The sequence below is a fragment of the Rhodococcus ruber NBRC 15591 genome, assembly GCF_001894945.1.
Lineage (GTDB): Bacteria > Actinomycetota > Actinomycetes > Mycobacteriales > Mycobacteriaceae > Rhodococcus > Rhodococcus ruber.
The window spans coordinates 57,066-114,736 of the sequence record NZ_BCXE01000021.1; the positions used below are offsets into that span (position 1 = coordinate 57,066).

Sequence of the window (57,671 nt, forward strand, 5' to 3'; positions counted from 1 at the left end):
AGGACCTGGTCGATACCACGGAGATGTACCTCCGGACGATCTACGACTTGGAGGAAGAGGGCGTCGTGCCGCTGCGTGCGCGCATCGCCGAACGCCTGGAGCAGAGCGGCCCGACTGTGAGTCAGACCGTCGCCCGGATGGAGCGGGACGGGCTGCTGCGGGTGGCGGGCGACCGGCACCTCGAGCTGACCGAGAAGGGCCGCGATCTGGCGGTGTCGGTCATGCGCAAGCATCGGCTCGCCGAGCGGCTGCTCGTGGACGTGATCGGCCTCGACTGGGAGAACGTGCACGCCGAGGCCTGCCGCTGGGAACACGTGATGAGCGAGGAGGTCGAGCGCCGCCTCGTCGAGGTGCTGCACAACCCCACGACGTCGCCGTACGGCAACCCCATCCCCGGACTGGACCAGCTCGGCCTGGACCGGCCGGTGGCGGCGGACGAGCCGCTGGTCCGGCTCACCGAGATTCCGCCGGGTAAGCCGACCGCCGTGGTCGTGCGACGGCTCGCCGAATACGTGCAGTCCGATCACGAGGTGATCGGCCGGCTGCGGGAGGCGGGGATCGTGCCCGACGCACGCGTTACAGTCGAGACGAAGCCTGGGTCGGTGGTCATCAACGTGCCCGGCCACGACGGCTTCGAACTTTCCGACGAAATGGCCCACGCGGTGCAGGTGAAGCAGGTCTGAGGCAGGCCCGTTCGCCGGCCCTGCGCGGGCCGGCGAAGAAGGGGCGCACAGCGTGAGGCTTCTGGTGACCGGCGGCGCCGGGTATGTGGGCAGCGTCTGCAGCACGGTGCTGCTCGAGCAGGGACACGAGGTGGTGGTCCTCGACGATCTGTCCACCGGCAACGCCGACGCCGTGCCGGCCGGCGCGGAGTTCGTCGAGGGCGACATCGCCACCGCCGCCGCGACGGTGCTCGGCGACGGCGCTCGGCCCCGATTCGACGGTGTGCTGCATTTCGCGGCGCAGTCGCTGGTCGGCGAGTCCGTCGAACAGCCGGACAAGTACTGGCACGGCAACGTCGTCGCGACCCTCGCCCTGCTCGACGCGATCCGGCGATCGGGAACTCCGCGGCTGGTGTTCTCGTCGACGGCGGCGACGTACGGCGAACCGGAGCAGGTCCCGATCACCGAGGACGCCCCCGCCCGTCCCACCAACCCGTACGGCGCCACGAAACTCGCCATCGACCATGCGATCTCGTCCTACACGCGGGCCTACGGGCTGGCCGCGACGAGCCTGCGTTACTTCAACGTCGCGGGTGCGTACCACGGCGCCGGGGAGAACCGCGTGGTCGAGACCCACCTGATTCCGCTCGTGCTGCAGGTGGCCCTCGGCCAGCGCGAGCACATCTCGGTGTTCGGCACCGACTGGCCGACCAAGGACGGTACGGCGGTGCGGGACTACATCCATGTCAAGGACCTCGCCGACGCCCATCTTCTGGCACTGGAGTCCGCCCGTCCCGGCGAACACGCCGTCTACAACCTCGGCAGCGGTGAGGGTTTCACCGTCCGGGAGGTCATCGAGGCGTGTCGCCGGGTGACGGGGCTGCCTATCACGGTCGTCGACGCCGCCCGGCGTGCCGGGGACCCGGCCGTGCTGATCGCCTCGAGCCGCCGCGCCGTCGAGGAACTGGGCTGGAAGCCGCAGCACACGAGCCTCGACGAGATCGTCACCGACGCGTGGGCCTACCTGCAGGGGCTCGGCGACCGGTCGCACGCGGCACGGCGCTGAGCGGCCGAGGTCACGCCGCCGGCTCCGGCGGGGGCATTCGCACCCCGAGCCGCGCGGCGATCTCGTAGCCGGTGTCGGCGAGACCGCGCACGGTGTGCGGCCGCAACCCGGCCTGCAGGGCCTGGTCGAGAAGGTCGGCCAGCCGGTGCCGCGGATTCGATTCGAGTGCGACACCCAAAGCGACCCCGGCGAGCGGCCCGTCGCCACGTACGTATGCGCTGTAGCCGACGAGAGCGGCGGCCTCGGCTCGTTCCGGGTCCGGGAGACGCCGGGTGAGCGCGATCCACAATCGTTCGGCAGTGTCGGACTCGGCACCCGTCGCGAGGGCCATCACCGCGTCCCGCACGGTCGAGTTCGACAGCAGGACTGCGAGTTCGGCGAGTTCGGGGGCGAGCAGTTCGGCGCCGTCGCCGTGCCGGGCGATGTGACTCAGGACGGCCTCGAGTTCCTGACGGTCGGCGCGCTCGCGGCCGCCGGCACGGACGGCGAGTTCGTAGGCGAGGTCGCGGGTGTCGATCGCCTCGTCGATGTGGTCGGCGACCTGCAGCCGTCCGGGCATCGGCACGGGGGCCAGCAGGTCGGCGAGTTCGGCGCGCGACCGTCGGATGGCTCCGCCCTCGAAGACCCGAGCGGCGGCGACGGGTGAGGCCTGCGGGTCCGGCACCGTCCCGTGCACGCCGCCGACGAGCGCGAACCATATCTTGCCACAGGCGACTTCGGAGACGGCGTGGGCGCCGGCGATGCGGATCCCGTGACGATCGAGACGGACGGCGAAGTCGTCGAGCAAGCGGCAGGCTGCGGCGACGGCGGGGGCGTCCGGATGGTCGAGGCGGTCGTCGACGAGGACGACGAGCACGGCGTCGGCGCCCTCCCGGTCGCAGAGCGCACCGAACCGCTCGAAGACGTCACGCATCGCGGCCGGTACCGGATCGTCCTCGCCGGGAGGCAGCATCAGGTCGTGGCGCATGACGGCGCCGACGGCCGCGGACCGGGCGCCGTCGCGTCCGCCACCCGCGTCGGACGCGAGACTCAGCACGATCAGCGACCGCGCGGGAAGGAAGCCGAGCATGGCCGGCACGGCGGCGATCAGTTCACCCGGATCGGTGAGTCGCAGCGGGCGGGGCGAGGAAGTCGATGTGGTCATGGCCCGACTGTCCCCGACGGTCCGCGCCCCCGGAGACCGTGCGACCCGGATTCGCCGAATCTGGGGACGAACGCCCCGGTTGTGGACAACTACGGCGGTTGCGGGAGTCCGGACCGCCCGTTGTCGGCGGGCGCTGGTAGCGTGCCGCGCTCGAGCGACTGCACTCAGGCGGCGCGAACACGCTCCACGCTCGCGTCGAAGACCCGGGTGAGGCCGCCGGTGTCGGCGGGCCCGGCACCGAAGGACATGTAGGTCACCAGCACCCGCACGTCGCCGAGCTGGGCGATGCGGCTGGTCATCGACTGGGTGACCACCTCCCGGCCCTCCCCCGACCGGACGGTCCGGGTGAAGGCGAGGGTCTCGACCCCCGGGGGCGCCGGGGGCGCCGACGGGTCGAGCGTGGTGGTCACGGTGGCGGTGACGCCCCGGCGGGTCGCCGCGACGACGGGGCATTCGACGAGATGCTCGCGGTAGGCGGCCAGCTCGTCGGTGACGGCGACGAGTTCCACCGAGATGGTGGCCCGGCTGTCGTTGTCCGTGCCGACCACCATCGCGGTCCCGTCCGGGCCGAAATTCTGCGGCGGTGGCAGGCAGCCGGGTGGATCCACCTTGGCACCCTCGGGCACGCCCGTGAGATCGGGAGCGGCCTGGGCGACCGCCTGCGGCGGGAGTACCACCGCGTCGTACGGCTCGGGGAACTCCTCGGGGGGCAGCAGCAGTTCGGCGAGGGGGCGGCTCGCGGTCGCGGCGTCGCCCGTGGTGGCCAGCGCGGCCGGCTCGGGCTGGGGTGTCCCGCCGACGGTCGACGAGCACCCGGCGGCGAGCAGCAGCACCGCGCCGAACGCGGTGGCGCCCAGCCGGCGGCCGGGGGCCGGGGGGCGGCGCGGCGGCCGGACGTCGTCTCCTGCGCTGTGGGGTGCCACCGGACCTCCGCTGTCGCGTTCCGCCGGGTCACGCCCCGGCGGAAGCTGATCATCAGTTCAACTAGACTCGAACTCCACCATGCCACGCCGGGGACCCGGCGGTATCACGGCGCCCCGGATCGAACGGAGGATGTTCGCATGGACGACCAGTCCCGCATGTACGAGCTCGAGTTCCCTGCGCCCCGGTTGACGTCCGCGGACGGCGAGGGCCCCGTCCTGGTGCACGGCCTCGAAGGGTTCGCCGACGCGGGGCATGCGGTACGGCTCGCCACCACACACCTGCGGGAGAGCCTCGAAAGCGAGCTCGTCGCGTCGTTCGCCGTGGACGAGCTGATCGACTACCGGTCCCGGCGCCCGACCATGACGTTCAAGGCCGATCACTTCTCGGATTACGCCGCCCCGGAACTCAACCTGTACGCCCTGATCGACACCGCCGGTACTCCCTTCCTGCTTCTCGCCGGCGCGGAGCCCGACCTGAAATGGGAGCGGTTCATCACCGCGGTGCGCCTGCTGGCCGAGCAGTTCGGCGTCCGGCGCACGATCGGGATCAGCGCGATCCCGATGGCGATTCCCCACACCCGCCCACTGGGCGTGACCGCGCACTCGACGAACAAGGACCTGATCGCCGATCACCATCGCTGGACGGGCGAACTGCAGGTGCCGGCGGGGGTGTCGTCACTGCTCGAGCTGCGGATGGCGCAGCACGGTCACGAGTCGGTGGGGTTCTCGGTCCACGTGCCGCACTACCTGGCACAGACCGACTATCCGGGTGCCGCCGAGACGCTGCTCGAGAACGTCGCCGAAGCCGGGGGCCTCGGGCTGCCCCTGGCCGCGCTCGGCGAAGCCGCCGCGCGCGTGCGCGAGCAGATCGACGAGCACATCGCCCAGAACGAGGAAGTGCAGGCGGTGGTCCGGGGACTCGAGCGGCAGTACGACAGCTATGTCGCCGCGCAGGAGCAGCAGGCTGCCCAGCTGCCGACGGACGAGAATCTGCCGACCGGCGAGGAGATCGGCGCCGAGTTCGAACGTTTCCTCGCCGAGTACGAGGATCGCGGCGGAAACGGGCCGGGTGAGGCGGAACCGCCCGCCTGACCGGGTTCGAATCGCCGCCGGTCCGACCCCTGATCATTACTCTCTCGTTACCTTTGACGTTGTGCAGGTCACATACAGTCAGTACGCTCGGTTCGACGAGTTGAGCGGAAGGGTCGGGCCGGCGACGGTCCGGCGCCTCGGACGACACAGGTCGACGAGGATCCGGCGGTCAGGAGACGCACATGGGTTCATCACGCACACGCACGCTCCGGCCGGTACCGGATGCGGAGACTCGGGTGGTCTTCCGGACCATCCACGGTTACCGCCGCGCGTTCCGGCTCGCCGGCGACGGGCCCGCGCTGCTGCTGATCCACGGGATCGGCGACAACTCCTCGACCTGGCAGGAAGTCATCCCGCACCTGGCCCGTAAGTACACCGTCATCGCCCCGGACCTGCTCGGCCACGGCCGCTCCGACAAGCCCCGCGCCGACTATTCGGTCGCCGCGTACGCCAACGGGGTCCGAGATCTGCTGTCGGTCCTGGGCATCGAGCACGTCACGGTGGTCGGGCATTCCCTCGGCGGCGGCGTCGCGATGCAGTTCGCGTACCAGTTCCCGCAGATGGTCGACCGGCTCATCCTGGTCTCGGCAGGCGGCGTCACCAAGGACGTCCATCCCGCCCTGCGCCTGCTGTCCATGCCGGGCCTGAGCGAGGTCCTCAAGCTGCTCCGGCTGCCGGGCGCGATGCCCGCGGTACGCGTCGCCGGCGGCCTGCTGGGGCAGTTGCACGACACGCCGCTGCGGCCGGGGGTCTTCCTGCACGACACGTCGGATCTGATCCGCGTCCTGAGCGGATTGCCCGATCCCACCGCCTACGAGGCGTTCCTGCGCACACTGCGGGCCGTCGTGGACTGGCGCGGGCAGGTGGTGACGATGCTCGACCGCTGTTACCTGACCGAGAACCTGCCCGTGCAGCTGATCTGGGGAGATCACGACAGCGTGATCCCGGTGAGCCACGGTTACCTGGCGCATTCGGCGATGCCGAATTCCCGGCTCGACGTCTTCCGCGGCGCCGGTCACTTCCCGTTCCGCGACGACCCCATCCGGTTCCTGCGGGTGGTCGAGGAGTTCCTCGACTCGACCGCGCCTCTCGTGTTCGACGAGGAGCGCTGGCGTGAGTTGCTGATCAACGGCGTCAGCGAGAGCCAGATCACCGGCGGCCCGGCCACCCGGCAGGCCGTGCTCGGTGCGATGGGCGCCGACGAGCGCAGCGCCACCTGAGCGCCCCGCCCACCGTGGCGAGCGGCGGACTCGACGGGGACGGGCGCCGCGGTCCGCGGCCGGCCGGCGCGTCGGCGCGGTCCCGCCGGCAACAACTAGCCTGGAGCGGTGCTGCTTCCGGAACTGATCCCCGACATCGTCGACGAGGACTCGTTGTTCGACGCCTTCACCGCCTTCACGACCGGGCGCGGCCTCTCGCTGTATCCGGCGCAGGAGGAGGCGCTGCTCGAACTGGTCTCCGGGTCGAACGTCATCCTCGCGACGCCCACCGGGTCGGGCAAGTCGATGGTCGCACTCGGTGCGCACTTCTTCGCCCTGGCCACCGGTAAGCGCACGTTCTACACGGCCCCGATCAAGGCCCTGGTCAGTGAGAAGTTCTTCGCGCTGTGCGAGGTGTTCGGCGCCGATCGGGTCGGGATGATGACCGGTGACGCCTCGGTGAACCCCGGTGCCCCGATCGTCTGCGCCACCGCCGAGATCGTCGCCAATCTGGCGCTGCGCGAGGGCGCCGACTCGGACATCGGCCAGGTGGTGATGGACGAGTTCCACTTCTACTCCGAGCCGGACCGTGGCTGGGCCTGGCAGGTGCCCCTCGTCGAGCTGCCCCGTGCGCAGTTCCTGTTGATGTCGGCGACCCTCGGCGACGTCACGTTCCTGCAGAAGGACCTGACCCGTCGCACCGGCCGCCCCACCACCGAGGTCTCCGGCTCCGAGCGGCCGGTGCCGCTGTCGTTCACCTATTCCCAGAAGCCGATCGGCGAAGAGATCGAGGAACTGGTCACCACCCATCAGGCCCCCGTCTACGTCGTCCACTTCACCCAGGCCGCCGCCCTGGAACGAGCGCAGGCCCTGACCAGCGTCAGCATGTGCTCCCGCGAGGAGAAGGAGGCGATCGCCGAGGCGATCGGCGCGTTCCGGTTCTCCACCGGTTTCGGCAGGACGCTCTCGCGGTTGGTGCGGCACGGTATCGGCGTGCACCACGCCGGGATGTTGCCGAAGTACCGGCGACTCGTCGAGCGGCTGGCCCAAGACGGCCTGCTCAAGGTCATCTGCGGCACCGACACGCTGGGCGTGGGCATCAACGTGCCCATCCGGACGGTGCTGCTGACCGGCCTGACGAAATTCGACGGCACCCGGACCCGGCAGCTCAAGGCCCGCGAGTTCCATCAGATCGCCGGCCGCGCCGGCCGCGCCGGGTTCGACACGATGGGCACCGTCGTGGTGCAGGCACCCGAGCACGAGATCGAGAACGTGCGGGCCCTCGCCAAGGCCGGTGACGACCCGAAGAAGCGCCGCAAGGTGCAGCGTAAGAAGGCTCCCGAAGGGTTCGTCTCGTGGGGCGAGGGCACGTTCGACAAGCTCGTCGCCGCCTCCCCCGAGCCCCTCACCTCGCGCTTCTCCGTGAGCAATTCCATGTTGCTGAACGTGATCGCCCGTCCGGGCAGCTGCTTCGAGGCGATGCGTCACCTGCTCGAGGACAACCACGAGACGCGCCCGGCCCAGCGCCGGCACATCCTCAAGGCGATCTCGCTGTATCGGGGGCTCGTGCAGGCCGGCGTGGTGCAGCAGCTCGACGAGCCCGACGAGTTCGGCCGGACGGCGCGACTGACGGTGGACCTGCAACGCGACTTCGCGCTGAACCAGCCCCTGTCGCCGTTCGCGCTCGCCGCGATCGAGCTGCTCGACATCGACTCCCCCACCTACGCGCTGGACGTGGTGTCCGTGATCGAGTCGACGCTCGACGATCCGCGGCAGATCCTCATGGCCCAGCAGCACGCCGCCCGTGGTGAGGCCGTGCAGCAGATGAAGGCCGACGGCATCGAATACGAGGAGCGGATGGAGCTCCTCGAGGAGATCACCTGGCCGAAGCCGCTCGCGGACCTGCTCGAGCCGGCCTTCGAGACGTACCGCACGGGGCACCCGTGGGTCTCGGAGTTCCCCCTGTCCCCCAAGTCGGTCGTGCGGGACATGGTCGAGCACACCATGACGTTCGCCGAACTGGTCGGCCACTACGGGCTGGCCCGCTCGGAGGGGCTGGTGCTGCGCTACCTCGCGGACGCCTACCGGGCCCTGCGCCAGACGGTTCCCGACGCGGCCCGCACCGAGGAACTCGAAGACCTCACCGAGTGGCTGGGCGAGCTGATCCGCCAGGTCGATTCGAGCCTGCTCGACGAGTGGGAGTCGCTGACCAATCCCGGCATCGAATCCGACGATCAGCAGGTGGCCTTCGGTGCGGACGTGCCCAAACCGATCTCGGCGAACCCACGGGCGTTCAAGGTGATGGTGCGCAACGCGATGTTCAAGCGGGTGGAACTGGCGTCGCGACGACGCTGGGACGCACTCGCCGGCCTCGGCGACGGACTCGAAGCGCAGGACTGGGCCGATCTCCTCGAACTGTACTTCGAGGAGTACGACGAGATCGGCACCGGTCCCGACGCGCGGGGCCCGCAACTGTTCACCGTCGTCGAGGAGAAGGACCTGTGGCGCGTCCGGCAGACCCTGGCCGACCCCGAAGGCGACCACGGCTGGGCGCTGCTCGGCGAGGTGAACCTCGCCGAATCCGACGCGGCCGGCGAGGTCGTGTTCGACGAGTTCGAGATCGTCGAAGGCTGAGCCGTGCCGCCGCACCTCGTCCTGCGCAATGCCCGCACCGCTCCCGGCGCCGACCCGGTCGACCTGCCGATCACCGGCGACCGCGTCGTCTCCGATCCCGCGGGCGGCGCCGAGGTCGTCGACGTCGGGGGGCGACTGGTACTGCCGGGACTGTGGGACGCGCACGTGCACTTCGACCAGTGGGCCCTCGCGCACGCCGCGCTCGACCTGTCGGGCGCGACGTCGGCCGCGCACGCGGTCGCGCTGGTGGCCGCCCGCCTGGTCGTCGACCCCGCTCCCGTCGTGGTCGCGCGCGGCTTTCGCGACGGGCTGTGGCCGGACGCACCCACCGCAGCGGTGCTCGATGCGATCGCCCCCGCCCGGCCGGTCGTCGCGCTCAGCGCGGACCTGCACTGCGCCTGGTTCAATACCTCCGCGCTACAACACTTCTCGCTGCATCCACATCCCACGGGATTGCTGCGCGAGAGCGAGTTCATGCCGCTGATGAACGACATCCAGCGCGTGGACGCCGAGGTGCGCGACCGGCTCGTGGACGCCGCGGCCCGAGCGGCCGCGGCCCGGGGTGTCGTCGGGGTCGTCGACTTCGAGATCGCCGACAATCTGGCCGCCTGGTCACGCCGCATCGGCGCCGGGACGCGGTACCTGCGTGTCCGGTGCGGCATCTGGCCCCGGTGGCTCGGTGCCGCGATCGCGGCGGGAATGCGGACCGGCGACCCGGTGCCCGGCACGGCGGGTCTGGCGACGGTCGGTCCCGTGAAGGTGATCGTCGACGGGTCGCTCGGTACCCGCACCGCCTACTGCCACGAGCCGTATCCCGACGGCGAGCACGGGGTGCTGACTGTGCCTCCGGAACAACTCGAGCCGCTGATGCGCCACGCCCACGACCACGGGTTCGAGAGCGCAGTCCACGCGATCGGCGACCACGCGTGTGCGCACGTGCTCGACGCGTTCGCCGCCACCGGGGCACACGGCAGCGTGGAACACGCTCAGCTCGTGGCCGAGCGCGACGTCCCACGCTTCGCGCGGTCCGGTATCGCGGCGAGCATCCAGCCGGCGCACGTGTACGACGACGTGGACCTGGCCGAGCGGTACTGGCCCGGCCGGACGCACCGCTCGTTTCCGTACGCGACGCTCCACGCGGCGGGCGCGCGCCTCGTCCTCGGCTCCGACGCACCGGTCGCACCCCTCGATCCGTGGCGGACCCTGGCCGCCGCGATCGACCGCACCCTGCCCGACGGCCGCGTCTGGCACCGCGAGCAGGAACTGGATCTGCAGGTGGCGCTCGCAGCGTCCACCGGCGGCCGGACCCGCGTCACCGCCGGTGACGTCGCCGACCTCGTGGTGCTCGACGCGGACACGCTGCCCCGCTCCGGCGCGGAGCTGGCCGCGACGGCGGTGTGGGGCACGATGCTCGGCGGCCGTTGGACGCACGGGCCGCTAGCCTGAGCGGGTGAGCGAAGAGTCCGCCCCGGCGTTCCGGCTGGGCTACGTCCCCGGTGTCACCCCCGGGAAATGGGCGCGGGTGTGGGCGGAACGGATACCCGACGTCCCCCTGGAACTGGTACCGGTGGCGGCCGCGGCCGGCGAGAGCGCGGTGCGCGACGGCACGGTCGACGCCGCGGTGCTGCGATTGCCGCTGCCTCGCGACGGACTGTCGGTGATCAATCTCTACACCGAGACGTCGGTGGTGGTCGTGCCCGAAGACCATGCGGTCGCGGCAGTCGACGAACTGGACGTCGCGGATCTCGCGGAGGAAACGGTGCTGCACCCGCGCGACGACGTGCTGGACTGGGCGCGCCTGCCGGGACAGGAGGCGTTCGAGCGGCCGGCTACGACGGAGGCGGCCGTGTCGTACGTCGCCTCGGAGGTGGGGGTGCTGGTCGTGCCGCAGTCGTTGGCGCGGCTGTACCACCGCAAGGATCTGACGTATCGGCCGGTGACCGACGCCCCGCAGTCCCAGGTGGGACTGGTGTGGCCGTCGGAGCGGACCACCGAGCTGGTCGAGGAGTTCGTCGGGATCGTGCGGGGCCGCACCGCCAACAGCTCGCGGGGCCGGCAGGACGAATCCCAGCCGAAGCAGAAGCGGCGCGGGGAACGCCAGGGTTCGCAACCGAGGAAGGTCGTCGGCGACAAGAAGCCGAAGACCCGCCGCGGCAATGCGGGACGCCCGAAGAGCGCCGGACGTGCGCGGCGGCGTCGATAGCGGGTCCGGCGCGGTGACCGGTCTCGGAGCGGGGAGGCTGCAGGACACCGCGCGCGGAGCCCGGCGTACCCGGCGGCTCACCCCGAACGCACGAGGCAGAACACGTGGCCGCCCGGATCACGGTAGGTACGAAAGGTAGGGCTGGGATTGGGACCCGCGACGCGGGTCGCACCGTGCCGCAGGGCCCACGCCTCCGCGGCCTCGAGGTCGTCCACCTCGAGGTCCAGGTGCGCCTGCAACCGCACCCTGCCGTCCGGCCACGTCGACGGGGTGAATTCGGGTGCCAGCTGGAACGCCAGGCCCCCACCGGCAGGGGCACGCAACTGGACCCAGTCGTCGTCGGTGGCGGCGTCGTCGATGTCCCAGCCGAGCAGCGCGGCATAGAACGAGGCCAGCCCGGACGGATCCGGTGTGTCGAGGACGTAGACCTGCAGTGCGATGGCGGGGCGCGACATGGGCTCATGATCCCGCGAAGTCACCGGCCGGGGCCGGGGAACGCGGCCATTCGACGGCGCGGGCTCCCGTCGACGGCACAGCCCGTGCGGGCTCTACCCGGCCCCAGGGGGCACGACCTCGATCTCGCGTCCCCACGAGACACCGGGAGCGGCGGGCAGCCGGTCTCCGCTCCAGAACCGTCCGGGGTCGTACCAGTTGCTGCCGCGTCCGCGCTGCTCGAGCAGGCCCATCGCCTCGAGGGTCGCGCCCACCACCTCGGCGCAGTACGCGCGCTCGAGGCCCGCGTCCGCCGGACGTGTGCGCCACGGCAGCCGGCCCGCGAACCAGCGCCCCGCCAGCCGGCCCGTCGAGGGGAACGGCGTGCCGTCCAGCCGGGCGACGGTGCGCAGCAGCTGATCCTCCTGCGCCGGCGTCACCTCGACGCCGAGCTGGCGCAGCCAACCGCGCTGGCCGTACCGCGCGCTCCACACCTGCACCGCCTCGCGCAGGTCGTGCAGCTGCACACCGCGGTGGTGCCGGCCGGTCCACATGTCGGGCAGGCTCCTGCCCAGCTCGGCGTGCCACATCAGTGGGGGCAGGTCGTCGAGCACCACTGCCAGGCCGACGTGGTTGACGGGGGCGTTGGTCAGCGTCTGGATCGCGCGGTCGGCGTGGCTGCTGCCGCGAAAGATCCAGAGATCACCGGTGCGGGTCACCGCCACCGCGTCGTCGAGGGTGATCCGGGCCTGCGCTGAGCGCCGCTGCTGCATGATCGACAGCCTCTCACGCGGGGAAGTAGCGGGATCAGGCGCCGGATCGCGGCAGCGGCCGACCCGCCGGCGCCACCCCGCATCGATACGTCTCACCCGAGGTTGACAGTGCGGCAGACGGCGTTACGGTGCAGGGATGGACCACGAGGTCCGGTACGCCGCCGGCGGAGATGTCAGCATCGCATACCAGGTGCTGGGCAGAGCGGGACCCGACCTCGTCTTCGTTCCGGGATTCGTCTCACACCTCGACCTCGCCTGGGAAGAGCGGTTCTTCGCGCGTTTCCTGCGCAGCCTGGGATCGTTCACCCGGCTGATCTGGTTCGACAAGCGGGGAACCGGCCTGTCGGACGTGCCACGGGAGGAGGTGTCCATGGACGCCTGCGTCGAGGACGTCCGGGTCGTGATGGACGCCGCCGGGTCCCGGCGGGCGACCCTGTTCGGGGTCGCCGTCGGCGCCGGGATCTGCACCTCGTTCGCATTGAAGTACCCCGACCGCACACGTTCGATGATCCTGTGGGACGCGCATGCCCGGCTCCTGGAGGACGACGGGTATGCGGCGGGGTGGAGCGAGGAGTTCTTCTCGTCGGTCCTGGCCGGCATCGACGAGGGGTGGGCGACGGGCTCCGGTATCGCGTCGATGAATCCGACACTGGCCGGGGACGAGCGGTATCGATCCTGGTTCGCGCGTCACGCCCGGGCGGCGGCGGGCCCGGCGCAGGCACGGGAACTGTTCCGGCTCTGCGCCGCGACCGATCTTCGTCCGAGGCTGCACGAGATCCGAGTTCCGACGCTTCTGCTCCACCACGTCGACGATCCGTGGCTGTCGGTCGAACACTCCCGCTACGTCGCGGCGCGCATCCCGGGCGCGACCCTCGTCGAACTACCCGGGATCGATCACTGGCCCTGGATCGGCGACATGGACGCGGTGTTGATCGAGATCGAGGCCTTCCTGACGGGGGTACGGCGGGGCCGCCGGAACCGCCCGGCGTGGGGGCCGGAGGCCCTGACCACCCGGGAACGAGAGGTGGGCGCGCTGGCGGTCGCCGGACTCAGCTCCCTCGAGATCGGCCGGCGCCTGTTCATCGGCGAGCGGACGGTCGAGACCCACCTCGCCAACATCTACGCGAAGCTCGGCATCAACTCGAGGGTGGAGCTGGTGCGGCGAGCGGTCGACTTCGGTCTGTGAGCCGGCCTCCGGCACCGCCGGGACGGCGCGCGACGTCCGTACTGGTACCGATGCACTCATCTCTGGTGAGCGCATACCGTTCTCTTCGAAAGCGGTTGCAGGAGGTGCATCATGAACAGGCACGCCGAACTCGGCCACCGGCAGTCGATTCACGATCTGATCCCTCGCCTGCGACAGGCGTCCACACTGCGCGACGGACCGGAGTCGGTCCGTGCGGTTCTGGCCGCGGCAGTCGCCGACGACAGCGACTGGCTGGACCCGCAGTACCAGGAGCGTCCCGAGACGCGGGACTGGGTGCTGTACCCCGTCCACCGGGCCTCGGACGGGCACCTGTCGATCCTGGTGGCGGTGTTCAGGGCCGGAGTGAGCACTCCGGTCCACAATCACGGTGCGTGGGCGGTGGTCGGCGTGTACCGGGGCCGGGAACGTGAGACGTGGTATCGCCGGCTCGACGACGGGCGTGTGCCGGGCAGAGCCCGGCTCCAGGTTGCCGACACCTTCGTGAACCCGCGGGGCACGGTGACCGTCGTACCCGACGGAACGATCCACTCGGTGGAAGCGCTCGACGGGACCGATGCGATCTCGATCCACGTCTACGGCACGGACATTCTCACGCAGAACCGCAGCACGTTCGATCTGCGGACGGGGAGCGAGGCGCCCTTCCGTCCCGACTTCACCGACCTCGGATCCGAGCGCTGACGGCCCGGCGCCGACGGCTGTTTCACCGTATCCACCGGAAGGAGGAGGGGTGACGACGAGAGCGGAGACCCGCGATCGACGATCCGCCGGACAGCTGCCGGAGCGGGACCCGGTACGGGTGGAGCTCCGGCCGGTCGACGCGGTCGATGTGACGACGCTGGTGGACAACTCCTCCGACGTGCTTCTGCCCGACGTGGGGCCCGTCCGCCGCTGGGGGCTGGCCGGATCGGCAGGTCCGCTCCCGATCGTCCCCAGCGATCTGGCGGTCGGATTCCGGACTGTCGACCTCCTCCGCGCGGAGCACGGGTTCTCCGTACTGGTCGAGATCCGGGTCGGCGAAACCACGCACCGCGTCCTCTACGACGCGGGGGCCACGCCGGACGGGCTGATGGCGAACCTCGATCGGCTGGCGATCTCCCCGGACGGCATCGAGGCGATCGTGTTCAGCCACGGCCACTTCGACCACGTCATGGGTCTGCAGGGCCTCGCCCGCCGGCTCGGCTCCCGGCGCCTGCCGATCCTCGTGCACCCCGATTTCTGGACGCGCCGGCGCATCGTCGGTCCCGGCGGCGCCTTCGAGCTACCGACACCGAGCCGCGCGGCGATCGAGGGCGCGGGGTTCGTCGTCGTCGAGAACCGGCGCCCCTCCTTCCTGCTCGACGGAATGCTCCTGGTGACCGGCCGGATCGCGCGGACCACCGGGTACGAGACCGGCATGCCGGGCCATCAAGTCCACCGGGACGGCCGCTGGCGGCCCGACCCGCTGATCGACGACGACCAGGCCGTCGTCCTGCACCTCCGCGAGCGGGGACTCGTCGTTCTCACCGGATGCGGGCACGCCGGGCTGATCAACATCCTCGAGCACGCCGAGCGGCTCACCGGGGTCGGCCGGCTCCACGCCGTCCTCGGCGGGTTCCATCTCCGCGACGGTCCGATCGTCCCTCGGACGGTGACCGCCCTCGCGGCGGCGGACCCGGCCGTGGTCGTGCCCGCCCACTGCACGTCCTGGAAGGCGCAGCACGCGCTGTTCACCGCCCTCCCGGACGCGTTCCACCCCAATGCCGTCGGTAGTCGATTCGAGTTCCGGACACGCCCGCAGCCGGATACGACCGGGACGCAACGGATCACCGGACAGGCCCTGAAACACACTGTCCGCCCGGAGCGTCCGGGAGATCGCGCCGGTCGACGGTGACGAGCATCGGTCACAGGTGAGCGCGGCCCCGACCCGACCCCTGCCGTCTAGGCTCGCGCGCATGGCATTGAAGGGCAGGCAGTGGTGGAAACTCGTCGGGCTCGCCGGAGCGGTCGGCGTCGCCGCGACGGGCGCAGTCGTGATGCGCGACGAGCGCAGGCGGCGTGCGTACACCCCCGACGAGGTACGCACGAAGCTGCACGACCGCTACGCCCGCGTCGCCGCCGCGCACGACACGCAGAGCGCGGTGCCCCTGGACGAGGTGACCACGGGACTGTGCACGCGGATCCGCACCGGGTTCCGGGGGATCCGGATCCGCCGCTGAGGCGACCCGCCCGGCCGGGCGGCTGCGCCGGCCGCCGATCACCCCAGGGCGGAGGCGAACCCGTCCGCGAGGTCCTGCACCTGCTCGTCCGTCATCACGAACGACGGCGAGATCTGCAGTGCACCCTGCCCCGCGGCCCGGCTCGAAATCCCGTGCTGCCGAAGCGTCTTCACGAACTGCAGCGCCTCGGACGCGTCGGCGAGCTGCACTGCGGCCACGGCACCGAGACCGCTGCGGACCTCCGCGACGCGCGGGTGCTCGGCCAGCGGGGACAGCTTCTCGTGCAGGGTCCGCTCCAGCCGCGCCGACTCGGCGAGCAGGTTCTCGCGCTCGAGGATGTCCAGGTTCGCCAGGGCCGCCGCCGCGGCACCGGCATGCCCGCCGTAGGTGTAGCCGTGCCGCCACCACACCCCGCCGGCGAAGAACGGTTCGGCCACCTTGGGCGACACGAACACCGCGCCCATCGGCACGTACCCGGAGGTGAGCCCCTTCGCCGTGGTCATCAGGTCCGGTTCCAGACCGAGCCGGTCCGAGGCGAACCACGAGCCGCCGATGCGGCCGAAGCCGGTGACCACCTCGTCGACCACGAAGAGCACGTCGTGCTCACGGCAGATGTCGCGGACCTCGGCGAGATAGCCCTCCGGCGGCAGGTACACGCCGCCCGCGCCGATGATCGGCTCGCAGAAGAACGCCGCGATCCGGTCGGCCCCGACCCGTTCGATGAGGGCGAGCAGCGACTTCGCGTCGTCCCACGACACCTTGGCGGCGTCGTCCCAGAGGTCGCCGTACCCCTCGGCGTTGACCGGGATTCCGGCGAGGGACGTGCCCCCGACGTGCATGCCGTGATAGGCCTTCTCCCGGCTGACGACGAGGGTCTTCTCCGGCCGTCCCAGCTCCTGCCAGTAGCGGCGCGTCAGCTTGGCCGCCGTGTCGATCGAATCCGAACCGCCGGAGGTGAAGAAGATCTTGCTGCCGGGAACGGGTGCGATCGTGGCGAGCCGTTCCGCCAGTTCGACGGTCGGCTCCGCGGCCAGGTCGCCGAAGTTGGAGTAGTGCGCCACCTTCGCCAGTTGCGCTGCCACCGCGTCACCGATCTCGGAGCGGCCGTGACCGACGTTCGCGAACCAGAGGCCGGCGGTGGCATCGAGATACCTGGTGCCGGCCCGGTCCCAGATGTAGGCGCCCTCGCCGCGCGCGACGACGAACGCACCGTCCCGTTCGACGGCACCCATGTCTGCGAACCCGTGCCACAACGCGCCCACGATCTGCTCCTGTTCCACGAACGGCGATGAAACCGCCATCTTATGCGCCGGGCGGCGCGCAGCGAGAACGCGCGCTTCGCTAGGCTGTACATCCAGCATGTCCACCTCACGCGAGACTCCGCACTCCCCCGCCCCGCCCGGGCCGACACGCCGTGACCTGAAGTCGGCCCTCACCGACGTGTCGCTGCGCGACGAGCATCGCCTTCGCCGGCGGCTCGACCGGGCCCGCCGGCCCGGGGACCTGGCGAAGATCGCCGCCGAGATCGAGCAGGCCCGACTGCGGCTCGCCGCGCGGGTGGCCGCCGCGCCGACCGTCACCTATCCCGAGAACCTCCCGGTCTCGCAGCGCAAGGACGACATCGCCGCCGCCATCCGCGACCACCAGGTCGTCATTGTCGCCGGGGAAACCGGGTCCGGCAAGACCACCCAGATCCCGAAGATCTGCCTCGAACTGGGGCGCGGGGTGCGCGGCCTGATCGGGCACACGCAGCCGCGCCGCATCGCCGCCCGCGCGGTCGCCGAGCGCATCGCCGAGGAACTCGACTCCGAGCTCGGCGACACCGTCGGCTACACCGTCCGGTTCACCGACCAGGTGTCGGACGCAACCCTGATCAAGCTGATGACCGACGGCATCCTCCTCGCCGAGATCCAGCGCGATCGGCTGCTGCGCCGATACGACACCCTCATCATCGACGAGGCACACGAACGCAGCCTCAACATCGACTTCATCCTCGGCTACCTCAAGGAACTGCTGCCCCGGCGACCGGACCTGAAGGTGATCATCACCTCGGCGACGATCGACCCCGAGCGGTTCGCGAACCACTTCGCAGCAGCCGACGGCACGCCCGCACCCATCGTCGAAGTCTCCGGCCGCACCTATCCGGTCGAAGTCCGCTACCGGCCCCTGACGATCGAGGTGGGCGACACACTCGTCGACCGCGACCCGGTCGACGCCGTCTGTGAGGCGGTCGAGGAACTCGCCGCAGAAGGCGACGGGGACATCCTCGTCTTTCTCTCCGGTGAACGCGAGATCCGGGACACCGCCGATGCCCTGCGCGACCGCAGACTCCGGGGCACCGAGATCCTGCCCCTGTATGCACGGCTGTCGGCCGCCGAGCAGCACCGGGTGTTCACCCCGCACACCGGCCGGCGAGTGGTGTTGTCCACCAACGTCGCCGAGACCTCGCTCACCGTCCCGGGCATCCGCTACGTCGTCGACCCCGGCACCGCGCGGATCTCCCGCTACTCGGTGCGCACCAAGGTCCAGCGACTGCCGATCGAGGAGATCTCGCAGGCCTCGGCCAGGCAGCGGTCCGGGCGCTGCGGTCGTGTCGCCGACGGCATCTGTATCCGGCTGTACTCGGAGGAGGACTTCGAGGCCCGCCCCGAGTTCACCGAGCCGGAAATTCTGCGCACCAACCTCGCCTCGGTCGTGCTGCAGATGACGGCGCTCGGACTCGGGGACATCGCCTCGTTCCCCTTCGTCGAAGCCCCCGACCCGCGCGCCGTCCGCGACGGCATCGCGCTGCTCGAGGAGCTCGGGGCGCTCGAGCGGGCCGCGAAGGACGAACTGCCCCGGCTCACCGGGACCGGGCGCGAACTCGCGCTGCTGCCGGTCGATCCGCGGATGGCACGGATGATCGTGGAGGGGCACCGCAACGGATGCCTGCGCGAGGTCCTGATCATCGTCGCGGCCCTGTCGATCCAGGACGTGCGCGAGCGACCGGCCGAGTTCCAGCAGGCGGCCGACGAGAAACACGCCCGGTTCGCCGTGGAGGGCTCGGACTTCCTCGCGTACCTGCAGTTGTGGGACTACCTCAAGCAGCAGCGGAAGGAACTGTCGTCCAGCAGGTTCCGCAAGATGTGCCGCGACGAGTTCCTGCACTGGCTGCGGATCCGGGAATGGCAGGACCTGCAGGGCCAGCTCCGTCAGATCACCCTGAATCTCGGCTGGGAGACCCGGCACCAGGACGTCGGGCCCGACTCGATCCACCAGTCGCTGCTGGCGGGGCTGCTCTCGCACGTCGGCCTGCGCGAGGGCGAGAAGCGGGACTTCCTCGGCGCGCGCGGAACCCGGTTCGCGATCTTCCCCGGTTCGTCGCTGGCCAGGAAGCCGCCGCGCTGGGTGATGGCGGCCGAGCTCGTCGAGACGTCGCGGCTGTGGGCCCGGACGGCGGCGCGCATCGAACCCGAGTGGGCCGAGAAGCTCGCGCCGCACCTGGTCAAACGCACCTATTCCGAACCGCACTGGTCGACCAAGCGCGAGGCGGCCATGGCCTACGAGCGGGTCACGCTCTACGGCATCCCCCTGGTGGCGCAACGGCCGGTGCAGTACGGGGCGATCGACCGGGAGACCTCCCGCGAGCTGTTCATCCGGCACGCCCTCGTCCAGGGCGAGTGGCGGACGCGCCACAAGTTCTTCCATGCCAATCGCGCGCTGCTGGACGACGTCGAGGCGCTCGAGCACCGGGCCCGCCGGCGCGACATCCTCGTCGACGACGAGACCCTGTTCGACTTCTACGACCAGCGCGTCGGACCGGAAGTCGTGTCGGCGCGGCACTTCGACACGTGGTGGAAGAAGGAGCGGCAGAAGAACCCCGAACTGCTCACCTTCACCCCGGACACGGTGGTCAACCAGGACGCCGCCGCGGTCCTCGGCGGCGACTACCCCGACGCGTGGCGGCAGGGCGATCTGCAGTTCCCCCTCACCTACCAGTTCGAGCCGGGCACGGAGGAGGACGGCGTCACCGTCCGCATTCCCGTCGCGCTGCTCGCCGGGGTCCGACCCGTCGGCTTCGACTGGTCGGTGCCCGGCATGCGGGTCGACCTGGTCACCGCTCTCATCAAGACGCTCCCCAAACATCTTCGCCGCCAAGTGGTTCCGGCACCGGACTTCGCCGCGGCGGCCCTCGCGTCGGTCCGGCCCCGGTCCGAGCCGCTCGTCAACGCGATGGCCCGGGAACTGTCGCGGCTCGGGGCGACACGGATCGAGCCGAGCGACTTCGAGCCGACCGCGCTGCCGGACCACCTGCGGATGACGTTCGCCGCCGTCGACGAACAAGGATCGGTTCTCGCGCGCAGCAAGAGCCTGACCGATCTGCGGAGGCGGCTGGGAACCCGCGTCGAGGCCGAAGTCTCGCGGGCGGCGTCGAGCACCGAACGGGAGCCGGCACTGGTCTGGACAGCCGAGACCCTCGGCACCCTCGAACCGACGGTGACACGCACCGTGGCCGGACAACGCGTGACGGGATATCCGACGCTGGTCTCCGAGGATCGTGGTGTGGCGGTCCGGGTGCTCAGCACCTCGCAGGCGCAGCAGGCCGCGATGCGCACCGGGTTGCGGGCACTGCTCCTCGAGGCAGTCCCCATGCAGGCGCGCGCTGCTGCGTCGGGCCTGAGCAACAGCGAGCGGCTGGCGCTCGGACGCAACCCCGACGGCTCCTTCGAGGATCTGCTCGAGGACTGCCGGGCCTGCGCGGTGGACGAGTCGATCGTCCGGCACGGCAAGCCGGTACGCACACCCGACGAGTTCAGCGCGTTGGCGAAGGTGGTGCGCGCCGAGTTGCCGGGCCGGGTCGCGGCGCTGCTGAAACTCGTCGTGCCCGCCCTGGCGCGCGCGCACGACGTGGAAGTCCTGCTCGAGAAGGTGCGCGGCGAGGCTGCCGAGGACGTGCGGGAACAGCTGGCCTCGCTGCTGTTCCGCGGATTCGTCACCGAACTCGGCAGTGCCCGGCTCGCCGATCTGCCCCGCTACCTGGCCGCGGCGGCGCATCGGCTCGAAGCGCTGCCGGCGAGCGCGCACCGCGATCGGCAAGGCATGGACGTGCTGGACCGGGTCTACGCCGAGTACGACCGCCTGCTCGCACGGCTGCCGCAGGAGCGGGCCACCGCCGCCGAGGTGGTGGCGATCTCGTGGATGATCGAGGAGCTACGGGTCAGCCTGTTCGCCCAGCATCTCGGAACCCGTGGGCCGATCTCGGAGCAGCGGATCCTCAAGGCCGTCGCGGCGATTCGCTGAGCGGCGACGCGTCCCGCCGGGCGCTCAGTTCTCGGATCCGGTCTCGCGCCGGTGCTGGTGCTCGCGCAGCTCCTTGATCTCGCGTTCGAAATCCTCTGCGGAGCTGAAGGACCGGTAGACGGACGCGAACCGCAGGTACGCCACCTCGTCCAGGTCGCGCAGGGGTCCGAGGATGGCCAGACCGACCTCGTTGCTCGGAATCTCCGGGGACCCCTTGGCCCGCACCGCGTCCTCGACCTGCTGGGCGAGGAGGTTGAGGGCATCGTTGTCGACGTCGCGTCCCTGACAGGCGCGAGCTACGCCGCGCACCACCTTCTCCCGGCTGAACGGTTCGGTGACGCCGCTGCGTTTGACGACCGACAGCACCGCCGTCTCGACCGTGGTGAACCGTCTTCCGCACTGGGGGCATGCCCTCCGGCGCCGGATCGCGGCCCCCTCGTCGGCTTCACGGGAATCGACGACGCGGGAATCGGGGTGCCGGCAATACGGGCAGTACATGTCGATTCCTTCGTCGTAGCCGTGCTGGCCGCGACGTCGGCGTCGAACCGATGCCGTCCTCCCGAGACCGGACCCACCGGCAGGCGAATCGCTCTCGGCGCGACCACACGAGGTGGTGTCACTGACAAGAGTCGACAATACCTGCATACCCGGGTCGTCGGCCGAACCCGGTGCCTGCCCGCCCATGCCTGTTCACCGCGGCGCGGAGGCCGGAACGAGCAGGGTCTGGCCGGTGCGGAGGCGACCGTCCGGCATGGCATTGAGGTCGAGGATCCGCTCGATCGCCTCGGACCGGGACAGACCCGGAGCCACCCGGGCCGCGACGTCGCCGAGCGATTCGCCCGCCTGCACGACGGTGACGTCGGTGCGTGCGGCGCCGGCCGCGACCTGACTGGTGCGCAGGTGCGCGATGCCGAGCAGTCCCGCAGTCACGAGCGCGGTCAGCAGCGCCGTCGCCAGTATCGTGCCCGGGCGGGTGTGTGCGACCTCGGCCGGCCGGTGCGGGACGCGTGAGACCCGGACCGGAGCGCGCCGGTAGTCCACGATCCCCCCGTCCGGACGGACGGGAAGCCGGCGGGCGGGCGCCTCGTGGGGGCGCCGCACGAGATGCGTCGTCCCTGCCCGGCGTACCCGGTCCTCGGTGTCCTGCGGCCCGGTGTCCTGCGGCCCGGTGTCGTGCGGCCCGGTGTCGTGCGGCCCGGTGTCGTGCGGCCCGGTGTCGTCGAACTGCCGGTGGTTCCGTTCGGTTCGGCGCACTGCTGATGTCCTCATCGAGGCCTCCGTGTCACTCGCCCGCGGGACGGTGCCCGCGACGTGTCGCTCGTCCGCGGGACAGGACCCGCAGCGGAACTTCGGTCATCGCTCGATCGACGGCCGTTCGATCACCTGTTCGAAGGAACGTATGTTCGATGTGTACCACGTCGCTCCGACAAAGTCAGCACAACGGGCGGAAAACGTCGAACAGATGTTTGATAACCGGGCCGCGGAGAGCTAGATTCGATCCATCACATCCAGCACATCCGACACACGACGCACGGAGGTCACGACATGACGGACGGCCATCCCCCGGCGGGGCGGAGCCGGACGACCACCGCGGATCCGGCCGTCGGCCTCACGGAACGCCAGCGCCGCGTCCTCGAGGTGATCCGCGAATCGGTCACCCAGCGCGGCTACCCTCCGAGCATCCGCGAGATCGGCGACGCAGTGGGCCTCAACTCCACCTCGTCGGTGGCGCACCAGTTGCGCACCCTCGAGCGCAAGGGTTTCCTCCGGCGCGATCCGAACCGTCCCCGCGCGGTGGACGTGCGCGGGCTCGAGGATTCGCAGCCGCCGGCGCCGCAGGCGCAGCCGGTGGACGGGGTCGATGTCGCCGCCGAGTCGGCCACGGCGGCTGCCATGGTCCCCGTGCTGGGCAGGATCGCCGCGGGCGGGCCGATCCTGGCGGAGGAGTCCGTCGAGGACGTGTTCCCGCTCCCGAGAGAACTGGTGGGTCAGGGTTCGCTGTTCCTGCTCAAGGTGGTCGGCGAGTCGATGGTCGACGCGGCCATCTGCGACGGCGACTGGGTCGTGGTGCGCCAGCAGAACGTCGCGGACAACGGGGACATCGTCGCCGCGATGCTCGACGGTGAAGCGACCGTGAAGACGTTCAAGCGCGTACACAACGACGTGTGGCTGATGCCGCACAACCCGATGTTCGAACCGATCCCGGGCAACGACGCGGTGATTCTCGGCAAGGTCGTGACCGTGATCCGCAAGATCTGACCTCGCCCCTTCCGCAGAACGCGCACGGCGGCGCCGCGATTCGCGGCGCCGCCGTGCATGTCCCGGTGGGGTCAGAGATTCAGGCCGCGGCCGATGATGTCCTTCATGATTTCGTTCGTCCCGCCGTAGATCTTCTGCACGCGGGCGTCGAGATACGCCTTCGCGACCGGGTATTCACGCATGTAGCCGTATCCGCCGTGCAGCTGCAGGCACCGATCGATCAGCTCGACCTGCTTGTCGGTGGTCCAGAACTTGGCCATCGCCGCCTCCTGCACGCTCAGGGTGCCGGCATTGAGCTGCTCGATGCACTTGTCCACGAACACGCGTGCAAGGGTGGTCTCGGTGGCCAGCTCGGCCAGCTCGAAACGGGTGTTCTGGAAGCTGCCGATCGACTTGCCGAATGCCTTGCGGTCCCGGCAGTACTGCATCGTGTCCTCGAGCACGGCTTCCATCGCCGCCGCCGCCACCACCGCGATCGACAGACGTTCCTGCGGCAGGTTCTGCATCAGGTAGATGAAGCCCATGCCCTCCTCACCGAGGAGGTTGGCGGCAGGCACCCGCACGTCGGTGAAGTGCAGTTCGGCGGTGTCCTGCGCCGCGAGGCCGATCTTGTCGAGGTTGCGGCCCCGCTCGAAGCCCGCCATCCCGCGCTCGACGACGAGGAGCGAGAAGCCCTGCGCGCCCTTCTCCGGGTCGGTGCAGGCGACGACGATCACCAGGTCCGCGTTGATGCCGTTGGTGATGAAGGTCTTGGAACCGTTGAGGATCCACTCGTCGCCGTCGCGCACCGCGCGGGTCTTGATGCCCTGCAGGTCGCTGCCCGTACCGGGCTCGGTCATCGCGATCGCAGTGATGATCTCGCCGGAACAGAATCCCGGCAGCCAGCGCTGCTTCTGCTCCTCGTTCGCCAGCTTCAGCAGGTATGGGGCCACGACGTCGTTGTGCAGCATGAAACCGATGCCGCTGAACCCTCCGCGGGTGGTTTCCTCGGTGACGATCGTGTTGTAGCGGAAGTCCTCGACACCGCCGCCGCCGTACTCCTCGGGCACGGCCATGCCCAGGAAACCCTGCGCGCCGGCCTTCTTCCAGATCTCGCGGTCGACGATCTTGTCCTGCTCCCACTGCTCGTGGAAGGGAGCCACCTCCTGCTCGAGGAACTTCCGGTACGACTCCCGGAAGAGTTCGTGCTCGGGCTCGAAGAGGGTGCGTTCCATGTGCGCTCCTGTATCCGATGACGTACGTCACGCTCACGGTAGACATCGGAAGGCCCGTCTGACGCTGACAGGAACGAGCGTTATTTGTGACCGGACACGCCGGGCGCTCGACGGCGCAGGTCCGCCGCGCGGCGCAGGAGCGGGTAGGCGATCAGGATGCCGATCGAACCCCACGCGATGCCGCCGAGCTCGACGGAGCCCACGGTGAGGGTGAGGTCGCCGATCCCGGCCACCAGCGCGGCGGCGGCCACCATGAGGTTGACCGGATCGGTGAAGTCGACCTTCGCCTCCATCCAGATCCGCACGCCGAGAATGCCGATCAGGCCGTACAGGACCAGGGTGGCGCCGCCGAGCACCCCGTCGGGGACGGTGAAGACGAGGGCCCCGAACTTCGGCGAGAAGGCGAGGACCACGGCGGTCGCGGCAGCCACCCAGTACGCCGCGGTCGAGTACACCCGCGTCGCGGCCATCACGCCGATGTTCTCCGCGTAGGTGGTGGTGCCCGAGCCGCCGCCGACCCCGGCGAGCGTCGTGGCCAGGCCGTCGGCGAGCAGCGCGTCGCCCGCGACGTCGTCGAGGTTGCGGCCGGTCATCGCCGCCACGGCCTTGACGTGGCCGACGTTCTCGGCGACGAGAACCACCACGACGGGCAGCGCCAGCAGCACCACGGAGAGCTCGAACGCCGGGGCGCGCAGTTCGGGCAGGCCGAACCATGCGGCGTCACGCAGGGCCGTGACGCGTTCCTCGGCGAGTCCGCCGGTGACGGCGGCGAATACCCAGCCGACGACGACGCCGACGAGAATGCCGAGACGGCCGACGAGTCCGGGGCCCAACACGGTGACGAGCAGGATGGCGGTCAGCGTGATCGCCGCGACGAGCGGCTGGGCTTCGAAGGACCCGACCGCGACCGGCGCGAGATTCAACCCGATGAGCGCGACGATCGCGCCGGTCACCACGGGGGGCATCAGTGCGTCGACGACGCGGGATCCCAGCGCCCTGACGACGAGTCCGACGAGGACGAGGGCGAGGCCCACGGCGACGATGCCGCCGAGCTGGGCGGCGGGGCCCTCCGCGGCCGAGGCCGTCAGCGGTGCGATGAACGCGAACGACGAGCCGAGGTAGCTCGGTACCCGGCCGCGGGTGATCAGCAGAAACAGGGCGGTGCCGACGCCGGAGAAGAGCAGCGTCGTGGTGACCGGGAAGCCGGTGATCGTCGGCACGAGCAGCGTCGCGCCGAACATGGCGACGACGTGCTGCATGCCGATGCCCACGGTGCGGGGCCAGGACAGTCGTTCGTCCGGGGCGACGACCTCGCCGTCGGCAACGCGACGCCCGTCGCCGTGCAGGGTCCAGCCCAACCCGGCCGTCCGTGTCCTCAGTTGTTCCTTCACAACGGGGAATGGTAGGCGCCCGCCCCGGTCCGGTCGCATCGGCTGCTCCCGGCGGCGATCGCGTCCGTCAGGCGAGTACGCGGGCCGCCGCGTCGCGGGCTTCCCCGGGGTCGACGGCGCGGAGCACCTCGTCCGCGGCCTCGCGGCAGCGGTCGAGGGTCACCGCGGCGAGTCGGGACCCGACACCGGCGACGGCCGCGGCCGCACACGACAGCGAGGTGACCCCCATGCCGGCCAGGACACAGCCGAGCAACGGGTCGGCGGCCGCCTCCCCGCACACCCCGACTCGCTTGCCGGCGGCGCGTCCGGCGGCGGCGGTGCGGGCGACCAGGGCCAGCACAGCCGGCTGCCACGGATCGGTGAGGGATGCGAGGTGGGGCGACATGCGGTCCGCGGCCATCGTGTACTGCGCGAGGTCGTTGGTGCCGATCGACAGGAAGTCGACGTGTTCGAGGAGACGTTCGGCGAGCAGCGCGGCGGCCGGCACCTCCACCATCACGCCGGGCACGAGCCCGCGGGCGCGGACGGCAGCGGCGAAGTGTGCGGTCTCGGCGACGGTCGCGATCATCGGTGCCATCACCCAGGGCTCGGTGCCCGTGCGCGCGGCCGCGGCGGCGACGGCGTCGAGCTGCCGGTCGAGCAGTCCCTCGGTGGCGTTCGCAATCCGGATGCCGCGCAACCCGAGTGCCGGGTTGTGCTCGTCGGGATGGTCGACGAAGCGCAGGGGCTTGTCGGAGCCCGCGTCGAGGGTCCGCAGGACGACCTTGCGGCCGGCGAAGGCGCTGAACACCTCGGCGTAGATCTCCGCCTGCTCCTCGACGGTGGGTTCGGTTTCCCGGTCCAGGAAGCACAGCTCGGTCCGGAACAGGCCGACTCCCTCTGCGGGGGTCGCGCGGGCCGCGCGGGCACCGGCGCCGTCCTGAACGTTGGCGAGGATCTCGACGCGATGCCCGTCCTCGGTGGCGCCCGGGCCGGCCCACGACGCGATGCGCGCCTGCTCGCTGCGGGCCGCGGCGACCGCAGCGGCCGCCTCTTCGGGGTCGGGATCGAGGCGGAGCTCACCGGCCGCGCCGTCGAGCAGGACGCGGACGCCGGCCGGGACGGTGTCGAGGTCGGCCGCCGCGACCACGCAGGGGATGCCGAGCTGGCGGGCGATGATCGCGGTGTGACTGGTGGGCCCGCCGAGGGTGGTGGCGAGTCCGATCACCCGGCTCGGGTCGAGGCCGGCGGTGTCGGCGGGGGCGAGGTCCTCCGCGAGCAGGATGGACGGCTCGTCGGGCAGGTCGAGACCGGGTTCGGGATGGCCGGCGAGTTCGGCGATCACCCGGTCGCGGATGTCGAGAAGGTCGGTGACGCGCTCGGCCATCAGCCCGCCGAGCTTGGTGAACATGTCGGCGAACTGGTCGGTGGCACCGACTGCGGCCTCGATCGCGCCGGATCCGCTGCGGATCTTCGCGGCGACGGCGCCGAGCCACCCGCGGTCCTCGGCGAGCTGTGCGTTGGCGAGCAGGACCTCGGCGGCGGCGCCCGAGGCTCGCCCGGCGCGACTGCGCAGCCGCTCCGCGACCGCGCCGGCGGCGGCCCGGAAGCGCTCGGCCTCGGCGTCGCGTGCGGTGTCCGGGATGCGCTCGAACGTGGTGGGGATCTGTGGCCGCGGGGCGGGGCGTACGACGGGCCCGTAGGCAACCCCGGGCACGACCGGCGTGCCCCGCACGATCGAGATCTCCGCCGCTGCGGGGATCGCCTTCTCCATGTCTCCTCCTCGCCGCCCGGTGTGTCGGGATGAGCCTCCGGGGTAATTCTGTGATCGAGATTACTCCGAACCATTGACATGTCAACACATACGGGCGTAAAACAACATGAAACAACATTCAGCGGCAAGGAGCCCGGTGTGTACGCAGAGGAACGGCAACAGGCGATCGCCGAGCTGATCGGCCGGCGGGGACGGATGTCCGTCGCCGACCTGGCCACCCGCTTCCGCGTCACCACCGAGACCGTCCGCCGGGATCTGGCCCTGCTCGAACGGCTGGGACATGTGCGCCGTGTGCACGGCGGCGCCATCCCCACCGCTGCACTCACCGTCACCGAACCCGCACTGAACGAGCGCGAACACACCCACGCCGCGCAGAAGGACCGGATCGCAGCCGCGGCGGCCCGGTATCTCCCCGCCGCCGGCGGCAGCGTGGTGTTCGACGCCGGCACCACCACCGGCCGCCTGGTGGCGGCCCTGCCCGCCGACGTGGACCTCGAGGTGGTCACGAACTCGGTTCCCATCGCCGCGCGGCTCGCCGGACTCGGATCGGTGCGTCTGCACATGCTCGGCGGCCGGGTCCGCGGGATCACGCAGGCCACGGTCGGCGAGGATGCGCTGCGGTTCCTCCGCGCGCTGCACGTCGACGTCGCCTTCATCGGCACGAATGCACTCAGTGTCGGCCACGGCCTGTCCACTCCCGACCCGGACGAGGCCGCCGTCAAACGCGCGATGGTGCGCTGCGCCGACCGGGTCGTGGTCCTCGCCGACTCCTCCAAGATCGGCCGGCAGCACCTCATCAGCTTCGCCCCCGTCGACGCCGTGGACGTTCTCGTCACCGACACCGAGCTCGACGACACCGACTGCAAAGAACTCACCGACAACGGAATCGAGGTGGTGACGGCATGATCGTCACGCTGACCGCCAATCCGAGCCTAGACCGGACGGTGGCGCTGACGGGCCCCCTCGTCCGCGGCGCCGTGCACCGCGCCGCCGCCACCCGCGTGGACCCAGGTGGCAAGGGCGTCAACGTCGCCCGGGTGCTCCGCGCGGCCGGACGCCCGGTCCTGGCGGTCCTGCCGGGGAACACCGGCGACCCGCTGCTCACCGCGCTCGACGACCACGGCATCGGCTACCGCGCCGTGCCGACCGGGGGTCCCGCCCGCAGCAACATCACCGTCGCCGAGCCCGACGGCACCACCACCAAGTTCAACGAACCCGGGCCGGCGTACACGCAAGGCACCCTGGAGTCGCTGCGCCGGACCGTCGTGGACGCCGCCGCCGCCGCCCACTGGCTGGTGATGTCCGGATCCTTGCCACCCGGTGTGCCGACCGACTGGTACGCCGACCTCGTCCGCGCCGTCCGCGCCGCCGTTGACGGGTCCGCCTGCCGAATCGCCGTGGACACCTCCGAGTCGCCCCTGCTGGCGCTCGCGGCCGGGTTCCCGGACGCCGCACCCGATCTGCTCAAGCCGAACTCGGACGAGCTCGCACAGCTCACCGGCGCGGACGCCACCACCCTGGAATCGGCGGCGGCCGCCGGCGACACCGAACCCGTCGTCGCGGCAGGACGACGACTGGTCGAACGTGGCGTCGGGGCGGTACTGGCCACACTCGGCGCGGCGGGCGCGGTCCTGGTCACCGACGAGGGTGCGTGGCACGCAGTCCCCGGCCCCGTGACCGCGCGCAGCACCGTCGGCGCCGGCGACTCCTCCCTCGCCGGCTATCTCGTCGCGGAGCTGGCCGGACTCGATCCCGCCGAACGGCTCCGCCACGCCGTCGCATACGGCTCGGCAGCCGTGGCCCTGCCCGGCACCACGCTGCCCGGACCCGACGACGTCGCCACCGGCGCTGTCGAGGTCACCCCGATCCGTCCCCGCCCCCTCGGCACCCCCTCCCCGGTCCTCCCTCACCCCCAGTAAGGACACGCCATGCCAGACCTCGCCTCCGGCCCCGCCTCCGGACCCGCGATCATCGACGACGGCCTGATCGCACTCGACGCAGACCTCGGCGCCGACAAGGAGTCGGTCATCGCCGCGCTCGCCGCGCGGCTCGCCGACGCCGGCCGCGCCACCGACGCGGCGGCACTGACGGCCGCCGCCCTGGACCGGGAGGCCAAGTCGGCCACCGGCCTGCCGGGTGGGATCGCCATCCCGCACTGCCGCGCGGACGCCGTCGCCACCGCATCGCTCGGCTTCGCGCGGCTGTCCCCCAAGGTGGACTTCGGCGCCCCCGACGGACCCGCGGACCTCGTGTTCCTGATCGCCGCCCCGGAGGGGGCCGGTGCCGAGCACATGAAGCTGCTCTCCTCGCTCGCCCGGGCGCTCGTGCGGCCGGACTTCGTCGGTTCGCTGCGCGAGGCCGCCACCGCTGCGGACGTGGTCGCGCTGGTCGAGGGAGTGCTTCCGAAGCCGGCGCCGGCTACCGCTGCGGCCGCCGAGCCCACGCCGCCCGCCACCGAACCCACGCCGGCCCCCGCGACCGCCGAGCGCACCATCGTCGCCGTCACCGCCTGCCCGACGGGGATCGCCCACACCTACATGGCCGCCGACGCCCTCAAAGCCGCGGGTGAGCGCGCCGGAGTCACGGTGCGGGTCGAGACCCAGGGCTCGAGCGGCAGCACACCGCTGCCGGCGTCCGTGATCGCCGGCGCCGACGCCGTCATCTTCGCCACGGACGTCGGCGTGAAGAACCGGGAACGGTTCGCGGGCAAACCGCTCGTCGCCTCGGGTGTCAAACGAGCCATCAACGAGCCCGACGTGATGGTCGCCGAGGCGGTCCGCGCGGCGAAGGATCCGTCCGCGAGCACCGTCGACGCGGCCGCCGTCGCCGCCGCCGCCGACGAATCCTCGTCCGGCGAGGTGGGCTGGGGAGTTCGGCTACGGCAGATCCTGCTGACCGGCGTGAGCTACATGATTCCCTTCGTCGCGGCGGGCGGCCTGCTGATCGCTCTCGGCTTCCTGCTCGGCGGGTACGAGATCACCGAGCCCGCCGCCGACATCGTGGTGAACAACTCGCTCACCGACCTGCCGGACGGCGGCCTGCCCACCTACCTCGGCGCGGTGCTCTTCCAGCTCGGCTCGCTCGCGTTCTCGTTCCTGGTGCCCGCACTCGCCGGCTACATCGCCTTCGCGATCGCCGACCGGCCCGGTCTGGCACCCGGCTTCACCGCCGGCGCGGTCGCCGTGTTCGTCGGTGCCGGGTTCATCGGCGGCCTCGTCGGCGGCATCATCGCCGGCTTCGCCGCGCTGTGGGTGGGCCGCATCCCCGTCCCGGTGTGGGCGCGCGGCCTGATGCCGGTGGTGATCATTCCGCTGTTCGCGACCCTCGCCGTCGGCGCCCTGATGTTCCTCGTCCTCGGCAAGCCCCTCGCCGCGATCACCTCGGGCCTGACGAACTGGCTCAACGGCCTGTCCGGGAGCTCGGTCGTCATTCTGGGCGTGATCCTCGGCCTGATGATGTGCTTCGACCTCGGCGGCCCGGTCAACAAGGCCGCCTATGCGTTCGCCGTCGCCGGACTCGACGTCTCGAACAACGCATCGCTGCAGATCATGGCCGCCGTGATGGCCGCGGGCATGGTGCCGCCGCTGGCGATGGCGCTGTCGTCGACCCTGCGACCGGGGATCTACAGCACCGCCGAGCGGGAGAACGGCAAGGCCGCATGGCTGCTCGGGGCCTCGTTCATCTCCGAGGGCGCAATCCCGTTCGCGGCGGCGGACCCGCTGCGGGTTATCCCGTCCATGATGGCCGGCGGCGCCGTCACCGGCGCCCTGGTAATGGCGACCGGGACGACCCTCAGCGCCCCGCACGGCGGCATCTTCGTGTTCTTCGCCATCGGCAATCTGCTGTGGTTCCTCGTCGCCCTCGCCGCCGGCACCGTCGTGGGTGCGCTCTGCGTGACCCTGGCCAAGGAGGTGCACCGACCCGCCCACCTGCGCAGCAGCGACACCGCGGCCCAGCCTGCCGTCGCCTGATCCGATCGACGACCGTCCCTACCCCGAAGGAGTTCTCATGCCCAGCACCACCGTCACCGTCGGCTCGTCCATCGGCCTGCATGCCCGGCCTGCCGGCATCATCGCCGAAGCCGTGGTCGCCGCCGGAGTCCCGGTGACCCTCGCCGTGGACGGCGGCGAACCCGTCGACGCGGGCTCGGCGCTGCTCGTCATGACGCTCGGCGCCACCCAGGGCACCGAGGTCACCGTCACCAGCGACGACGCCGACGTGCTCGCCCGCATCGCCGAACTGGTGGCCGCGGACCTCGACGCCTGACCTCAGCCGCGGCGGCGGCGCGACGACCGTCGCCACAGCCCGCCCGCAGCGGCGGCGACCACCACGATGCCCGCGGCGATCGCCGCGGGCATCGCGCCGCGCGGGGTCCGCACCGGCTCCGGCGCGGCCACGGGCCGGAAGAGGGTCACCACGTCACGCCACACCCGCACGGGCGGCAGGGCACCACCGACGGATTCGGACGCGGTCAGCAGGTCCCCGTCCGCGGTGAAGGCCACCGCCTCGCCCTGTGGTTCGCCGGGCACCGGCACCCGCAGGGACGGTCCCGCCGCGAGCGCGGCCGCGACGTCGCCGTCGGGGGCATGGAAGAGGTGGACATCGGTGTACGTGCGTACCGCGGCGACGGTGCCGTCGGGACTGATCGCGCCGCCGGTGATCAACGTGGAGGACGCCCCGCCGACGGGGCCACCGGGGGTGTCCGTGGGACCGAGGGTGACGGTCCCGATGCGTTCGAGAGGGACCGGACCCGGCTCGGGCAGCTCGTCCACGCTTCGTCCGCCGGCCGGCCGGTAAAGGCCGGCGCTGCCGAACAGGGGCTTGGAGACGATCAGCGGCACCCCGTCGCGGGGGACGAGCAGCGTCTCCGCATCGCGTGGGCCGTCGGGGTAGGCGAGCCGGTGCAGACTCCCCGCGCCGGTCTGCGGGTCGACCGAGATCAACGCGACGGTGTCGCGTGCGGCGCGATTGTCGCCGAGGTCGCCGAGCCAGAGCCGGCCGTCCGGACCCGCGGCCAGGTCCTCCACGTCGTACGGGTCGACGGCCGGCGGGATGCGTCGCAGCACCGCACAGTCGTCCCCCAGCTCGAAGACCGCCTCGTCGGCACCGGCGTCCGGCACCGCGAACAGTCGCCCCCCGGCGACGGCCAGGCCCGACAGTTCCGCGAGGGCAGGATCGGCGGGGGTGCACAACACGCTCCCGTCGACCTCGGCGGCCGGGGCGGTGGTCTGCGCCGTGGCGGCCGGGGCGGTGGTCTGCGCCGCGGCGACCGGGGCGGTGGTCTGCGCCGCGGCGGCCGGCGACGACACCGTCGCGACCACCAGGGCGACGAGAGCGCCGCGCACTAGGCGGCGTACTCGACCAGGGCCGACGCGAGGGCCCGCGGCACGCGGGCGTGCACGCGCGTACCGTCCACCTCGTGCGCGGAGGTCAGGACCTGCCCGTCCGAGTGGATCCGCGCGAGCAGGTCCCCTCGTGTGTACGGCAGCAGCACCTTCACCTCGACGTCCGGGTGTTCGAGCAGCGCGGCGAGGTGCTCGCGCAGATCGTCGAGTCCCGCGCCGCTGCGCGCCGAGACGAACACCGCGTCGGGGAGCAGGGCACGCAGTTCGGCGACGGTCAGCGGGTCTGCGGCGTCGACCTTGTTCACCACGATGAGCTCGGGCGGCGGCGGCGCGTCGGACTCGCGCAGCACGTCGGTGATCACCTCGCGCACCGCCTTGATCTGGTCGGTCGGCAGCGGGTCGGACCCGTCGACGACGTGCAGCAGCAGGTCCGCGTCCGTGACCTCCTCGAGGGTCGACCGGAACGCCTCGACGAGCTGGGTCGGCAGGTGCCGCACGAACCCGACGGTGTCGGTGAGCACGTACTCGCGCCCGTCCGGGAGTTCGGCCCGGCGGGTGGTCGGATCGAGCGTCGCGAACAACGCGTTCTGCACCAGCACACCGGAACCGGTGAGCTTGTTGAGCAGGCTCGACTTGCCGGCATTGGTGTAGCCGACGATCGCGACCGACGGGATGCGGTTGCGCATCCGCCGGGTGCGTTTGGTGTCGCGAACGGACTTCATCGCCTTGATCTCGCGGCGCAGCTTGGCCATCCGCTCGCGGATACGGCGACGGTCCGTCTCGATCTTCGTCTCGCCGGGACCACGCAGGCCCACGCCCCCGTTGCTGCCGGCACGGCCACCGGCCTGCCGCGACATCGATTCGCCCCAGCCTCGCAGCCGCGGCAGCATGTACTCCATCTGCGCGAGCGATACCTGCGCCTTGCCCTCGCGGGAGGTCGCGTGCTGGGCGAAGATGTCGAGGATCAGCGCGGTGCGGTCGATGACCTTCACCTTGACGATCTTCTCCAGGGCGGTCAGCTGCGCGGGGGTGAGCTCGCCGTCGCAGATGACGGTGTCGGCGCCGGTGGCCAGAACCACCTGGCGCAGTTCCTCGGCCTTGCCGGAACCGATGTAGGTCGCGGCGTCGGGACGGTCCCGGCGCTGGATCAGGCCCTCGAGCACCTGGGAACCGGCGGTCTCGGCCAGGGCGGCGAGCTCGGCGAGACTCGCCTCGGCCTGAACCGCGGTGCCTCCGGTCCAGACCCCGACGAGCACGACCCGTTCGAGGCGCAGCTGCCGGTACTCGACCTCGGTGATGTCCTCGAGTTCGGTGGACAACCCAGCGACGCGGCGCAGGGCGCTGCGGTCCTCGAGTTGCATCTCGCCGACCGACGGGTCGGCGGCGGCCCAGCCGGGGACGCGGTCCGTGTCGCCGGTGGCCGATTCGTTTCGTCGTGTGTTCGTCATACACGACCATCGTCCCACTTCGGGCGCGCGGACGCATGCGACTTTCCCGGTGTCCGCGCAGGGCGAAACCGTGCGACGACGCGGCGTCGCCGTGACAGTCAGTCCAGGCCGTCCCACCAGTGATCGCCGATCGTGCCCGACGCGACCAGCACCGAGGGGCCACGCAGCGCGGCCCGGCCGTCCTCGAGGCGCACCTGCACCGCCCCGCCGGGGACGTGCACCCGGACGGTGCCGGAGTCGGCGCCGTCGAAGCGCAGCGCCGCCGCGGCGGCGGCGACCGTGCCGGTGCCGCAGGACCGGGTCTCGCCCACCCCCCGCTCGTACACCCGCATGTCCACCGCGCCCGCGGCGATCGGGGTGAGGAACTCGATGTTGACGCCCTGGGGAAAGAAGCCGGGGTCGAAACCCGGACCGGACAGGTCGAGGGCGGCCAGGGTCGCCGCGGTCAGGTGCGGATCGACGCAGGCCAGATGCGGGTTCCCGACGTCGATGCCCAGACCGCGGTACACCCGGCCTTCGATGGTCGCGGTCGACTCCCCCAGCTCGCGCACCACGCCCATGTCGACGGTGACGTCGCCGTGCGTCGCGTCGGCGCTGTGCACCTGCACCGGCTTGCCGCCGGCGCGACTGCCGACGACGAACGCGTCACGCGATTCGAACCCGCCGGCGGTGACGAAGTGCGCGAACACCCGCACCCCGTTGCCGCACATCTCCGCGATCGACCCGTCGGCGTTGCGATAGTCCATGAACCAGTCGTCGGCGGCCGTCCCCTCCGGCAACGCGGGCAGGACCCCCGCGTCGACGAGCGCCCCGGCCCGCGCCACCCGCAGGACCCCGTCGGCGCCGAGACCACGACGACGGTCGCACAACGCCGCCACCCGCTTCGGCTCGAGGGAAATCCGCACCTCCAGATCGGGAAGGATCACGAAGTCGTTCTCGGTGCCGTGGCCCTTGCTGAAGTCCATGCCGCCACCTTAACGACGGTCCGCCCCGGCGAGAACTCGAAGCGCCGCGTCCCGCAGCGCAGGATCGGCGCCGTCGATCCAGTGCACCCGTGGGTCCCGGCGGAACCACGAGCGTTGCCGGCGCACATAGCGCCGGGTGCCGATGAAGGTGCGCTCCCGCGCGTGTGCGAGGTCGCACTCCCCGGCCAGGTACTCGAGTACCTGCGCGTACCCGATCGCCCGGCGAGCCGTGACCCCCTCGCGCAGCCCCCGTTCGCACAGCGCCGCGACCTCGTCGACCAACCCCTGCTCGAACATCCGGTCCGTGCGCCGCGCGATCCGGTCGTCGAGCGCCGCGGTGTCCCGGTCCACCCCGAGCACGACCGTCCCCCATCTGGGTTCGCCGATCTGCGGCTGCGACGCCGCGAACGGCGCCCCGGTGAGTTCGACGACCTCGAGTGCGCGGACCATGCGGCGACCGTCGGTGGGCAGGATCGTCGCCGCGGCCACCGGGTCGGCCCGGCGGAGCGCGTCGTGCACCGCGGCCACCCCCTCGTCGGCGAGCAGCGCCTCCCACTTGGCGCGGACCTGCGGATCCGTCGCGGGGAACTGCCACTCGTCGAGGAGCGCCTGGACGTACATCATCGAGCCGCCGACGATGATCGGCACGACGCCGCGCGACCGGATCGCCTCCACGTCGGCGGTCGCGGCCTGTTGATACCGCGCGACCGTGGCAGTCTCGGTGACGTCGAGGACGTCGAGCTGATGATGGGCGATGCCGCGGCGCTCGCCGACGGCGAGCTTGGCGGTGCCGATGTCCATGCCGCGGTACTGCTGCATCGCGTCGATGTTGACGATCTCCCCGCCGAGTTCCTCGGCGAGATCCAGGCCCAGGTCGGACTTTCCGGTGGCCGTCGGGCCGACGACGGCGACCGGGCGGACGGGGTCGACGCTCACGGCCGCCACATCCCCACGTGGTATCCGACCCCGTACGGCGCGCTGCTGTGGGTCGTGGCGGCCGACGCCGGTCCCTCGGGACCGAACACCGCGGCCAGCACCTGCCAGGCCGCGCGGCCGTCGCAGACCGTTTCGGCGCAGAGTGCCGGGTCGAGCGCGGCGAGGGCGGCGACGTCGCCGACCGCGAGGGCGACGCCGAGCGCCTCGTCCAGGTTCTGCGCCTCGGGACGGTAGGAGCCGGGAGACTTCGCGGTGAGCGTGGCGGGACCGTCGGCCACCACGAGCAGTGCCGTCGGGGTGCGGTCCGCGTCCAGGGTGCTGCGCAGCTGCCGCCCGAGCCGGGCGCAGTCCTGCGGGGTCGTCCCGGCCGGCACGACGTGCGTGGTGGCGCGCACGACCGGTGCGGTCCGGTCGCGCAGCCAGCCCGCGATCAGCGCCGGCAGCGGCAGCTGCGGATCGGGGGTCCCCGTGGCCGCCGGCCCGAGCGCGACGACCAGGTCGACGCCGAAGCCACGGAACGTTCCGACGGCGGTGTCCGGGACGTCCGTGGCGTCCGTGCCCGCACCGACGACGACCCACCGTGCCGCGGCACGCAGCTCCGTCCCGACGGCGAGCACGGCGGCGCGCAGGTCGGCGGTCTCGGCGGCCGCGGAGCCGGTCAGCTCGGGAACGAGCAGGGGCGGGGACGGCACGAACGCCGCGGCGATCAACACACGGGCCACCGTAGTCGACCCGACCCGCCGACTCGCGGCCGTGCGACCTGTTTCAATAGTGGGCGGGCGTGGTCTCGGAGCGACCTCCGCGGCCCGACCACGCGAACCAATGCGACCAGGCAGCCGTGCCGCGCGGCAGAGATGAGGACCGATGACCGACCCGAACGCAACCCAGGAATCCCGCGCTCCGAAGCCGGGCGCCCCCAAACCGGGTCGGCAGCGGCCGGCCGCCGAGACCTCGGCTCCCAAACCGCACCCGGCTGCCCATCCCCACCCGCAGCCCACCGTTCCGGCCAGCGATCCGAGCCGGTGGGGCCGCGTCGACGAGGACGGCACGGCGTGGGTGAAGACCGCCGAGGGCGAGCGGTGCATCGGGTCCTGGCAGGCGGGCGACGCCGCCGAGGGTCTGGCCCACTTCGGCCGCCGATACGACGACCTCGCGACCGAGGTGGCAATTCTCGAGTCGCGGCTGCGTTCGGGCACCGGCGATGCGAAGAAGACCCGGGCGGCCGCCCAGGCGCTCGCGGAGTCCCTTCCCACCGCCGCGGTGATCGGTGACCTCGATACCCTCGCCGCACGGCTTGCGGCGATCGTGGCGGACTCCGAGAAGGCGGCTCTCGCCGCGAAACAGGAGAAGGAGCACCAGCGGGCAGCGGCCACCGCCCGCAAGGAGGCCCTCGCGGCGGAGGCCGAGCAGATCGGCGCCGAGTCGACGCAGTGGAAGGCCGCCGGTGACCGGTTGCGGGAGATCCTCGAGGAGTGGAAGACGATCCGCGGCGTGGACCGGAAGGTGGACGACGCGCTGTGGCGGCGTTATTCGAAGGCCCGCGAGGCGTTCAACCGACGGCGTGGCGCGCACTTCGCCGAACTGGACCGTGAGCGTGCCGCCGCACGGGCCCGCAAGGAGGAACTCGTCGCGCGGGCCGAGGACCTGCAGGACTCGACGGACTGGGGGGCGACGGCGGCCGCGTTCCGCGAACTGCTGGCGGAGTGGAAGGCGGCCGGCCGCGCCCCGCGCGAGGCCGACGATCAGCTGTGGAAGCGGTTCAAGGGCGCCCAGGACGTGTTCTTCGCCGCCCGCAACGCCGCCGCCTCGGAGCGGGACGCCGAGTTCGAGGAGAACGCGCGGGCGAAGGAGGCGCTGCTGCAGTCGGCGGCGTCGATCGATCCGTCGGCGGACATCGACGCCGCCCGGGCCCGGCTTCGCGAACTGCAGGACCGGTGGGAGGAGATCGGCAAGGTCCCGCGGGAACGTATGCACGACCTCGAGAGTCGTCTGCGGGCGATCGAGAAGCGGGTCCGCGAGGCCGCCGAGTCCGAGTGGCGGCGCACCGACCCGGAGGCGCTGGCCCGTGCCGCCCAGTTCCGGGAGCGTGTGCGCCAGTTCGAGGAGCAGGCGGCCAAGGCCACCGCGGCGGGCCGCCCGAAGGACGCCGAGAGCGCCCTCGCGCAGGCGCAGCAGTGGCGGGAGTGGGCCGACGCCGCGGAAGGTGCCGTCGGGGAGCGGTGAACCCCGGGCACGACCGAACCCGGACACGACCGAACCCGGACACGACCGAACCGCGAGCACGACCGAGCCCGGACACCACGGTGCCCCCGGCTCGTTCGAGCCGGGGGCACCGTGGTTCGTGCGGTTCCGGGACGATCAGTCGTCGAGCAGGCCCTTGTTCTCGTCCCGGGCGGCGGCGTCCCGCAGCTCCGCCTCGGCGGCGAGCTGGAGCGCGGTGCGCGTCCACACCACCTTCGCCCAGTGGAAGGTGAGCACCATGACGGCGAACCAGCCCAGGATCAGGCCGATGCCCGGTCCCGCTCCCGGGTCGCCGACGGGCAGGGTCTGCCGGGTCCAGATCGAGAGCATGCCGAACACGATCGACACCGCGGAGCCGGCCAGCGCCAGCCACGCCAGCACCCATCGGCGGGTGACGAGCGCCAGGATGGCGAAGATCGAGCCGAAGACCAGGGCGAGCCACACGAAGATGCGGGACGGCAGGGCAATGGATTCGGCGGTCGCATCGGGGGCGAAGGACAGCACCTCCCACCCGTTGGCCGCCCCGGCGTGGGGCAGGCTGAACGAGCCGAGCAGCACGAGCACCCCGACCGCGACGACGAGCGCCCGGGCGCCCGGGTCGATCTCACCGGCGATCTTGCGTTCGGCCGCTTCGAGGTCGGCACGGACTTCGTCCATCGGATCCCTTCCGTCGTTCCCGGCACCGTCGCCGGGGGTCCTGCCCTCGTCGGGGCCGCCCGCCGTCATGCCCCGCATCCCGTCCGGGCCGGAAGCGGTTCGGGCGCACCGATCTGCGGGAGACCGAGTCCGACACCGATGGGTGGTGTCTTGGGTGTGCGGCCCTGCTCGAACCGGTCGCCCGCGCGGGTGCGCCGGTGGGTCAGGATCGGGGTGTCCGCGACGAGATGATGGGGAGCGGCCTCGCTGACCACGACGGTGACGATGTCGCCGGGGCGGACCGCACGGTCGACGTTCCCCTCGGGCCGGAAATGCACGAGCCGGCCGTCCCGGGCGCGACCGCTCATTCGGGCGGTCTCGGCATCCTTGCGGCCCTCCCCCGCGGCGACGAGCAGTTCGACCTGAGCACCCACGAGCGCGCGGTTCCCCTCGAGGGTGATCCGTTCCTGCAGGGCGATGAGTCGTTCGTACCGTTCCTGGACCACGGCCTTGGGCAGCTGGTCGTCCATCTCCGCGGCGGGAGTGCCGGGACGCTTGGAATACTGGAACGTGAAGGCGCTGGTGAAGCGGGCCTTCTCGACGACGTCGAGGGTCTCCTGGAAGTCGTCCTCGGTCTCGCCGGGGAATCCGACGATGATGTCGGTGGTGATCGCCGCGTGCGGCATGGCCGCGCGCACCTTCTCGATGATCCCGAGGAATCGCTCCTTGCGGTACGACCGTCGCATCGCACGCAGGACGCGGTCCGAACCCGACTGCAGCGGCATGTGCAGCTGCGGGCACACGTTCGGGGTCTCGGCCATCGCCTCGATGACGTCGTCGGTGAACTCCGCGGGGTGCGGGGAGGTGAACCGGACCCGTTCGAGGCCCTCGATGTCGCCGCACGCGCGCAGCAGCGCGGCGAACGCGCCCCGGTCCCGGGGCTGCTCGGGGTCGGCGAACGATCGGCCGTAGGAGTTGACGTTCTGCCCGAGCAGGGTCACCTCGAGCACGCCCTCGTCGACGAGCGCGCGGACCTCGGCGAGGATGTCACCGGGCCGGCGGTCCACCTCCTTGCCGCGCAGCGACGGGACGATGCAGAAGGTGCAGGTGTTGTTGCAGCCGACGGAGATCGACACCCACCCGGCGTAGCTGGACTCGCGCCGGGCCGGCAGGGTCGAGGGAAACGCCTCGAGGGATTCGAGGATCTCCACTTCGGCGCGGCGGTTGTGCCGGGCACGATCGAGCAGTGCCGGCAGGTTGCCGATGTTGTGCGTGCCGAACACGACGTCGACCCACGGCGCCTTCTTCACGACGACCTCGCGGTCCTTCTGGGCGAGGCACCCGCCGACGGCGATCTGCATGTCGGGCTTGGCATCCTTGACCGGCCGGAGATGGCTCAGGTTGCCGTAGAGCTTGTTGTCGGCATTCTCACGCACCGCGCAGGTGTTGAAGACCACGAGGTCGGCGGCCGCACCCGGCCCGGCCTTGACGAATCCGGAGTCCTCGAGCAACCCGGACAGCCGCTCGGAGTCGTGCACGTTCATCTGGCAGCCGTAGGTGCGCACCTCGTAGGTGCGGGCGGCGGCCTCGCCGGTCGCGTCGAGGGCGGCCGGGGCGTTGGGGGGTTCACGGTCGATCGATGACACGTCTCAGCCTAGCTCACGGACCCGGCCGGCCCCGCAGTGGGCCGAGGGAAACAACGCCAAGGGAGACAACTTAGTCCATCGCCCGTCGCCGCGGGGCGAACCGGCTCCGGCCTTTCGGCGCCGACCGTAAATTTTCCATTACGCAGTCCGAACTCGGCTTCCGAAAGTTGCTGCACGGCGGCACGGGCAGCATAGGGTTCTGACCATGACACCAGCGGCGGTCGAATCCGAGAAGCCCTCCGGCTCGACGGGCGGCGCACCCCCGATGATCTCGATGTCGGAGGTGCAGAAGCACTTCGGAGCCCTGCACGTGCTGCAGGACATCAATCTGGACGTACCTGCGGGGCAGGTCGTGATCGTGGTCGGGCCGTCCGGGTCCGGCAAGTCCACCCTGTGCCGGACCATCAACCGGCTCGAGCCGATCGACTCGGGTGAGATCCGGGTGGACGGCAAGGTGCTCCCCGCGGAGGGCAAGGCGCTCGCGGCGCTGCGCGCCGACGTGGGCATGGTGTTCCAGTCGTTCAACCTGTTCGCGCACAAGACGATCCTCGAGAACGTCATGCTCGCCCCGGTGAAGGTCCGTCGCAAGGGCAAGAACGAGGCCAAGGAGCAGGCGCTGCAGCTTCTCGACCGGGTCGGCATCGCCAACCAGGCGGAGAAGTACCCCGCCCAGCTCTCGGGCGGGCAGCAACAGCGCGTCGCGATCGCGCGGGCCCTGGCGATGAACCCGAAGGTCATGTTGTTCGACGAACCGACGTCGGCGCTGGATCCCGAGATGGTCCAGGAAGTGCTCGACGTCATGACGTCCCTGGCCCGGGAGGGCATGACGATGCTCGTGGTGACCCACGAGATGGGTTTCGCCCGCAAGGCCGGCAACCGCGTGCTGTTCATGGCGGACGGGCAGATCGTCGAGGACACCGATCCCGACACGTTCTTCACCGCGCCCAAGTCCGCCCGCGCCCAGGATTTCCTCGGCAAGATCCTCAGTCACTGACCCGGCGTCGCTGCCGCATCCGGCGGCACCACCCACAACACGGAGGTACTCGATGAGAATCACCCGCTCGGTTCGCCTGGGCATCGGCGCGATCGCCGTCGCTGTGCTCGCCACCGCGTGTGGCGGAGACGAGCAGCGCAGCGTGTCGCAGTCCGCCGAGAGCGGCTCCCTCGTCGTCGGCATCAAGTTCGACCAGCCCGGACTCGGGTTGCGCAACCCCGACGGCACCTTCAGCGGGTTCGACGTCGAGGTCGCGAAGTACGTCGGGCAGCAGCTGGGGGTGGCGCCGGAGAACATCGAGTTCAAGGAGGCTCCGTCCCCGCAGCGCGAGACGCTCATCGAGAACGGTGAGGTCGACTACATCGTCGCCACCTACTCGATCACCGACGCGCGCAAGGAGAAGGTCGACTTCGCCGGGCCGTACTTCGTCGCGGGCCAGTCGCTGCTCGTGCGGGCCGACAACACCGACATCACCGGACCGGAGTCGCTCAGCGGCGGTAAGCGGCTGTGCTCGGTGGCCGGTTCCACTCCCGCCCAGAACGTCAAGGACACCTACGCGCAGGATGTGCAGCTGCAGGAGTTCGACACGTACTCCGCCTGCGTCGAGGCGCTGCGCAACGGCGCGGTCGACGCCGTGACCACCGACGACATCATCCTCGCGGGTTACGCGGCGCAGTACCCGGGGCAGCTGAAGGTCGTGGGCGAGCCGTTCACCGAGGAGCGCTACGGCATCGGCCTGGCCAAGGGTGACACCGAGTCCCGCACTCTGCTCAACGACGCGATCGAGGAGATGATCGCGAGCGGTGCCTGGCAGGCGGCCCTCGAGTCCACCGTCGGCCCGTCCGGGTACCCGTTGCCGGAGCCGCCGCAGGTCGACCGCTACTGACCGTCCCATGCCGTCCGGCCGGCCCGTGCGACGACTCGTCGCGGGCCGGCCGGACCCCAGTCCCCGATCGGTGGAGTTGACCTGTGGATCTGTTGAGCAAGTACGGCGACGAGTTGATCGACGCCTTCTGGACCACTGTGCAATTGACGGTGCTCTCGGCGATCGGCGCGCTGATCCTCGGAACGATCCTCGCCGGGATGCGCGTGTCCCCGGTACCGGTGGCGCGGGCGGTCGGCACCGTGTACGTGGGGATCTTCCGCAACACCCCCCTGACGCTGATCATCATCTTCTGTCTCTTCGGCTTGTCGCAGACGCTCGGCATCAGCCTGGCACCGCAGTCGTCGCCGACGTTCCTGGTGGACAACAATTTCCGGCTCGCCGTGCTGGGACTGAGCGTGTACACCGCGGCGTTCGTCTGCGAGTCGCTGCGCTCGGGCATCAACACCGTGAACGTCGGGCAGGCCGAGGCAGGCCGCTCCCTCGGGTTGACCTTCGGCCAGAATCTGCGCCTGATCGTGCTGCCTCAGGCGTTCCGTGCGGTGATCGCCCCCCTCGGTAGCGTGCTGATCGCCTTGACCAAGAATTCGACGATCGCGTCCGTCATCGGCGTCTCGGAGGCCTCCCTGTTGATGAAGACCATGATCGAGAACGAGGCGCAGATCTTCGTCATCGGCGGCATCTTCGCCCTCGGCTTCGTGATCCTGACCCTGCCCACGGGCCTGCTGTTCGGCTGGCTGAGCACGCGATTCGAGGTGTCCCGGTGAGCACCGGCCGCGCAACCGTCCTCTACGACGCTCCCGGTCCCCGGGCGCGAACCCTCTACCACGTCGCCTCGGCGGCGGTGGCCGTGCTGCTCGTCGCCGTCGGCTACTTCGTCTACCGGGCGCTCGACGACAAGGGTCAGCTCACCAGCGACAAGTGGGACCCGTTCCTCGAATCGAGTTCGTGGACCACGTACCTGATCCCCGGCATCCGCGGCACCCTCGTCGCCGCGGCGATATCGATCGTGCTCGCCCTGCTTCTCGGGGCCGCACTGGGCATCGGCCGGCTCTCCGATCACCGGCCCGTGCGCGCCGTGTCCGGGTTCGTCGTCGAGCTGTTCCGGGCGATCCCGGTGCTGATCCTGATGATCTTCGCCTACCAGCTGTTCGCCGAGTACCAGGTCTTCCAGTCGGAGTATCTGGCACTGGCGGCGGTGGTCACCGGCCTGACCCTCTACAACGGCTCGGTGATCGCCGAGATCGTGCGTGCCGGCATCCGGTCCCTGCCCCGCGGACAGACCGAGGCCGCTTCGGCGCTGGGCATGCGCAAGAGCCAGATCATGCGCCTGATCCTGCTGCCGCAGGCCGTCACCGCGATGTTGCCGGCGATCGTCTCGCAGATGGTGGTGGCCCTGAAGGACTCCGCACTCGGTTACCTCATCGGCTACGTCGAAGTCGTGCGATCCGGTCAGCAGCTCGGTGCGTTCTTCGGCAACTACCTGCCGTCGCTGCTCGTGGTGGCGGCGATCATGATCGTGCTCAACGGCGCGTTGACGATCCTCGCGACCCGGCTCGAACGTCGCCTGCGCACCGGGCGCAAGAACCGGGCCGCGATGCCGGAGGCCGACGAGAACGCGCCCGACAACGTGCTGTCCGGCATGACCGTGCCCGGGGTGGACATCACGAGCGACCACGACAAGCGCCGGTAACGCGTCAGTCGGCGGCGAATTCGCCGGGCCCGGAATCGTGCCCGGCGAGTTCGTTGCGGACCACCTCGAAGGCCAGGCCCTGCGGGTATCCCCGGCGGGCGAGCATGCCGACCAGCCGTCGCACCACCTTGTCCCGCTCCGCAGCGATCTCGCGCCGGTCGCCCTCCGTGGGCAGCGGCGGTTGGGTGCGCAGCTTCTTGCGCACCAGTTCGGTGGCACGGGCGCGCTCGTCGTCGCCGTCGATCTGCTCGAGTGCCTCCGCGGCCTCGACCTGCCCGATTCCCTTGCGGCGCAGCTCCATGGCCAGGGCACGTTTGCCCTTCCCGGCGTACAGGTGGCGGGAGCGTACCCACTGCTGGGCGAACTCGGCGTCGTCGACGAGACCGACCTCCGTCAACCGGTCGAGGGTCCGCTCGGCGACGTCCGCGGCGAAGCCCTTCTGTTCGAGCTTCGCGGCGAGTTCGGCGCGGCTGCGAGCCCGGTCGGTCAGCAGACGGAGGCACAGGTCCTTGGCCTGTGCCTCCGTTCCACCACCGGGCCGGTCGCCGCCGCGCCGGTCACCGCGACGGGAGTCGCCGTCCAATGCCCGACTCAGAAGTCGGCGGGCTCGTCGGCGTTCTCGGCGGTGATATCCGCCCCGATCCCGAGCTTCTCCTTGATCTTCTTCTCGATCTCGTCCCGGATGTCGGTGTTCTCGAGCAGGAACTTGCGGGCGTTCTCCTTGCCCTGACCGAGCTGATCGCCCTCGTAGGTGTACCAGGAGCCGGACTTGCGGATGAAGCCCTGCTCGACACCCATGTCGATGAGCGAGCCCTCCTTACTGATGCCGTGGCCGTAGAGGATGTCGAACTCGGCCTGCTTGAAGGGCGGCGACACCTTGTTCTTGACGACCTTGACGCGGGTGCGGTTGCCCACCGCATCGGAGCCGTCCTTGAGGGTCTCGATGCGCCGCACATCCAGTCGCACCGACGCGTAGAACTTCAAAGCCTTACCGCCGGTGGTCGTTTCGGGTGAATTGTGAACCATTACACCGTCGACGAAGTAGTTGTGGTTGCCCTCGACCTCGATATCGAAACGGCTCATCGACCGGGTCGGCGGCTTCACGTGCACGTCGAGCACACGCGAGGGGACGAGCCGCTGAGTCGGCTCCACGAATTCGGGAGCCACGATGCCGAGACCGCGGAAGCGGGGCAGCAACTTGTACTCCATCGAAGGGGCCATGTACGGCGCGACGATCTCCTGGAACTTCGCGGAGGCCGACGTGGAGAAGACCAGCACGGCCTTCTGCGCGGCGCCGGCGAGTCGCAGCCGAACGTCGAGTCCGTGGACATCTCGCAGGTAGTCGCGCAGACGTGCGCGCGAGCCCTCGCTCATGGCCTCCACACAGATCTCGATACGACCACTTCTGCCCTCGGTACGCTGCTGCACTCCCTTGGAACGCACAGAGAACGACCCGTCGTCCATGTACCAGACCGCCAGCGCAAGCGGTGTGAGCGACTTCAGATACTCCTCCGAGAGAAACTTCTTGCCGTCCCCGAGGTACACGGCGCGCTGCAGCTCCGCCAGCTCGGGCAGCGGCGTGAATTCGACGAACTTCGCACCCTTGTCGTTCTCCCGCACGGAGTGCCCGATGTTGCCGAGCAGATTCGTCTTCCAGTCGAGGTACGCGTGTTGCGCAGGACCGTGCCCCATGCGGAAGCGAACGCCGTTGCGGTCACGCCGGTTCGGGGAGAGATTGCCGTCCCCCATCAACGAGCCCAGGACGATCTGGAACTGCTGGTCGCTCAGGCGATGCGGTTCCATCGAGAGGACGCGGTCACCGGCGATGATCTCACCGGCAGGGGTCCACCCTCCCGGTGTACGGATGAGATGGTTCGGAGTCGCGGCGAACTGAGACCGACCGTTCCCTCCGGACTTCTCCACAGTGAACTGCAGGAAATGGTCGGCACGGCCGTTGTCGAACCAGTTCACGATCCGGCGCGGCACGATGCTGTCGGTGTCGGGATCGTAGGACATCACCTCGACGTCCATCTTCTGGTTGACGATCTTGCCGATCTTCTCCGTCGTGCCGTCGGCCAGCTGGACCCGGGTGCCGTAGGAGAAGCATCCGAACATGACTCCGATCTTCTCGCGCAGCTGGTTGATGAAGATCGCGGTGGTGCCGGAGTTGTTGAGCGCGCCGGTCATCTTGCGCAGCGCCTGGCTCATCAGGCGGGCCTGCAGTCCGACGTGGCTGTCACCCATCTCACCCTCGATCTCGGCGCGCGGCACCAGGGCCGCCACCGAGTCGACCACGATGATGTCGAGCGCGCCGGAACGGATCAGCATGTCCGCGATCTCGAGTGCCTGCTCACCGGTATCCGGCTGCGACACGAGCAGGGCGTCGGTGTCGACGCCGAGCTTGCGGGCGTACTCCGGATCGAGAGCGTGCTCGGCGTCGATGAAGGCCGCGATGCCGCCGGCGGCCTGGGCGTTGGCGACCGCGTGCAGCGCGACCGTCGTCTTACCGGACGATTCCGGGCCGTAGATCTCGACGACCCGTCCGCGCGGGAGGCCACCGATGCCGAGCGCGACGTCGAGTGCGATCGAGCCGGTCGGGATCACGGCGATGGGCTGGCGGGACTCCTCCCCCAGGCGCATCACCGAGCCCTTGCCGAAGCTCTTGTCGATCTGCGCGAGCGCCAGTTCGAGCGCCTTGTCGCGATCGTGTGCCTGTGGTGCCATCGTGGTCCCCTTTTCGAGTCTCGTCTTGCTTGCCGATGACGTTAGAGTCCGGCACCGACAAGTTCGCCGTCCCGACCGGCGAGCGGCCGGATCTGTGGATGAATCGGACGCCTGTGGACTACTTCTCCACCACCCGCGCCCCAGCATAGGCGAACAATTGTTCGAACGGAACGGCGCGGCGGTTCACCGGCGTGCGGGCGGGACGTCGAATTCGTCGCACAGGGCCCGCCACACCTCGCGGGGTTCCTGCCCGGCCTCGATGGCCTCGGCGGCGGTGTGCCCGCCGAGGGAGAGCAGGACGTGGTCACGGAGCAGGGCGTCGCCACGCATCTGCCCGAACTCGTTGCGGACATACTCGTGGAATTCGGTCAGTCGCACCCGAGCCACGGTAGTCGCTCTCCGGCGTGGGCCCCGGCGCCCGGCGCCTGTCCCATCACCGCGCCCGCGTCACCGCACCCGCGTCACCGTACCTCGGGCACGACGCCGCGGCAGACGGCGATCGGGTCCTCGACCTGCGCTGCCGTCGCGGCGGCCAGGCGCGCCGACCGGGCGAAGCGCGGCTCGGCCAGCACGGTGTCCACAGCCGCCCGCAGTGCGCCCGGCTCGAGTGGCCGCACGACGACCGCGCTGCCCTGCCGGGCGGCCCGATTGGCCAGTTCCCACTGGTCGCCGCCGCCGGGCACCACCACGGCGGGCACCCCGGCGCTCAGCGCCTTGGCGAGCATCCCGTGCCCGCCGCCACACACCACCACGTCGGCCTGCTCGAGCAGCAGGTCCTGCCGGCCGTGCCCGGCCACGACACCGTCCGGCCAGGCCCGCTCGGGCGGCTCGAGCATCGCGACGACGATCCGCATCCCGGAGCCGCCGAGACCCGCGCACACGGCGTCGAGCAGGCCGGGCACGCCGGTGGCCGCGGTGGACGGCGCCACCATCACCAGGGGTCCGTCGCCGGCGGGCGGCTCCAGGACCTCGCGGGTGGGTTCCCACAGCAGCGGGCCCACGACGTGCGCCTGCGCGGGCCAGTCCGGTCGCGGCACCTCGAGGGCCGGAAGCGTGGCGACGAGCCGGGCTGCCGGTCCCGGATCCCGCGCGGCCAGGCCGATCCCGACGCGCGCCTGCGCCCGTTCGCGCTCCCCCTGCCGAATCGAGCGGGCGGTCGCCGCCCGCAGCACCGCGTCCCGCGCCCGGCCGCGCAGGCCGGTGCCGGGGGCGAGACCGCTCCCGACGGGCGGCAACCCCCGCGAGGGCAGATACAGCGGATGGGGCGACAACTCCACCCACGGGATGCCGAGACGTTCCGCGGCCATGCCGCCGCCGGCGGTGAGGACGTCCGAGACGACGAGATCGGGAAGCAGGGCGCTGAGCCCGGGCAGCATCTCCGCCGCGATATGCGCGGCGCGGGCATGGATGCGGGCGCCGGCATCGGCATCGTCGTCCTCCGGACGCGGCGCCAGGCCGGCGAGCGGGGCCAGGGTCACGCCGTCGAGGTCCAGGCCCAGCCACCGCTCGCCGGTGAACAGAACCGGGTCGTCGCCCGCCTCGGCCAGCCGCAGACTCAGGGCTATCGCGGGGATCGCATGCCCCGCGTCCGGCCCGGCCACCACTGCCACTCGCATCGATTCAGACTGCCACACCGGGTTCCCGCACTCTGCGGACAGCGAGGATCGGGCCGGCGGCGGGGCACCCGGACGTGCCGATCCCGTCGGCCCGCCCGGACGGTGCGACGAGGTCGTCGCAGGCGGGCACGTCGACGAGCACGCAGCGTGGCGCCGTCCCCAGCCGACGTTCGTCGCGCACGCGCCCGTGATGCCGGGTCCGGCGGACGGCCGCTCCCCCACAGCGAGCGGGCAGGTCCCCGCACGGGTGGCTTCTTCGACGGTCGGCTCACCGATCGGTGGTCGGTCCCTTCGAAGACGGGTATGGCGGTCGCTTCCGGTGATCACTCCGTTCCGGTCGCCCCGGGCGAGCGGCCTTTCAGGGATACGCCGACCAGAACTGGAGCACCTGTTCGCGGGTGGTGACCGTTCCGTTCTCGATGATCAGCAGTTCGTTCCGGTCGAACGTGTAGCGCACAGGTCCCGACACGACCGTGAATCCGGCGGCGTCCGGGACGGCATCGGCCAGCTCGATGTCGGCGCCGTCGCCGAGTCGCAGACCCTTGTAGTAGAGGCCGTCGAAGCCGTTGCGGCACACCAAGACCCGAGATTCCGAAGTGCGCGCCACCGCGACGGCCTCGTCGGCAGCGTTGCAGCGCGGCCCGATGTCGTCGTCGAAGCCCCGGATACCTGCCTGCGCGACGGGGATGCGGTCCGGGCGGCTCTGTGGCGCGGCGGTGGTCGTCGGTGCGAGGGCGGAGGTGGTGATGTCGGTGATCTCCGCCGTGGCCGGGACGGACACCGAAGGAAGCGTGGCCGGGCCGGGGGTGTCGACCCGTCCGGTAGCCGAGATGCCGGCCCGCACGTCCGCGTCCTGCGAGCCGTCGCGGGCGAGCAGGATCCCGGTCAGTGCCCCGGCCAGCGTGACAGCCGCCACCACGCCCAGCAGCACGAGCAGCGGCCGCGGAGAACGCGCCCCCGGATGTCCGGACGCGGCAGGGGGCCCGGGAGACACCGGGGTGGCGGTCGACGCGGCGGAGACCGTCCGCGTCGGCTCGGTGACCGGCTCGTCGAGAGCGGCGCGCGCGGCTGCGGCCAGCGCGCCGCACGTGGGGAAACGATCCTCGGGCCGCTTGGCCATCGCGCGGGCGATCACCGCGTCGAGCGCGGGTGGTAGCTCGGGCCGCGCCGCGGTGGGACGTGGCGGGGCCAGATGCAGATGTGCGTGGACCAGATGCGCCGCCTCGGTTCCCGGGAAGGGGGGCCGCGCCGTGAGCAACTGATAGAGCGTGCACCCCAGGGCGTAGACGTCGGTGCGAGGGCCGGGCGGCCGTCCCTCGATCTGCTCCGGGGAGGCGTACTGCAGGCTGGCGACGAGGATGCCGGTCTCGGTGACCGCCGTGCTGCCGAGACTCTTGGCGATCCCGAAGTCCGCGAGCAGGACGCGCTCCGGTTCACTTCCGCTGCTCGGGGCGAGCAGGATGTTCGCGGGCTTGACGTCGCGGTGCAGCACACCGTGCGCATGCGCGTGATCGAGTGCCCGAGCGGTCTCGGACACGATGCGCACGGCGCGCGCCGGACGCATCGGCCCCTCTCGCAGAGCGCCCACCGCATCGGTGCCGTCCACGTACTGCATCGCAATCCACAACTGGTCGCCGACGTTGCCGCGGTCGTACACGGTGACGATGTTGGGATGTTCGAGCCGCGCGACGTGATCGGCCTCCCGGAGGAACCGGCTGCGGTTGCCGGGATTCGCGTTCGCCGACAGGTCGAGCAGCTTCAGTGCAACGAAACGCGGCAGGTTGGGATGCCGCGCCAGGTAGACGCTGCCCATGCCCCCGGTCGCGAGGCGGCGTTCGATGCGGTACCCGGCGAACACGGAACCGGGCTGCAATTCTCCCACGGTGTCGTCCACTCCCGAGTCCGTCGTGGCGCCCGCCCGACGGCCGTCTCAGAATATCGCGCACCGACGCAGGACCCGCACCCGAATGCTCCGAATCGGATCGCGGTGCTACCCGATGTCGCCCGAGGCGCGGCAGCGTCGCCCGCACCCGGCGTCGGTGGCCCGGTCGGCGGCAGGTGATCACGAGGGCACGAGGCACGCAGCCACCTGGCCGGTTCTGCCCGGCTGCCGGAGCCGGGCAGAACCGTGGGGTCAGCCCGCGTGCAGGAAGGGGTAGTCGGTGTAGCCCTCGGCGCCCGACGAGTAGAACAGCGCCGATTGCGGCTGGTTCTCCGGGTGCTCCCCCGCCCACCGCTCGACCAGGTCCGGGTTGGCGAGGACCGCCCGGCCCACGGCCACGGCATCGGCGTGGGCGGCCTCGATCAGCTCCACCGCTTCGTCCCGGGTGGTCGGCGAGCCGAAGCCGCTGTTGCCGATCAACTTGCCGCCGAACCGCCGGCGCAGCTCCTGCACCAGTTCGCCGGCCGGTTCCTTGTGCAGCACGGAAAGGTATGCCAGGCCCAGTGGACGCAGTCGATCGAGGAGGGCGCCGTAGGTGGCGAGGACGTCGTCGCGGTCGGTCTCGTAGGCGTCCTGGATGTTGTGCTCGGGCGAGATCCGCAGTCCGACCCGGCCGGGGCCGATGGCCGACGCCACCGCCGTGACCACTTCGACGACGAAGCGGGCCCGGTTCTCCGGAGAGCCGCCGTACTCGTCCGTACGCTGATTGGCGGCCGGTGAAAGGAACTCGTGCAGCAGGTAGCCGTTGGCGCCGTGGATTTCCACCCCGTCCAGCCCGGCCTCGATCGCCCGCCGCGCCGCGGCGACGAAGTCCTCGACGATCCCGCGCGCTTCGTCGGTGGTCAGCGCGTGCGGTATCGGGTACGGCTGCTCGCCCTTCTCGGTGTGTCCCACGCCGTCGATCGCAATCGCGCTCGGAGCGACGACCCGTCGGCCGCCGTTCACGTCGGGGTGGGTCACGCGTCCGCCGTGCATCACCTGCATCACGATGTGGCCGCCGCGGGCGTGCACCGCGTCGGCCACCCGTCGCCAGCCGGCCACCTGCGCGTCGGTGACGATTCCCGGCTGGCCGACGAAGGCCTGCGACTCGTGGTTGGGGTAGGTGCCTTCGGTGATGATCAGCCCCACGCTCGCCCGCTGCCGGTAGTGCTCGACCACCAGGTCGCCGGGAACACCCGACGGTCCGGACCGCAGCCGGGTCAGCGGGGCCATGACGACCCGATTGGCGAGCTCGAGATCTCCGAGAGTGACGGATGTGAACAGGTCCATGGCAGGGGCAACGGGTGCGGGCACACCTGCGATTCCCGATCGGAGTGCGGCAGGTGTCACACCGGTCGCTGCCGGGGTCAGTCCGGCACGTCAGCCAGCACGTCACCGGCGACGGCGAGCGCCCTGGCCCGGTCACCGGGTACGAGTCCGATCCGGGTGCGGCGGTCGAGGATGTCGTCGACATCCAGGGCGCCCTCGTGGGTGACCGCGAACTCGAGTTCCGCCCGGCTGACGTCGAGTCCGGGGGCGATCGGCTCGAGCGCGTGCGGACCCGCGGCGAGCAGCGCAGCTTCGGTTCCGTAACGCCGCACCAGGTTCGGCGGGGCCGCGACGGTGCGCAGCACGCCGGGCGGGGCTGCGCCGACGAGGGCAAGCCGCGTGGTGCGGCACGGTCCGGCGCGCAGCCCGGCGGCCTCGACCGCCGCGTCGACGGCGTCCTGCGCCATCCGCCGGTAGGTGGTGAGCTTGCCCCCGACGATGCCGATCGGACCGTGCTCGGACCGCACGACGGCGTGCCGGCGTGACAGGTCCGCGGTGGCGTCCCCGATTTCGGTGCCCGGTGCGGACGAGTCGAGCAGCGGCCGCAGTCCCGCGAAGGCCCCGAGGACGTCGTTGCGGGTCAGGGGTGTGGCGAGGGCCGTGTTGGCGGTGTCGAGGAGAAAGTCGATCTCGTTGTCGGTGGCCTGCGGGACGTCCGGCAGCGGGCCGGGCGCCGGCTCGTCGGTCAGACCCAGGTAGATCCGGCCCGACTGGGCGGGCAGCGCGAAGACGAATCGGTTGGTGGCACCGGGAATCGGCACGGTCAGCGCGACGGTCGGGTTGCCGAGGGCGGTGGCGTCGAGGACGAGGTGCGTGCCGCGGCTGGGCCGTAGCCGGATCGAAGGATCGACCTGTCCGGCCCACACGCCGGCCGCATTGATCACGGCGGCGGCCGCCACCCGGATCTCGGTGCCGGTGAGCGTGTCACGCAGGACGGCGCCGCCGGCGGTGACGGACTGCGCGTCGACGCGGGTGAGGATGCGGGCGCCGTGGGAGGCGGCGGTGCGGGCGAGCGCGACGACGAGCCGGGCGTCGTCGACGAGCTGACCGTCGTACGCGAGCAGGCCCCCGCGCAATCCGTCGCGCCGGACGGCGGGCACCAGGCCGGCGACGCGTCCCGCGCCGATGCGACGCGAGCGCGGCAGCACCGCGGACGGGGTGTGCGCGGAGACGCGCAGGGCGTCGCCGGCCAGGAACCCGGTGCGTACAAGTGCGGCCTCGCCGCGTCCCACCGACGGCAGCAGCGGCACCAGCTGCGGCATCGCCCGCACCAGGTGCGGCGCCGTGTGGGTCATGAGGATGCCCCGCTCGACGGCGCTCTCGCGGGCGATGCCGATGTTCCCGGTGGCGAGGTAGCGCAGTCCGCCGTGGACGAGCTTCGAGCTCCACCGGCTCGTGCCGAAGGCGAGATCGTGACGTTCGACGAGGACGACGCTCAGGCCGCGCGACGCCGCGTCGAGGGCGGCGCCCGTGCCGGTGACCCCACCGCCGACGACGAGCACGTCGACGGAGGGGTGGGCGGCGAGGTCGTCGAGTTCCCGCCGTCTGCGGGCGGCGTCGAGGGCGCTGGAGGCAGGTCCGGTCACGGTCGATCCTCTCCGGCAGGGGCCAGGTAGGTGTCCACGGCGTGCGCCAGCTCGGTCAGCAGTGCCTCCCGGTCGACCACCTCGGCGATCATTCCGGCGGACTGTACGACCGACTGGGCGGTGAGCAGTACGAACGCGGCGAGCGTACGGGCGTCCCCGGCGCGGACGGTGCCGTCGCGCTGACCGCGGGTGAGCGCACCGGTCAGCACCTCGAGGACCGCGTGCTGGCTGGTGCCGAGCCGGTCCACGATGTACGTCATGAGCAGGTCCGGATCCGATCGGAGGATCTTCTCGAACAGCGGGTGCGCGCCGATCTCGTCGACGGCCGTCACGACGGCCCGTACGATCCGCGGCCGGACGGGTCCCTCGCCGTCGAGATCCGGGAGTACGGCGCGGATCTCCCGGGTGAGCAGGTCCGCGACCAGGGCACGGGTGTCGGGCCAGCGGCGATAGACCGTGGGGCGGCTGACACCGGCGCGGCGTGCCACCTCGGCGAGGGTGGTGCGCCGCAGTCCGAAGTCGAGCAGGCAGGAGCGGGTGGCGTCGAGGATCTGATCCTCGACGGTCGTTGCCGGCGCACCCGACGACCGGAATTCTTCGTTACGGATAGACATTGTATGTAACACTGTAACGCATGACTGTGAGCTTCACACCCCGCCATCCGTCCGCTGCCGCCGAGATGGAGTGGGACGCGTGGGGTACGGCGGATCGCCGGAAGGAACTCGGCGACGGCGTCCGCACCCTGCTGCAGCAGGCCCTCGGCGTGGACACCCACCGGGCCCCGTCCCTGGCCGAGAGCGCGGTGCGACTCCTCCCCTCCCGCCTGGACACGCGGCACCGCCACGGCCTCGGCCGCATCGTCGGCCCCGGGCACGTCGGCGACGACGACGCGGCCCGCCTCCGTCACGCCGGCGGCAAGAGCACCCTCGACCTGCTGCGACGACAGGACCCGGGACCGCAGGATGCTCCCGACGCGGTGGTGCGGCCCGGCAGCCACGACGAGGTACTCGCCGTACTCGACTACTGCGCCGGCGAGGCGATCGCCGTCGTCCCGTTCGGCGGCGGCACCAGCGTCGTCGGCGGCCTGGACCCGGTGCGCGACGGATTCGACGCCGTCGTCGCCGTGGACCTGCAACGGATGAATGCGCTCACCGATCTCGATCCGGTCTCCGGCGTGGCGACGCTGCAGGCCGGCGCCACCGGACCACAGGTCGAGGAACTGCTCGGCGCCCACGGCTTCTCGCTCGGGCACTTCCCGCAGAGCTTCCGCCACGCGACCGTGGGCGGGTTCGCCGTGACCCGGTCCTCCGGCCAGGCATCGGCGGGCTACGGCCGGTTCGACGACATGGTCGAGCATCTCGTCGTCGCGACGCCGAGCGGTACCGTGCGCGCAGGGCGCGCGCCGGCCTCGGCCGCCGGACCGGACCTGCGGCAGTTGTTCCTCGGCTCCGAGGGACTGTTCGGCATCGTCACCGAGGTCGGCGTGCGAATCCACCCGGTCCCCGCCGCGGTCGCCCGTCGCGCCTGGTCGTTCCCCGACTTCGCCACGGGTGCAGACGCGCTGCGCACCCTGGTGCAGACCGGCGCCGTCCCCACCGTGCTGCGTCTGTCGGACGAGTCCGAGACCGCCGTCAATCTCGCGCTGCACGAACACATCGGTTCGACCGCCCCCACCGGCTGCCTGGCCGTGACCACCGTCGAGGGCACCGCGGACCACGTGCGCGCCCGCGCCGCCGAGGTCGATGCGCTGCTCGCAGCCACGGGCGGCACCGACCTCGGCGAAGAACCGGCCCGGACCTGGGAGGACGGCCGATTCGACGCACCGCACCTGCGCGACGCGCTGCTGCGGGCCGGGGCGCTCGCCGAGACCCTCGAAACCGCCACCACGTGGAGTAATCTGGCGCGGTTGCGGACCGCGGTGACCGACGCGCTCACCGCATCGCTGCAGGATCAGGGCACCCCGCCTCTGGTGCTGTGTCACATCTCGCACACGTACCCCACCGGGGCATCCCTGTACTTCACCGTCGTGTGCGCACAGGCGGACGATCCCCTCGCGCAGTGGTCGGCAGCCAAACGCGCCGCCACGGACGCGATCGTGACGGCCGGCGGCACGGTCACCCACCATCATGCCGTCGGCCGGGACCACCGGCCCTGGATAGCCGAGGAGATCGGCACACTCGGCACCTGCCTGCTGCGTGCGGTCAAGGACGCAATCGACCCGCGCGGCATCCTCAACCCTGGGAAGCTGCTGCCGTGATCGAATCCGTCACCGTCCTGACGAATCCGGCCGCGGGTCCGCGTACCGCGCGCGCGACCAGGGCTGCCACGACCCGGTTGCGCGAACGGGGCCTGCACGTCACCGAGATCGCCGGCGACACCCCGCAGCACTCGCTCGAACTGGTCCGGCGCACCGTGGCCGCCGGTACCGGGGCACTCGTCGCGGTCGGCGGGGACGGGCTCGTCTGGCTCGCCTGGCAGGCACTCGCGCAGAGCGGCATACCGCTCGGCATCGTCCCGGCCGGGACCGGGAACGATCTGGCCCGCGTCCTGCAGCTGCCGTCGGACCCGGTGGCCGCGGCCGACGTGGTCGCCGACGGGTCGACGCGGACGATCGATCTCGGCCGGGTCCGGGCGGCCGGCCGGCCGGACCACTGGTTCGGCACCGTGCTCGCCAGCGGCTTCGACTCACTGGTCACCGACCGCGCCAACCGGATGCGGCGGCCGCGCGGCCGACTGCGCTACAACGTCGCGATGGTCGCGGAACTGGCGCATCTGCGCTTGCTGCCGTACCGCATCACGCTGGACGACGGCGACCTCGAGGTGGCGGCGACGATGGTGGCCGTGGGCAACGCCTCGACCTACGGGGGCGGCATGCGCATCGCCCCGGCCGCACGTCTCGACGACGGTCTCCTCGACGTCGTGATCGTGACCTCGGCCAACCGGACCCGCCTGCTGCGCCTGTTCCCGACCGTCTACCGCGGCACCCATGTCGAGCTGGACGAGGTGACCGTGCGCCGCACCCGGCGAGTGCGGCTCGAATGTCCCGGCATCTCCGCGTACGCGGACGGCGAGCCGCTCGGCCCGCTGCCCGTCGACGTCGAGGCCGTACCCGGAGCCGGAGTCGTCCTCGTGCCCGGTGCTCAGCCCCCGAACGTGTAGAGCTCGAAACCGGCGGCCCGGTCGAAGCCGGGCAGCGCCGCGGTGGCCGACTCCACCTGCGCCCGGGCCTGGTCGATCACCGGGTCGGCCGCGAGCGCCTCGAGGTAGCGGCGATGCTCGGCGAGGGACGCGACGCCGGCCTCGACCGTGTCGGTGACGTCCACCGCGTGAGTCGGAGACGTCGTGTTCACCGCGACCCACCGCACCCCGGGCCACGGCGGCAGCCCCTGCTCGGCCAGCTCCGGGAAGATCCATTCGTTCGCCGCGTCGGCGACCGCGTCGAGCACGCTCAGTCCCAGGGCCCGATGGTCGGCACTGTTGAGGACACCGGGAAACCACGTGAGCCCGAAGTGGCCGGTCACCACCATCTCGGGACGGTGCCGCCGGATCGCCGCCGCAAGATCGCGACGCAGGTCCGGCCCGGCCACCAGGCGGCCGTCCGGGTGCCCGAGGAACTCCACCACCTCGACTCCGACGACGCGAGCCGACGCCCGCTCCTCCTGCTCACGCAGCGGCCCGCACTCGGCCGGCGGCAGACCCGCGATGCCGGCCTCACCGCTGGTCGCCAGCACGTACCGCACGTCCTTGCCCTGGCGGGTCCACCGCGCCACCGCCGAGGCCGCACCGTACTCGATGTCGTCCGGGTGCGCGGCGATCACGAGCGCACGCTGCCAGTCCTCGGGTACCGGTTCCATTCCTCTACTATCGCCGATCCCGGTGCGCCGGTGGGAGCCTCGCGCATACTGGATGTCGTGTCGTGGTCCGGACTCGTCGAAGCAGCGCTCGACGTGCATCTGACCACGACGGCTGCCGCCGTGGTGTTTGTCGTCCTCGCCGTCGGCGGTTTCACCGCGCTCGTCGCACGCCGTAGCCGCCGATGGCTCGTCGTGTGGGTTCCCGTGGCCGTCGTGTCCACGGTTGTGCTCGTGCTCGCGGCGGCCGTGCTCGTCGAGCAGGTGTGGCGACCGTTTCCGGACCGACTGCCGCGCTCGGTGTACGTGTGGTCCGGCCTGGCCGTCCTGGCAATCGCGCTCGGCGCCGGCCGCTGGGTCGTCCGGCACCGGGACCGGCGACCGCTGGCCGCGGCCGGTCTCGTCGTGGCCGTCGTAGCGGTGGTGGTGG

General features: G+C 71.3%; 52 protein-coding genes (2 of these 52 cut by a window edge). 25 read left to right on the forward strand and 27 right to left on the reverse strand.

The features are described 5' to 3' along the window. Both RR3_RS13355 and galE read left to right on the forward strand, forming a co-directional pair. Nucleotides 1–683: the 3' portion of an iron-dependent transcriptional repressor DtxR gene (locus RR3_RS13355; protein WP_010592606.1), read on the forward strand. 4 nt of this gene lie to the left of the window's left edge; 683 of the gene's 687 nt are visible here — the last part of the coding sequence; the start codon falls outside the window, past its left edge; the stop codon is at nt 681–683. 52 nt (nt 684–735) lie between these two features. After that, nucleotides 736–1,728, forward strand: coding sequence for a UDP-glucose 4-epimerase GalE (gene galE / locus RR3_RS13360; protein ID WP_026137735.1), 993 nt, complete (start codon nt 736–738; stop codon nt 1,726–1,728). Nucleotides 1,729–1,738: 10 nt separating this feature from the next. On the opposite strand, the gene RR3_RS13365 is transcribed toward galE, so the two are convergent. Beyond that, on the reverse strand, nt 1,739–2,872 hold the full coding sequence (locus tag RR3_RS13365) for a DUF4192 domain-containing protein (protein WP_010592609.1): 1,134 nt from the start codon (nt 2,870–2,872) through the stop codon (nt 1,739–1,741). 164 nt (nt 2,873–3,036) lie between these two features. Beyond that, nucleotides 3,037–3,795, reverse strand: a complete 759-nt coding sequence (locus tag RR3_RS13370) for a hypothetical protein (RefSeq protein ID WP_010592610.1) — start codon at nt 3,793–3,795, stop codon at nt 3,037–3,039. 138 nt (nt 3,796–3,933) lie between these two features. On the opposite strand from RR3_RS13370, the gene RR3_RS13375 reads away from it, so the two are divergent. The 5 genes from RR3_RS13375 to RR3_RS13395 all read left to right on the forward strand — a co-directional run bounded on the left by RR3_RS13375 (nt 3,934) and on the right by RR3_RS13395 (nt 10,923). Then, entirely contained in the window at nt 3,934–4,887 is a 954-nt protein-coding gene (locus RR3_RS13375) for a proteasome assembly chaperone family protein (RefSeq protein ID WP_010592611.1), read from the forward strand. 182 nt (nt 4,888–5,069) lie between these two features. Then, complete coding sequence (locus RR3_RS13380) at nt 5,070–6,107, forward strand: alpha/beta fold hydrolase (RefSeq protein WP_010592612.1); 1,038 nt, start codon at nt 5,070–5,072, stop codon at nt 6,105–6,107. A gap of 108 nt (nt 6,108–6,215) precedes the next feature. Continuing rightward, nucleotides 6,216–8,720, forward strand: a complete 2,505-nt coding sequence (locus RR3_RS13385) for a DEAD/DEAH box helicase (RefSeq protein WP_017680653.1) — start codon at nt 6,216–6,218, stop codon at nt 8,718–8,720. 3 nt (nt 8,721–8,723) lie between these two features. Next, a complete protein-coding gene (locus RR3_RS13390) occupies nt 8,724–10,166 on the forward strand; it encodes an amidohydrolase (protein WP_064066339.1) in 1,443 nt (480 codons plus the stop codon). A 4-nt stretch (nt 10,167–10,170) separates the two neighbouring features. Continuing rightward, on the forward strand, nt 10,171–10,923 hold the full coding sequence (locus RR3_RS13395; protein ID WP_017680655.1) for a LysR family substrate-binding domain-containing protein: 753 nt from the start codon (nt 10,171–10,173) through the stop codon (nt 10,921–10,923). Nucleotides 10,924–11,000: 77 nt separating this feature from the next. Here the strand turns inward: RR3_RS13395 and RR3_RS13400 are convergent, their stop codons facing one another. After that, nucleotides 11,001–11,378 carry a VOC family protein gene (locus RR3_RS13400; RefSeq protein ID WP_064066338.1) on the reverse strand — a complete coding sequence of 126 codons (378 nt, stop codon included), beginning with the start codon at nt 11,376–11,378 and terminating at the stop codon, nt 11,001–11,003. 93 nt (nt 11,379–11,471) lie between these two features. Continuing rightward, nucleotides 11,472–12,128 carry a hypothetical protein gene (locus RR3_RS13405; RefSeq protein WP_064066337.1) on the reverse strand — a complete coding sequence of 219 codons (657 nt, stop codon included), beginning with the start codon at nt 12,126–12,128 and terminating at the stop codon, nt 11,472–11,474. Between the two features lie 136 nt (nt 12,129–12,264). On the opposite strand from RR3_RS13405, the gene RR3_RS13410 reads away from it, so the two are divergent. The 4 genes from RR3_RS13410 to RR3_RS13425 all read left to right on the forward strand — a co-directional run bounded on the left by RR3_RS13410 (nt 12,265) and on the right by RR3_RS13425 (nt 15,530). Then, a complete protein-coding gene (locus RR3_RS13410; RefSeq protein WP_064066336.1) occupies nt 12,265–13,314 on the forward strand; it encodes an alpha/beta fold hydrolase in 1,050 nt (349 codons plus the stop codon). A gap of 111 nt (nt 13,315–13,425) precedes the next feature. Beyond that, nucleotides 13,426–14,013, forward strand: coding sequence for a cysteine dioxygenase family protein (locus RR3_RS13415; protein WP_010592619.1), 588 nt, complete (start codon nt 13,426–13,428; stop codon nt 14,011–14,013). 49 nt (nt 14,014–14,062) lie between these two features. Further along, nucleotides 14,063–15,205, forward strand: coding sequence for an MBL fold metallo-hydrolase (locus RR3_RS13420; RefSeq protein WP_017680660.1), 1,143 nt, complete (start codon nt 14,063–14,065; stop codon nt 15,203–15,205). Nucleotides 15,206–15,266: 61 nt separating this feature from the next. Then, on the forward strand, nt 15,267–15,530 hold the full coding sequence (locus tag RR3_RS13425) for a hypothetical protein (RefSeq protein WP_010592622.1): 264 nt from the start codon (nt 15,267–15,269) through the stop codon (nt 15,528–15,530). Between the two features lie 38 nt (nt 15,531–15,568). Here the strand turns inward: RR3_RS13425 and RR3_RS13430 are convergent, their stop codons facing one another. Next, a complete protein-coding gene (locus tag RR3_RS13430; protein WP_048772808.1) occupies nt 15,569–16,831 on the reverse strand; it encodes an aminotransferase family protein in 1,263 nt (420 codons plus the stop codon). A 58-nt stretch (nt 16,832–16,889) separates the two neighbouring features. On the opposite strand from RR3_RS13430, the gene hrpA reads away from it, so the two are divergent. After that, on the forward strand, nt 16,890–20,810 hold the full coding sequence (gene hrpA, locus RR3_RS13435) for an ATP-dependent RNA helicase HrpA (RefSeq protein ID WP_010592624.1): 3,921 nt from the start codon (nt 16,890–16,892) through the stop codon (nt 20,808–20,810). A gap of 24 nt (nt 20,811–20,834) precedes the next feature. On the opposite strand, the gene nrdR is transcribed toward hrpA, so the two are convergent. Both nrdR and RR3_RS13445 read right to left on the reverse strand, forming a co-directional pair. Then, nucleotides 20,835–21,308, reverse strand: a complete 474-nt coding sequence (gene nrdR, locus RR3_RS13440) for a transcriptional regulator NrdR (protein WP_010592625.1) — start codon at nt 21,306–21,308, stop codon at nt 20,835–20,837. A 192-nt stretch (nt 21,309–21,500) separates the two neighbouring features. Then, nucleotides 21,501–22,079, reverse strand: a complete 579-nt coding sequence (locus RR3_RS13445; protein WP_234420185.1) for a LysM peptidoglycan-binding domain-containing protein — start codon at nt 22,077–22,079, stop codon at nt 21,501–21,503. Nucleotides 22,080–22,355: 276 nt separating this feature from the next. Here RR3_RS13445 and lexA point away from each other — a divergent pair, with 276 nt between their 5' ends. Further along, complete coding sequence (gene lexA, locus RR3_RS13450) at nt 22,356–23,069, forward strand: transcriptional repressor LexA (RefSeq protein ID WP_010592627.1); 714 nt, start codon at nt 22,356–22,358, stop codon at nt 23,067–23,069. Nucleotides 23,070–23,140: 71 nt separating this feature from the next. Here lexA and RR3_RS13455 read toward each other — a convergent pair whose 3' ends face one another. The 3 genes from RR3_RS13455 to ptsP all read right to left on the reverse strand — a co-directional run bounded on the left by RR3_RS13455 (nt 23,141) and on the right by ptsP (nt 27,427). Then, on the reverse strand, nt 23,141–24,283 hold the full coding sequence (locus RR3_RS13455; protein ID WP_017680664.1) for an acyl-CoA dehydrogenase family protein: 1,143 nt from the start codon (nt 24,281–24,283) through the stop codon (nt 23,141–23,143). A gap of 80 nt (nt 24,284–24,363) precedes the next feature. Further along, a complete protein-coding gene (locus RR3_RS13460; RefSeq protein ID WP_026137737.1) occupies nt 24,364–25,674 on the reverse strand; it encodes a uracil-xanthine permease family protein in 1,311 nt (436 codons plus the stop codon). Nucleotides 25,675–25,741: 67 nt separating this feature from the next. Further along, nucleotides 25,742–27,427 carry a phosphoenolpyruvate--protein phosphotransferase gene (gene ptsP / locus RR3_RS13465; RefSeq protein ID WP_010592631.1) on the reverse strand — a complete coding sequence of 562 codons (1,686 nt, stop codon included), beginning with the start codon at nt 27,425–27,427 and terminating at the stop codon, nt 25,742–25,744. A 138-nt stretch (nt 27,428–27,565) separates the two neighbouring features. Here ptsP and RR3_RS13470 point away from each other — a divergent pair, with 138 nt between their 5' ends. From RR3_RS13470 to RR3_RS13485, 4 genes are read left to right on the forward strand one after another with little or no spacing between them, the layout of a single operon-like run. Continuing rightward, nucleotides 27,566–28,333 carry a DeoR/GlpR family DNA-binding transcription regulator gene (locus RR3_RS13470; protein WP_010592632.1) on the forward strand — a complete coding sequence of 256 codons (768 nt, stop codon included), beginning with the start codon at nt 27,566–27,568 and terminating at the stop codon, nt 28,331–28,333. Further along, a complete protein-coding gene (locus RR3_RS13475; RefSeq protein WP_040271897.1) occupies nt 28,330–29,346 on the forward strand; it encodes a 1-phosphofructokinase family hexose kinase in 1,017 nt (338 codons plus the stop codon). The genes RR3_RS13470 and RR3_RS13475 overlap by 4 nt, the downstream gene beginning before the upstream one ends. A 9-nt stretch (nt 29,347–29,355) precedes the next feature. Then, nucleotides 29,356–31,398, forward strand: a complete 2,043-nt coding sequence (locus RR3_RS13480) for a PTS fructose transporter subunit IIABC (protein ID WP_010592635.1) — start codon at nt 29,356–29,358, stop codon at nt 31,396–31,398. 37 nt (nt 31,399–31,435) lie between these two features. Then, on the forward strand, nt 31,436–31,693 hold the full coding sequence (locus RR3_RS13485) for an HPr family phosphocarrier protein (protein WP_010592636.1): 258 nt from the start codon (nt 31,436–31,438) through the stop codon (nt 31,691–31,693). 2 nt (nt 31,694–31,695) lie between these two features. Here RR3_RS13485 and RR3_RS13490 read toward each other — a convergent pair whose 3' ends face one another. The 5 genes from RR3_RS13490 to RR3_RS13510 form a co-directional block, all read right to left on the reverse strand. Beyond that, entirely contained in the window at nt 31,696–32,772 is a 1,077-nt protein-coding gene (locus RR3_RS13490) for a membrane protein (RefSeq protein WP_017680668.1), read from the reverse strand. Continuing rightward, nucleotides 32,772–34,220: a GTPase HflX gene (gene hflX, locus RR3_RS13495; protein WP_010592638.1), complete on the reverse strand. Its 1,449-nt coding sequence runs from the start codon at nt 34,218–34,220 to the stop codon at nt 32,772–32,774. Before hflX ends, RR3_RS13490 begins: the two co-directional genes overlap by 1 nt. A gap of 98 nt (nt 34,221–34,318) precedes the next feature. Beyond that, a complete protein-coding gene (gene dapF, locus RR3_RS13500) occupies nt 34,319–35,185 on the reverse strand; it encodes a diaminopimelate epimerase (RefSeq protein WP_017680669.1) in 867 nt (288 codons plus the stop codon). A 9-nt stretch (nt 35,186–35,194) separates the two neighbouring features. After that, nucleotides 35,195–36,130 carry a tRNA (adenosine(37)-N6)-dimethylallyltransferase MiaA gene (gene miaA / locus RR3_RS13505; protein ID WP_010592640.1) on the reverse strand — a complete coding sequence of 312 codons (936 nt, stop codon included), beginning with the start codon at nt 36,128–36,130 and terminating at the stop codon, nt 35,195–35,197. Then, a complete protein-coding gene (locus RR3_RS13510) occupies nt 36,118–36,834 on the reverse strand; it encodes a class III extradiol ring-cleavage dioxygenase family protein (protein WP_010592641.1) in 717 nt (238 codons plus the stop codon). Before RR3_RS13510 ends, miaA begins: the two co-directional genes overlap by 13 nt. Before the next feature lie 151 nt (nt 36,835–36,985). On the opposite strand from RR3_RS13510, the gene RR3_RS13515 reads away from it, so the two are divergent. Continuing rightward, the gene (locus RR3_RS13515) at nt 36,986–38,344 is read left to right on the forward strand and encodes a DUF349 domain-containing protein (RefSeq protein WP_017680671.1); all 1,359 of its coding nucleotides are present in this window, start codon (nt 36,986–36,988) and stop codon (nt 38,342–38,344) included. A 135-nt stretch (nt 38,345–38,479) separates the two neighbouring features. Here the strand turns inward: RR3_RS13515 and RR3_RS13520 are convergent, their stop codons facing one another. Together RR3_RS13520 and miaB are read right to left on the reverse strand one after the other, a co-directional pair. Further along, nucleotides 38,480–39,088: an Rv2732c family membrane protein gene (locus tag RR3_RS13520; RefSeq protein ID WP_010592643.1), complete on the reverse strand. Its 609-nt coding sequence runs from the start codon at nt 39,086–39,088 to the stop codon at nt 38,480–38,482. Further along, nucleotides 39,085–40,635, reverse strand: a complete 1,551-nt coding sequence (gene miaB, locus RR3_RS13525) for a tRNA (N6-isopentenyl adenosine(37)-C2)-methylthiotransferase MiaB (protein ID WP_026137739.1) — start codon at nt 40,633–40,635, stop codon at nt 39,085–39,087. Before miaB ends, RR3_RS13520 begins: the two co-directional genes overlap by 4 nt. Before the next feature lie 274 nt (nt 40,636–40,909). On the opposite strand from miaB, the gene RR3_RS13530 reads away from it, so the two are divergent. From RR3_RS13530 to RR3_RS13545, 4 genes are all read left to right on the forward strand, one after another. Next, nucleotides 40,910–41,638: an amino acid ABC transporter ATP-binding protein gene (locus tag RR3_RS13530; protein WP_010592645.1), complete on the forward strand. Its 729-nt coding sequence runs from the start codon at nt 40,910–40,912 to the stop codon at nt 41,636–41,638. 52 nt (nt 41,639–41,690) lie between these two features. Next, nucleotides 41,691–42,524 (forward strand): glutamate ABC transporter substrate-binding protein, encoded by an 834-nt coding sequence (locus RR3_RS13535; protein ID WP_010592646.1) that lies wholly within the window; start codon nt 41,691–41,693, stop codon nt 42,522–42,524. Between the two features lie 83 nt (nt 42,525–42,607). Continuing rightward, nucleotides 42,608–43,288, forward strand: coding sequence for an amino acid ABC transporter permease (locus tag RR3_RS13540; protein WP_010592647.1), 681 nt, complete (start codon nt 42,608–42,610; stop codon nt 43,286–43,288). Then, nucleotides 43,285–44,214 (forward strand): amino acid ABC transporter permease, encoded by a 930-nt coding sequence (locus tag RR3_RS13545; RefSeq protein WP_010592648.1) that lies wholly within the window; start codon nt 43,285–43,287, stop codon nt 44,212–44,214. Before RR3_RS13540 ends, RR3_RS13545 begins: the two co-directional genes overlap by 4 nt. Nucleotides 44,215–44,218: 4 nt before the next feature. On the opposite strand, the gene recX is transcribed toward RR3_RS13545, so the two are convergent. The 9 genes from recX to RR3_RS13585 form a co-directional block, all read right to left on the reverse strand. Further along, nucleotides 44,219–44,797, reverse strand: coding sequence for a recombination regulator RecX (recX, locus tag RR3_RS13550; protein ID WP_010592649.1), 579 nt, complete (start codon nt 44,795–44,797; stop codon nt 44,219–44,221). 8 nt (nt 44,798–44,805) lie between these two features. After that, nucleotides 44,806–46,938, reverse strand: coding sequence for an intein-containing recombinase RecA (recA, locus tag RR3_RS13555; RefSeq protein WP_064066755.1), 2,133 nt, complete (start codon nt 46,936–46,938; stop codon nt 44,806–44,808). A 183-nt stretch (nt 46,939–47,121) separates the two neighbouring features. Beyond that, nucleotides 47,122–47,316, reverse strand: a complete 195-nt coding sequence (locus tag RR3_RS13560) for a DUF3046 domain-containing protein (protein ID WP_010592651.1) — start codon at nt 47,314–47,316, stop codon at nt 47,122–47,124. An 83-nt stretch (nt 47,317–47,399) separates the two neighbouring features. After that, entirely contained in the window at nt 47,400–48,554 is a 1,155-nt protein-coding gene (locus tag RR3_RS13565; protein ID WP_026137740.1) for a glycosyltransferase, read from the reverse strand. Nucleotides 48,555–48,558: 4 nt separating this feature from the next. Next, complete coding sequence (locus RR3_RS24910; RefSeq protein WP_156525190.1) at nt 48,559–48,735, reverse strand: hypothetical protein; 177 nt, start codon at nt 48,733–48,735, stop codon at nt 48,559–48,561. Nucleotides 48,736–48,912: 177 nt separating this feature from the next. Beyond that, nucleotides 48,913–50,448 (reverse strand): serine/threonine-protein kinase, encoded by a 1,536-nt coding sequence (locus tag RR3_RS13570; RefSeq protein ID WP_010592653.1) that lies wholly within the window; start codon nt 50,446–50,448, stop codon nt 48,913–48,915. A gap of 240 nt (nt 50,449–50,688) precedes the next feature. Next, the gene (locus RR3_RS13575; RefSeq protein ID WP_017680675.1) at nt 50,689–51,765 is read right to left on the reverse strand and encodes an alkene reductase; all 1,077 of its coding nucleotides are present in this window, start codon (nt 51,763–51,765) and stop codon (nt 50,689–50,691) included. Between the two features lie 77 nt (nt 51,766–51,842). Further along, nucleotides 51,843–53,390 carry a glycerol-3-phosphate dehydrogenase/oxidase gene (locus RR3_RS13580; protein WP_064066754.1) on the reverse strand — a complete coding sequence of 516 codons (1,548 nt, stop codon included), beginning with the start codon at nt 53,388–53,390 and terminating at the stop codon, nt 51,843–51,845. Beyond that, nucleotides 53,387–54,004 carry a TetR/AcrR family transcriptional regulator gene (locus RR3_RS13585; RefSeq protein ID WP_017680677.1) on the reverse strand — a complete coding sequence of 206 codons (618 nt, stop codon included), beginning with the start codon at nt 54,002–54,004 and terminating at the stop codon, nt 53,387–53,389. Before RR3_RS13585 ends, RR3_RS13580 begins: the two co-directional genes overlap by 4 nt. Nucleotides 54,005–54,024: 20 nt before the next feature. On the opposite strand from RR3_RS13585, the gene RR3_RS13590 reads away from it, so the two are divergent. Further along, nucleotides 54,025–55,647 carry an FAD-binding oxidoreductase gene (locus tag RR3_RS13590; RefSeq protein ID WP_017680678.1) on the forward strand — a complete coding sequence of 541 codons (1,623 nt, stop codon included), beginning with the start codon at nt 54,025–54,027 and terminating at the stop codon, nt 55,645–55,647. After that, the gene (locus RR3_RS13595; RefSeq protein ID WP_010592658.1) at nt 55,644–56,549 is read left to right on the forward strand and encodes a diacylglycerol kinase; all 906 of its coding nucleotides are present in this window, start codon (nt 55,644–55,646) and stop codon (nt 56,547–56,549) included. The genes RR3_RS13590 and RR3_RS13595 overlap by 4 nt, the downstream gene beginning before the upstream one ends. Here the strand turns inward: RR3_RS13595 and RR3_RS13600 are convergent. Beyond that, a complete protein-coding gene (locus RR3_RS13600; RefSeq protein WP_010592659.1) occupies nt 56,531–57,244 on the reverse strand; it encodes a PIG-L deacetylase family protein in 714 nt (237 codons plus the stop codon). The two genes, RR3_RS13595 and RR3_RS13600, sit on opposite strands and share 19 nt — an antisense overlap. A 57-nt stretch (nt 57,245–57,301) precedes the next feature. On the opposite strand from RR3_RS13600, the gene RR3_RS13605 reads away from it, so the two are divergent. Further along, a protein-coding gene (locus tag RR3_RS13605) for an alpha/beta hydrolase (RefSeq protein ID WP_017680680.1) crosses the window boundary here: on the forward strand, nt 57,302–57,671 show its beginning. 962 nt of this gene lie beyond the right edge of the window; the window shows 370 of its 1,332 coding nt (coding positions 1–370); it begins with the start codon at nt 57,302–57,304; its stop codon lies beyond the right edge, outside the window.

Bases quoted from the DNA above. Each gene is read 5' to 3' on its own strand.
- RR3_RS13535 (WP_010592646.1), top strand. From the start codon at position 41,691: ATGAGAATCACCCGCTCGGTTCGCCTGGGCATCGGCGCGATCGCCGTC.
- hrpA (WP_010592624.1), top strand. From the start codon at position 16,890: ATGTCCACCTCACGCGAGACTCCGCACTCCCCCGCCCCGCCCGGGCCG.
- RR3_RS13380 (WP_010592612.1), top strand. From the start codon at position 5,070: ATGGGTTCATCACGCACACGCACGCTCCGGCCGGTACCGGATGCGGAG.
- RR3_RS13485 (WP_010592636.1), top strand. From the start codon at position 31,436: ATGCCCAGCACCACCGTCACCGTCGGCTCGTCCATCGGCCTGCATGCC.
- RR3_RS13575 (WP_017680675.1), bottom strand. From the start codon at position 51,765: ATGGACCTGTTCACATCCGTCACTCTCGGAGATCTCGAGCTCGCCAAT.
- dapF (WP_017680669.1), bottom strand. From the start codon at position 35,185: ATGGACTTCAGCAAGGGCCACGGCACCGAGAACGACTTCGTGATCCTT.
- RR3_RS13530 (WP_010592645.1), top strand. From the start codon at position 40,910: ATGATCTCGATGTCGGAGGTGCAGAAGCACTTCGGAGCCCTGCACGTG.
- RR3_RS13565 (WP_026137740.1), bottom strand. From the start codon at position 48,554: ATGCGAGTGGCAGTGGTGGCCGGGCCGGACGCGGGGCATGCGATCCCC.
- RR3_RS13400 (WP_064066338.1), bottom strand. From the start codon at position 11,378: ATGTCGCGCCCCGCCATCGCACTGCAGGTCTACGTCCTCGACACACCG.
- RR3_RS13445 (WP_234420185.1), bottom strand. From the start codon at position 22,079: ATGAGGACATCAGCAGTGCGCCGAACCGAACGGAACCACCGGCAGTTC.
- RR3_RS13365 (WP_010592609.1), bottom strand. From the start codon at position 2,872: ATGACCACATCGACTTCCTCGCCCCGCCCGCTGCGACTCACCGATCCG.
- nrdR (WP_010592625.1), bottom strand. From the start codon at position 21,308: ATGTACTGCCCGTATTGCCGGCACCCCGATTCCCGCGTCGTCGATTCC.
- RR3_RS13415 (WP_010592619.1), top strand. From the start codon at position 13,426: ATGAACAGGCACGCCGAACTCGGCCACCGGCAGTCGATTCACGATCTG.
- ptsP (WP_010592631.1), bottom strand. From the start codon at position 27,427: ATGGAGAAGGCGATCCCCGCAGCGGCGGAGATCTCGATCGTGCGGGGC.
- recA (WP_064066755.1), bottom strand. From the start codon at position 46,938: ATGGCACCACAGGCACACGATCGCGACAAGGCGCTCGAACTGGCGCTC.
- RR3_RS13410 (WP_064066336.1), top strand. From the start codon at position 12,265: ATGGACCACGAGGTCCGGTACGCCGCCGGCGGAGATGTCAGCATCGCA.
- RR3_RS13430 (WP_048772808.1), bottom strand. From the start codon at position 16,831: ATGGCGGTTTCATCGCCGTTCGTGGAACAGGAGCAGATCGTGGGCGCG.
- RR3_RS13600 (WP_010592659.1), bottom strand. From the start codon at position 57,244: ATGGAACCGGTACCCGAGGACTGGCAGCGTGCGCTCGTGATCGCCGCG.
- RR3_RS13475 (WP_040271897.1), top strand. From the start codon at position 28,330: ATGATCGTCACGCTGACCGCCAATCCGAGCCTAGACCGGACGGTGGCG.
- RR3_RS13520 (WP_010592643.1), bottom strand. From the start codon at position 39,088: ATGACGGCGGGCGGCCCCGACGAGGGCAGGACCCCCGGCGACGGTGCC.
- RR3_RS13585 (WP_017680677.1), bottom strand. From the start codon at position 54,004: ATGTCTATCCGTAACGAAGAATTCCGGTCGTCGGGTGCGCCGGCAACG.
- hflX (WP_010592638.1), bottom strand. From the start codon at position 34,220: ATGACGAACACACGACGAAACGAATCGGCCACCGGCGACACGGACCGC.
- RR3_RS13480 (WP_010592635.1), top strand. From the start codon at position 29,356: ATGCCAGACCTCGCCTCCGGCCCCGCCTCCGGACCCGCGATCATCGAC.
- RR3_RS13425 (WP_010592622.1), top strand. From the start codon at position 15,267: ATGGCATTGAAGGGCAGGCAGTGGTGGAAACTCGTCGGGCTCGCCGGA.
- RR3_RS13515 (WP_017680671.1), top strand. From the start codon at position 36,986: ATGACCGACCCGAACGCAACCCAGGAATCCCGCGCTCCGAAGCCGGGC.
- RR3_RS13455 (WP_017680664.1), bottom strand. From the start codon at position 24,283: ATGGAACGCACCCTCTTCGAGCCCGAGCACGAACTCTTCCGGGAGTCG.
- lexA (WP_010592627.1), top strand. From the start codon at position 22,356: ATGACGGACGGCCATCCCCCGGCGGGGCGGAGCCGGACGACCACCGCG.
- RR3_RS13590 (WP_017680678.1), top strand. From the start codon at position 54,025: ATGACTGTGAGCTTCACACCCCGCCATCCGTCCGCTGCCGCCGAGATG.
- RR3_RS13375 (WP_010592611.1), top strand. From the start codon at position 3,934: ATGGACGACCAGTCCCGCATGTACGAGCTCGAGTTCCCTGCGCCCCGG.
- RR3_RS13405 (WP_064066337.1), bottom strand. From the start codon at position 12,128: ATGCAGCAGCGGCGCTCAGCGCAGGCCCGGATCACCCTCGACGACGCG.